Annotated in this window: 53 protein-coding genes and 2 other annotated features (1 of these 55 running past the window's edge); of the genes, 51 read left to right on the top strand and 2 right to left on the bottom strand. The window is 43.6% G+C overall.

The features are described from left to right. From ACQKMP_RS20660 to ACQKMP_RS20635, 6 genes are all read left to right on the top strand, one after another. Positions 1-141: the 3' portion of a UDP-glucose dehydrogenase family protein gene (locus tag ACQKMP_RS20660; protein WP_427470743.1), read on the top strand. Its footprint begins 1170 nt before the window's first position; the window shows 141 of its 1311 coding nt (coding positions 1171-1311); its start codon lies beyond the left edge, outside the window; it ends in the stop codon at positions 139-141. 3 nt (positions 142-144) lie between these two features. Further along, entirely contained in the window at positions 145-924 is a 780-nt protein-coding gene (locus tag ACQKMP_RS20655; RefSeq protein ID WP_427470742.1) for a glycosyltransferase, read from the top strand. Continuing rightward, complete coding sequence (locus ACQKMP_RS20650) at positions 924-1880, top strand: glycosyltransferase (protein WP_427470740.1); 957 nt, start codon at positions 924-926, stop codon at positions 1878-1880. The genes ACQKMP_RS20655 and ACQKMP_RS20650 overlap by 1 nt, the downstream gene beginning before the upstream one ends. Before the next feature lie 17 nt (positions 1881-1897). Then, positions 1898-2932, top strand: a complete 1035-nt coding sequence (locus ACQKMP_RS20645) for an EpsG family protein (protein ID WP_427470738.1) — start codon at positions 1898-1900, stop codon at positions 2930-2932. A 35-nt stretch (positions 2933-2967) separates the two neighbouring features. After that, positions 2968-3696: a glycosyltransferase family 32 protein gene (locus tag ACQKMP_RS20640; RefSeq protein WP_427470736.1), complete on the top strand. Its 729-nt coding sequence runs from the start codon at positions 2968-2970 to the stop codon at positions 3694-3696. Positions 3697-3886: 190 nt separating this feature from the next. After that, positions 3887-5395: a lipopolysaccharide biosynthesis protein gene (locus tag ACQKMP_RS20635; protein WP_427470734.1), complete on the top strand. Its 1509-nt coding sequence runs from the start codon at positions 3887-3889 to the stop codon at positions 5393-5395. A gap of 333 nt (positions 5396-5728) precedes the next feature. On the opposite strand, the gene ACQKMP_RS20630 is transcribed toward ACQKMP_RS20635, so the two are convergent. Further along, positions 5729-6316 carry a serine O-acetyltransferase gene (locus ACQKMP_RS20630; protein WP_427470732.1) on the bottom strand — a complete coding sequence of 196 codons (588 nt, stop codon included), beginning with the start codon at positions 6314-6316 and terminating at the stop codon, positions 5729-5731. A gap of 827 nt (positions 6317-7143) precedes the next feature. On the opposite strand from ACQKMP_RS20630, the gene ACQKMP_RS20625 reads away from it, so the two are divergent. The 18 genes from ACQKMP_RS20625 to ACQKMP_RS20540 all read left to right on the top strand — a co-directional run bounded on the left by ACQKMP_RS20625 (position 7144) and on the right by ACQKMP_RS20540 (position 30766). After that, the gene (locus tag ACQKMP_RS20625; protein ID WP_427471192.1) at positions 7144-7323 is read left to right on the top strand and encodes a dTDP-4-dehydrorhamnose 3,5-epimerase family protein; all 180 of its coding nucleotides are present in this window, start codon (positions 7144-7146) and stop codon (positions 7321-7323) included. A gap of 31 nt (positions 7324-7354) precedes the next feature. Further along, the gene (gene rfbB, locus ACQKMP_RS20620; protein WP_427470730.1) at positions 7355-8350 is read left to right on the top strand and encodes a dTDP-glucose 4,6-dehydratase; all 996 of its coding nucleotides are present in this window, start codon (positions 7355-7357) and stop codon (positions 8348-8350) included. A 3-nt stretch (positions 8351-8353) separates the two neighbouring features. Continuing rightward, positions 8354-8998, top strand: coding sequence for a YdcF family protein (locus ACQKMP_RS20615; RefSeq protein WP_427470729.1), 645 nt, complete (start codon positions 8354-8356; stop codon positions 8996-8998). A gap of 400 nt (positions 8999-9398) precedes the next feature. Beyond that, entirely contained in the window at positions 9399-10796 is a 1398-nt protein-coding gene (hemA, locus tag ACQKMP_RS20610) for a glutamyl-tRNA reductase (RefSeq protein ID WP_076286482.1), read from the top strand. A 5-nt stretch (positions 10797-10801) separates the two neighbouring features. Further along, positions 10802-11629 (top strand): cytochrome c biogenesis protein CcsA, encoded by an 828-nt coding sequence (ccsA, locus tag ACQKMP_RS20605; protein ID WP_076286483.1) that lies wholly within the window; start codon positions 10802-10804, stop codon positions 11627-11629. 5 nt (positions 11630-11634) lie between these two features. Next, positions 11635-12282, top strand: a complete 648-nt coding sequence (locus tag ACQKMP_RS20600) for a precorrin-2 dehydrogenase/sirohydrochlorin ferrochelatase family protein (RefSeq protein ID WP_427470726.1) — start codon at positions 11635-11637, stop codon at positions 12280-12282. Positions 12283-12682: 400 nt separating this feature from the next. Then, complete coding sequence (gene hemC / locus ACQKMP_RS20595; RefSeq protein ID WP_427470724.1) at positions 12683-13636, top strand: hydroxymethylbilane synthase; 954 nt, start codon at positions 12683-12685, stop codon at positions 13634-13636. 5 nt (positions 13637-13641) lie between these two features. Further along, the gene (cobA, locus tag ACQKMP_RS20590) at positions 13642-15189 is read left to right on the top strand and encodes a uroporphyrinogen-III C-methyltransferase (RefSeq protein WP_427470722.1); all 1548 of its coding nucleotides are present in this window, start codon (positions 13642-13644) and stop codon (positions 15187-15189) included. Positions 15190-15411: 222 nt separating this feature from the next. Then, entirely contained in the window at positions 15412-16410 is a 999-nt protein-coding gene (gene hemB / locus ACQKMP_RS20585) for a porphobilinogen synthase (protein WP_042191201.1), read from the top strand. 42 nt (positions 16411-16452) lie between these two features. Then, positions 16453-17754, top strand: coding sequence for a glutamate-1-semialdehyde 2,1-aminomutase (hemL, locus tag ACQKMP_RS20580; RefSeq protein ID WP_427470719.1), 1302 nt, complete (start codon positions 16453-16455; stop codon positions 17752-17754). Continuing rightward, positions 17751-18686 (top strand): RluA family pseudouridine synthase, encoded by a 936-nt coding sequence (locus ACQKMP_RS20575; protein WP_427470717.1) that lies wholly within the window; start codon positions 17751-17753, stop codon positions 18684-18686. Before hemL ends, ACQKMP_RS20575 begins: the two co-directional genes overlap by 4 nt. A 362-nt stretch (positions 18687-19048) precedes the next feature. After that, positions 19049-20419 carry a LysM peptidoglycan-binding domain-containing protein gene (locus ACQKMP_RS20570; protein ID WP_427470715.1) on the top strand — a complete coding sequence of 457 codons (1371 nt, stop codon included), beginning with the start codon at positions 19049-19051 and terminating at the stop codon, positions 20417-20419. Positions 20420-20760: 341 nt separating this feature from the next. Continuing rightward, positions 20761-21044, top strand: a binding site (T-box leader). A gap of 155 nt (positions 21045-21199) precedes the next feature. Next, positions 21200-23836, top strand: a complete 2637-nt coding sequence (locus tag ACQKMP_RS20565; protein WP_076286506.1) for a valine--tRNA ligase — start codon at positions 21200-21202, stop codon at positions 23834-23836. 5 nt (positions 23837-23841) lie between these two features. Continuing rightward, positions 23842-25218, top strand: a complete 1377-nt coding sequence (locus ACQKMP_RS20560; RefSeq protein ID WP_427470713.1) for a bifunctional folylpolyglutamate synthase/dihydrofolate synthase — start codon at positions 23842-23844, stop codon at positions 25216-25218. 6 nt (positions 25219-25224) lie between these two features. After that, positions 25225-26604, top strand: a complete 1380-nt coding sequence (gene murC / locus ACQKMP_RS20555) for a UDP-N-acetylmuramate--L-alanine ligase (protein ID WP_042191191.1) — start codon at positions 25225-25227, stop codon at positions 26602-26604. 280 nt (positions 26605-26884) lie between these two features. Then, the gene (locus ACQKMP_RS20550) at positions 26885-28051 is read left to right on the top strand and encodes a GGDEF domain-containing protein (protein WP_042191189.1); all 1167 of its coding nucleotides are present in this window, start codon (positions 26885-26887) and stop codon (positions 28049-28051) included. Positions 28052-28087: 36 nt separating this feature from the next. Next, positions 28088-29245, top strand: coding sequence for a GGDEF domain-containing protein (locus ACQKMP_RS20545; RefSeq protein ID WP_340972457.1), 1158 nt, complete (start codon positions 28088-28090; stop codon positions 29243-29245). A 336-nt stretch (positions 29246-29581) separates the two neighbouring features. After that, complete coding sequence (locus tag ACQKMP_RS20540) at positions 29582-30766, top strand: glycosyltransferase (protein WP_427470710.1); 1185 nt, start codon at positions 29582-29584, stop codon at positions 30764-30766. Positions 30767-30859: 93 nt separating this feature from the next. Here ACQKMP_RS20540 and ACQKMP_RS20535 read toward each other — a convergent pair whose 3' ends face one another. Beyond that, positions 30860-31846 carry a diaminopimelate dehydrogenase gene (locus ACQKMP_RS20535; protein ID WP_076286493.1) on the bottom strand — a complete coding sequence of 329 codons (987 nt, stop codon included), beginning with the start codon at positions 31844-31846 and terminating at the stop codon, positions 30860-30862. Between the two features lie 216 nt (positions 31847-32062). Here ACQKMP_RS20535 and ACQKMP_RS20530 point away from each other — a divergent pair, with 216 nt between their 5' ends. The 27 genes from ACQKMP_RS20530 to ACQKMP_RS20400 all read left to right on the top strand — a co-directional run bounded on the left by ACQKMP_RS20530 (position 32063) and on the right by ACQKMP_RS20400 (position 57240). After that, entirely contained in the window at positions 32063-33298 is a 1236-nt protein-coding gene (locus tag ACQKMP_RS20530; protein ID WP_427470708.1) for an SPOR domain-containing protein, read from the top strand. Positions 33299-33538: 240 nt separating this feature from the next. Further along, the gene (locus ACQKMP_RS20525) at positions 33539-33784 is read left to right on the top strand and encodes a DUF4321 domain-containing protein (protein ID WP_042191180.1); all 246 of its coding nucleotides are present in this window, start codon (positions 33539-33541) and stop codon (positions 33782-33784) included. 34 nt (positions 33785-33818) lie between these two features. Further along, entirely contained in the window at positions 33819-34415 is a 597-nt protein-coding gene (locus ACQKMP_RS20520) for a Maf family protein (protein ID WP_149645995.1), read from the top strand. A gap of 24 nt (positions 34416-34439) precedes the next feature. Next, positions 34440-35129: a RadC family protein gene (gene radC, locus ACQKMP_RS20515; RefSeq protein ID WP_042191176.1), complete on the top strand. Its 690-nt coding sequence runs from the start codon at positions 34440-34442 to the stop codon at positions 35127-35129. 39 nt (positions 35130-35168) lie between these two features. After that, on the top strand, positions 35169-36203 hold the full coding sequence (locus ACQKMP_RS20510) for a rod shape-determining protein (RefSeq protein WP_042191174.1): 1035 nt from the start codon (positions 35169-35171) through the stop codon (positions 36201-36203). 62 nt (positions 36204-36265) lie between these two features. Continuing rightward, positions 36266-37144 carry a rod shape-determining protein MreC gene (gene mreC / locus ACQKMP_RS20505; protein ID WP_042191173.1) on the top strand — a complete coding sequence of 293 codons (879 nt, stop codon included), beginning with the start codon at positions 36266-36268 and terminating at the stop codon, positions 37142-37144. Continuing rightward, on the top strand, positions 37144-37674 hold the full coding sequence (gene mreD / locus ACQKMP_RS20500; protein ID WP_081383060.1) for a rod shape-determining protein MreD: 531 nt from the start codon (positions 37144-37146) through the stop codon (positions 37672-37674). The genes mreC and mreD overlap by 1 nt, the downstream gene beginning before the upstream one ends. Before the next feature lie 80 nt (positions 37675-37754). Continuing rightward, positions 37755-38414, top strand: coding sequence for a septum site-determining protein MinC (gene minC, locus ACQKMP_RS20495; RefSeq protein ID WP_042191171.1), 660 nt, complete (start codon positions 37755-37757; stop codon positions 38412-38414). A 5-nt stretch (positions 38415-38419) separates the two neighbouring features. Further along, positions 38420-39214: a septum site-determining protein MinD gene (gene minD / locus ACQKMP_RS20490; protein ID WP_042130573.1), complete on the top strand. Its 795-nt coding sequence runs from the start codon at positions 38420-38422 to the stop codon at positions 39212-39214. Between the two features lie 177 nt (positions 39215-39391). Continuing rightward, positions 39392-40255, top strand: coding sequence for a peptidoglycan DD-metalloendopeptidase family protein (locus tag ACQKMP_RS20485; RefSeq protein ID WP_427470703.1), 864 nt, complete (start codon positions 39392-39394; stop codon positions 40253-40255). After that, complete coding sequence (locus tag ACQKMP_RS20480; protein WP_042191168.1) at positions 40248-41090, top strand: M50 family metallopeptidase; 843 nt, start codon at positions 40248-40250, stop codon at positions 41088-41090. Before ACQKMP_RS20485 ends, ACQKMP_RS20480 begins: the two co-directional genes overlap by 8 nt. Before the next feature lie 58 nt (positions 41091-41148). Continuing rightward, positions 41149-42390: an Rne/Rng family ribonuclease gene (locus tag ACQKMP_RS20475; RefSeq protein WP_042194404.1), complete on the top strand. Its 1242-nt coding sequence runs from the start codon at positions 41149-41151 to the stop codon at positions 42388-42390. 62 nt (positions 42391-42452) lie between these two features. Beyond that, positions 42453-42538: a sequence feature (ribosomal protein L21 leader region), on the top strand. 14 nt (positions 42539-42552) lie between these two features. Continuing rightward, positions 42553-42864, top strand: coding sequence for a 50S ribosomal protein L21 (gene rplU, locus ACQKMP_RS20470; protein ID WP_042130566.1), 312 nt, complete (start codon positions 42553-42555; stop codon positions 42862-42864). A 12-nt stretch (positions 42865-42876) separates the two neighbouring features. Then, positions 42877-43212 (top strand): ribosomal-processing cysteine protease Prp, encoded by a 336-nt coding sequence (locus ACQKMP_RS20465; RefSeq protein ID WP_042191166.1) that lies wholly within the window; start codon positions 42877-42879, stop codon positions 43210-43212. A gap of 17 nt (positions 43213-43229) precedes the next feature. After that, positions 43230-43541, top strand: coding sequence for a 50S ribosomal protein L27 (rpmA, locus tag ACQKMP_RS20460; protein WP_042130564.1), 312 nt, complete (start codon positions 43230-43232; stop codon positions 43539-43541). 282 nt (positions 43542-43823) lie between these two features. Next, the gene (locus tag ACQKMP_RS20455) at positions 43824-44564 is read left to right on the top strand and encodes a Spo0B domain-containing protein (protein ID WP_076300740.1); all 741 of its coding nucleotides are present in this window, start codon (positions 43824-43826) and stop codon (positions 44562-44564) included. 15 nt (positions 44565-44579) lie between these two features. Beyond that, positions 44580-45890 carry a GTPase ObgE gene (gene obgE, locus ACQKMP_RS20450; protein ID WP_042191162.1) on the top strand — a complete coding sequence of 437 codons (1311 nt, stop codon included), beginning with the start codon at positions 44580-44582 and terminating at the stop codon, positions 45888-45890. A 212-nt stretch (positions 45891-46102) separates the two neighbouring features. Further along, complete coding sequence (locus ACQKMP_RS20445; RefSeq protein ID WP_379425533.1) at positions 46103-47422, top strand: SPFH domain-containing protein; 1320 nt, start codon at positions 46103-46105, stop codon at positions 47420-47422. Positions 47423-47433: 11 nt separating this feature from the next. Then, positions 47434-48180, top strand: coding sequence for a hypothetical protein (locus ACQKMP_RS20440; protein WP_427470699.1), 747 nt, complete (start codon positions 47434-47436; stop codon positions 48178-48180). Between the two features lie 14 nt (positions 48181-48194). Continuing rightward, a complete protein-coding gene (locus ACQKMP_RS20435; RefSeq protein WP_427470697.1) occupies positions 48195-48965 on the top strand; it encodes a hypothetical protein in 771 nt (256 codons plus the stop codon). A 54-nt stretch (positions 48966-49019) separates the two neighbouring features. Then, positions 49020-50381, top strand: a complete 1362-nt coding sequence (locus ACQKMP_RS20430) for a hypothetical protein (protein ID WP_427470695.1) — start codon at positions 49020-49022, stop codon at positions 50379-50381. Positions 50382-50539: 158 nt separating this feature from the next. Beyond that, positions 50540-50977: an ACT domain-containing protein gene (locus ACQKMP_RS20425; RefSeq protein ID WP_427470693.1), complete on the top strand. Its 438-nt coding sequence runs from the start codon at positions 50540-50542 to the stop codon at positions 50975-50977. Positions 50978-51013: 36 nt separating this feature from the next. Continuing rightward, on the top strand, positions 51014-52300 hold the full coding sequence (locus tag ACQKMP_RS20420) for a homoserine dehydrogenase (RefSeq protein ID WP_042191151.1): 1287 nt from the start codon (positions 51014-51016) through the stop codon (positions 52298-52300). Between the two features lie 59 nt (positions 52301-52359). Continuing rightward, complete coding sequence (gene thrB, locus ACQKMP_RS20415; RefSeq protein ID WP_427470691.1) at positions 52360-53340, top strand: homoserine kinase; 981 nt, start codon at positions 52360-52362, stop codon at positions 53338-53340. Then, positions 53337-54224, top strand: a complete 888-nt coding sequence (gene pheA / locus ACQKMP_RS20410) for a prephenate dehydratase (protein WP_042191147.1) — start codon at positions 53337-53339, stop codon at positions 54222-54224. Before thrB ends, pheA begins: the two co-directional genes overlap by 4 nt. 4 nt (positions 54225-54228) lie before the next feature. Further along, positions 54229-55110, top strand: a complete 882-nt coding sequence (gene ilvE, locus ACQKMP_RS20405; RefSeq protein ID WP_042191145.1) for a branched-chain-amino-acid transaminase — start codon at positions 54229-54231, stop codon at positions 55108-55110. 324 nt (positions 55111-55434) lie between these two features. Next, entirely contained in the window at positions 55435-57240 is a 1806-nt protein-coding gene (locus ACQKMP_RS20400; RefSeq protein WP_427470688.1) for a LysM peptidoglycan-binding domain-containing protein, read from the top strand. Positions 57241-57671: the final 431 nt, after the last annotated feature.

The following is a 57671-nucleotide window of genomic DNA, read 5'->3' as shown; positions in this document are numbered from 1 at the left end:
TGGAATGAAATTAAAAATTATGATGTTGAAAAATTTGGTGATTTAATGAAGAAAGCAATTGTTTTAGATGGTAGAAATTGTTTCAAACTAAGTCAGATGGAAAATGCAAATATTGAATATAGCAGTATAGGAAGGAATTAAAAAATGAAGCTCGAAGTGTTGATTTCAACAATGCATCAGTCTGATCACAATTTACTTGAGAAGATGAATATACAGTCAGATGCGATAGTTGTTAATCAGTGTGATGAAAATAGTTATGAGAAATTTTTATATAAAAATCATGACATTACATTTTTATCTTTTTCAGAGCGTGGAGTTGGTCTTAGTAGAAATAACGCGCTAATGAGAACAACCGCAGATATTTGTTTGATAGCCGATGATGATGTCACGTATATCGATGGTTATAAGGATATAATTATTAAATCCTTCAAGGATCATCCTGAAGCTGATATGATTTTGTTCAATGTTCCAAGTAGTAACCCAAAGAGGCCTACATATAATATAAAAGAGTACAGCAGGGTAAGGTGGTATAACTGCCTAAAATATGGCGCAGTTAAATTTGCAATTAGGACAGAGAAACTGAAGCAAGCAAACATTTATTTTTCTCTTCTTTTTGGTGGTGGGGCAAAATACGGTAGTGGAGAGGATAGCCTTTTTGTTGCAGATTGCATCAGAAAAGGGCTGAAGGTTTATACAGTACCTTTAGTAATTGGGTATGTAAGTCAAGAAGAATCCTCATGGTTTAAAGGATATAATGACAAATACTTTATAGATAAAGGCGTTTTGTATTCTTTTATTTCAAAAAAATGGGCGAATATATTATGTCTGCAGTTCGTGATCAGACATCATACCATGTTTAGTAAAGAAAAAACGATATTAGAGGCTTATAAACTGATGCTTAAAGGTATTAAGGAGAGACAGTAATGAGACCACGGATTTCTTTAGTCGTTCCTATTTATAAAGTGGAAGATTGCCTAGATAGATGTGTTCAAAGTTTGATTAATCAGACCTATTCAAATATAGAAATAATATTGGTCAATGATGGAAGTCCGGATAATTGTCCAATGATGTGTGATTATTTTGCCAATAGAGATCAAAGGGTCAAAGTTATACATAAGAAAAATGGTGGTCTATCAGAAGCAAGAAATTATGGTATGAATCTAGCCATTGGGGAGTATGTTTTATTTGTTGATTCAGACGATTATATTGAATTAGATACATGTGAGAAATTTGTAGAAATAATTAATAATAATTCAGTTGATGTAATAGTTGGATCAGCGAAAAAAATAGAATATAATTCTGTTGGCATAATGCACCATAGTTTATTGGATAATAGAGAAGTAATGACGGGAAAAAAATTTCTTATTGAAGAATTAAAAGAAAACACTATGCATATGGCAGTCTGGTTGAATATGTACAAAAGAGAATTTTTGCTTGAGCATAATTTGAAATTTAAAATAGGTTTGTTGCATGAGGATGAGCAATTTACACCAAGAGTCTTTCTTAAGGCTAATAGTGTAATTAGTACTAATATTATATTTTATAATTATGTAATAAGGGATAGTTCGATTACAAGAAAGGGTGATTTATCAAATAATGGCGTTCATATTGTACAAACTTGCCATGAATTATCCATTATATATGATGAACTTAAAGATATTGAATTGAGACAATTATTGAATGATAATTTAGTGATGAAATATTTAAGTGGTTTTAAAATGGGGAGACTTTTTCGTAGGAAATATAAAAATCTTATTAATAAAAGGTTTTTACTTAACCGAGCTTATAGTAGAAAGAATAAGATCCAAGTATATTTTCTGATTATTAATAAACATATGTATTATATGACTTATAAATTTTTTAGTTTATTAAAGAGTTAGCAAATTGGAGAGATTACATGATATATATTTTTTTATTATTTGGTATTGGCATTTTATCCTTAATTAAAAAAAAAATAAAACAAAAGATAGTGATAGATACAGCTATTATAGTGATTATGGTAATTGTATATGGTATTAGATACAATGTTGGAAGAGATTATTTAAGTTATGAAATAATATACAAAAATGAGTATGGGTGGTATAATTACGAGTTTTTATATACTCTATCCACGAATTTTTTTAAATTTTTAAATGCTCCTTTCTGGGTATTTAATGTATTTCTTGGATTCATAATTTTTTATTTAATGTATCTAATTTCAAAAGATCTTAATATTGGTTATGAAAAAATAGTATTATATTTTATTCTAACAGGACAACTATTTGTTTCTTTTAATCTAGTGCGGCAAACGATTGCTGCGATGATAATAATGTTTGCATTTAGATATATAACTAGAAAGAATATTATTAAGTATGCAATTGGTGTAATAATTGCTTCATTATTTCATACATCAGCGATTATATTCATACCACTATATTTTTTGAAGAATATAAACTTGAACATAAGACGTGTAGTAACATTGGTGATTTTAGGGATTATGCTTTATTTCTTTAATATTATAAGTCTTATTAACTATTTTTTTGTCCCTGACAAATATATGTCTCTCCTTGGTAGCATACTTGACTATAACCCAAATCCTGGTATAGGTGCTTTATTTTATATTTCTATTGCACTCATACTTTCTTTAAAGACAGGACAAAAGGATTCGGATTATTATCCATTTATAATCACGTATATCTTATTTAATAGTTTATTGTTATTTACTTTAAGTAGTTTTGTCGTTAGTAGGTTAACAATGTATGGCCATATGGCAATTGTTCCAGTAATACCATATTTATTTATAAAATTAAAAATAGAAAATAATCTTTTTAAGATAGCGTATATTATATTTTTACTAGCATATTTTATTTTATTTGCTTCTACAATTATTGATATATTTAGTGTTGATACAAATAATCTAATGTATCGTACGATATTTGATAATAGTCTATAAGTAATAATAGTGCTCTAAATCGGAGGAAATAGGATATGATACCTAAAAAAATTCATTATTGTTGGTTCGGAGGAAATCCGCTACCTTTACTAGCTATAAAATGCATTGAAAGCTGGAGAAAGCATTGTCCGGATTATGAGATAATAGAGTGGAATGAGACTAATTTTGATATAGATAGTAATGAATATGTAAAGCAAGCTTATGAAGCTAAAAAATATGCTTTTGTTTCAGATTATGTTAGATTATCTGCATTATATCATTGCGGCGGCATTTATATGGATACTGATGTTGAAGTAATTAAGCCATTAGATGAATTTCTTGAGGATGAAGCATTTTCTGGCTTTGAAACCCCCGCAACTGTATCTACAGCCATAATGGGATGCAAACAACATGATCCATTCTTCGAAATCTTATTATCATATTATAATGGACGTAAATTTATTAAAAGTGATGGTTCTTATGATTTAACTACTAATGTAACAGTTATTACAAGTTATTGTGTTCAGAATGGACTTAAACTTAATAATACCCATCAAACAAAAAATGGATTTACGATGTATCCACAAAAGTATTTTTGTCCTAAAGATCATGTCTCGGGAAGTATTGAGTTAAGAACAGAGACTTATACTATTCATCACTTTGCTGGTTCGTGGGTTTCTTCCTCTGCTAAAAGAAAGAAAAAACTTTACAAACTATTTGGCAAAAGAATGACAAATATAATAGTGAGTATTAAAAAAAATATAAGAAGAATATTTTCAACCTAATAGAAATATTAGAGGGGCCTTCAGATATTTTCATAGAATAAAGGCTTTATTTTGAATATATATTTTATTATCTCAAAGTTCCATTTTGAAATTTATTTTAGTAAGGTTATATCAATATATTCACAAATATTAGTTACCGCGTTCCTATACATTTTAGAATTAACTGCTAGCTAACAAAGGATGGGAAAAAGTGAGGACTAAAAAAACAATTTATAATACTTTAGCTTCAATTTTATTGCAAGTAATTACTTTCATTTCCGGAATCATTATAGTTAGATTACTACTAGTAACGTATGGATCTTCTGTTAACGGATTAAGAACCTCTTTAACACAAATTATAAATTATTTATATATTTTTGAAACCGGATTAAGTGGTGCAATGATCTATTCGTTATACAAACCACTCGCAGAGAATGATTACAATGTTATAAATGGAATATTGTCAGCTGCCAAAAAAGCTTATAAACAGGTTGGATTCGTTTTTTTAGGGTTACTTTTAATATTATGTGTTTTATATCCCTTAATAATAAATAATGAGAGCATAGATTGGTATACTATAGTTTTTTTAACTTTTTCAATCGGTGCAACTGGTATTATTAATTATTTTTTAATCGGGAGTTATACAGTTTTACTTACTGCTTCACAATCTGTATATATACTATCATTATCAAGAGGAATATATACTGTGGTTAATACAGTTATAATGGTTATACTAATCAAACTAGAGCTTAATATTGCATTGGTATATTTTATATCATTAGCTGCTAATCTTCTAAATGCGTATATAATAAAGAGATATTCAAATTTGAAATTCCCTTATTTGGATTTCAAAGTAGCACCTATTATGTCAGCATTATCTAAAAGATATGATGTTGTGCTTCATCAAATATCTGGTATGATCGTATTTAATGTACCGGTCTTACTTTTAACTATATTTACAGATTTGAAGACTGTTAGTGTTTATTCGATTTATACAATTATCTTTACAGGGGTTGGTATGGTAATTGGAGTTTTTGTAAATAGTTTTACGGCAGCATTAGGTGATCTTATAGCAAGTAAGGAATACAAATTGTTAAAAGAAGCATACTCTCAATATGAATTCGTGTACTACGGAATGGTTTCATTTGCTTATTCTTGCGTTTTGATTTTAGGGATTTCTTTTATAAAGTTATATACAAATGGTATTACTGACGCAAGTTATGTTGATCAGGGAACCCTTCTATTGTTTACACTAATTGGTGTTTTAAACAATTGGAAAATTCCTCAGAGTACTATTATAATCTCAGCTGGACACTATAGAGAAACAAGACATCGGGCAATAATTGAAGCAATTTTAACAATCATTTTTTCGATACCTCTGGTTATATTATATGGTTTAAAGGGAGTATTAATCGGAAGTTCGTTAGGTTTACTTTACCGTTCGATAGACTTATTTTATGCAGAAACTATTACTAAATTTAAATTTAAAAATACATTTATAAGAATTATACGAATGCTATCCATAATAATAATTGCTGTATTACCAATTAATATTTTTTTTACTTTGGAAGCAAATAGTCTTACAGAGTGGGTTATTTATGCGATTATTGTGTCAATTTATGTTGGGATATTAGTACTATTTATAAATTTTATTTTTGAAAAAATAACCTTATTGAAAATTATAAAAAGATTAAAAAACACTTTTTTTTTGAAAAAATAACCTAAAACAAATGAATGAACTGAAAATAACAAGTTTAGTTCATTGTAAATACTCTTACTAATTCGTAGAAATATTATATTTTAGTTGTTTTAAATAAATAACGTTTAGTACTTTTTATTTAACCGAAGTATATTTTGATTTTTAAATGCCGAGGCAAATTTCTATTCATAAGAAGAATCTATATAGACTACTTATCAATTGTGTAATAAGAAAGATATTCCAATAGTTCTTTGAATCGCTCAAAGAACTATTGGAATATCAATTTCACGTCAATTTCTGAAGACTACTCAAAAAATGAAAATATAAATGAGATACGGTATATTCAATGATAAATCACATTACATTGTATTTAATATTTGCAGCAGTTTCCATTTCATTGGTTCCTGAACATTTTATTTTTTTCGCAGGTGATCCAGCTATTGTAATGTTTTCCTCAACAAATGATTTGTTTACAACTGAATTAGCACCTACTGCAATTCCTTTAGCAATCGATATCTTTCCGAATATTTTTGCTCCGGGACCAATCCATACATTATCACCTATTGTGGGTACTTCACCTTCATGGATATTTTGTCCTATATTAACACCTTGATGAATATCACAATTTGACCCGATTTTAGCGTTCTTATTAACTACCAGAAGACCGTAATGATTAATCCTTAATCCAGGTCCAAACACATTGATTGGAATAGAAAAACCGAGCTTTAATCCCTTTCTAGTGTGCAAAACAGAATATATTTTTTTGAATAATTTAGATTTAATGGTGCTGTTAATATTGGAGTAGTATTCATGTTTTCTTAATATAATCTGAAATCTCCATATATCGTCCCTAAATAATCTTGGATTTTTATTTTTCAATTTCCCTAATGCTCTTTTATCTTCTTGTAAATAATATTTTAAATCTTCTTTACTTAATATCATATAAATACTCCCCCGGGATCGAATGTTGCTACTATTGTATACGTTATTTTATTTTTAATCCATAATTTCCCGAATTATCGAGTTATCTATGAAAAGTCTATTACTATAAAAATATAATATTTATAAAGTGTTTGTGTCTTCCAACCTGTAGATATTAGAAAAACACTACTGACTATGGATTATTTATAATATAGTACATTAATCTTTTGATAATTGCGAAATTGAACCCCTGTTACTTTAGAAACTTCAGTTTTATAATATAAGTAGATTTACTCCTTAAGATTTTTGTTAAATCTATTTTAGAGTGGAGTCTGTCGAAATATGTCCTATTATGATAGTTGTGACATAATAAGAGATATATTATTGATGAACCATTGGTAACGACAAAGATCACTATTAAGGGATCTTCTGCCTAGCTCTCAAGGAACAGGTGGAAAGGGACCTGGGATCGCGAGTGAGATTAACTGTATGAGTAGCTGGATTAATGATTATTTAGATTTAAAAGGAGAGTACTAATGATCCTTATTATGTTTATCAACGAAGAATTTTGTACTTGAATTAATCATATTTTCTTGTAAATGCAAACCTTTCCTTTCTTAGTGTATGATTAGATATCCAATAATAATTAGCTTAGGAGTCAGGTGAATCGCAAGTTGGATTCCTTTGATTTAATGGTTAAATTAAAAAAATATGAATTTATGAATATAACACGTTGAACTTTATAAGGGATCTATAGCAAGTGGCTCAGAATTGAGCTGAGTGCTGAGAACAAGAAGCACTGCTCATCCCCAAAGGGTTCGCTGATGGATTTATGACTCTAACAGGACATAAAGGTTAAGTATAAGTGTGATGAGCTTTATGCGCCGGAATATGATGAGAGCATTCTTTGGAATGATCTTTCTATTGGCATCGAATGGCCTATTCATGTTACACCAGTACTGTCTGCCAAAGATGAAAAGGCGCCTTTATTAAAAGATGCCAATTTGAATTTTTTATATAATAACTAATATTAAAGCCAATAGATCGGGGGTGCTTTCATTGAGTAAGCAAAAGATGCTGGTTACGGGTGGTGCCGGATTTATTGGAGGCAACTTCGTACAGTATATGGTAGATAAATATCCGGATTATGATATTGTGAATTTGGATTTGCTAACTTATGCGGGTGATCTAACGAAGCACAAGGATATTGATTCAAAATCGAATTATCGGTTTGTTCAAGCTGACATTGCTGACCGAGAGGCAATATTGTCTCTTTTTGAGTTGGAGAAATTCGATTATGTAGTTCATTTCGCTGCGGAGAGCCATGTGGATCGCTCAATTACTGATCCTGCGACATTCGTTCGTACGAATGTTATGGGGACACAGGTACTACTGGATGCAGCTAAAAAATTCGGCATTACTAAATTCCTCCATGTCTCTACGGATGAAGTGTATGGCGAACTCGATTTTGATCCTACTGTATTTTTTACCGAAGAAACACCTTTGCAGCCTAACAGTCCTTATAGTGCTAGTAAAACGGCGTCTGATTTGCTAGTCCGTGCGTATTATGAGACCTTTGGTTTACCAATGAACATAACACGCTGCTCGAATAATTACGGCCCGTATCATTTTCCTGAAAAACTGATTCCACTGACCATCTCAAGAGTATTAAATGAAGAGAAGGTTCCTGTATATGGAGACGGAAAAAATATTCGCGACTGGCTCCATGTCTGGGATCACTGTGCGGCCATTGACCTTGTCGTGCACGAAGGAGTAAGTGGTGAAGTTTATAATGTGGGTGGTCATAATGAGAGAACTAATCTTGAAGTAGTTAAGACGATTATCAGTACCTTAGGGAAATTTGATGATTTGATTGAATTCGTAACAGATAGATTAGGACATGATAAACGCTACGCCATTGATCCAACGAAACTTGAGAATTTAGGTTGGAAGCCAACTTATACTTTTGAGACAGGAATTGCGCAGACGATCCAATGGTATATTGATAATGCTGAATGGTGGCAACAAATCCGTAGTAACGAATCGCATAAGTGATCTATGAGTAACGTATCTATTAAGAAAAGAAAAGGTAAATTAATAAATAGAAGAGTTATCATTTTCATTTGCTTACTATTATTGATTACTGGTTTCTTTACCGCTGGCCGCTTCCTCAGCCTAACTGAATCTCCCAAGCAAGCAGACGTTATCATCGTACTTAGCGGAGGTCAAGGCCGAGTAGAAAAAGCAGCCGATTTATATAAAGCTGGCTACGCTCTTTATATAATTCTTTCCAATGCCAAAGAGTCAATGAGTTCATCAGGTGATATGCTCCAAACCGCCCTTGATCTCGGTATACCACGGGACGCTATCTATACCGAGAATTCGGCGGATAGTACCCTTCAGAACGCCGAGTTCACTCTTCCTATAATGAAGGAACACAATTTCAAATCTGCAATTGTTGTTTCATCGGATTTTCATATACGGAGGGTGAAGCTTCTTTTTGATCGTGTGTACAAAAAAACAGATATTGAGCTTACGTATGTAGGCTCAGCCTCAGGATATAATGCTAAGCGCTGGTGGAGTGACCGAAAGAGTCGGGAAACTACGTTCAACGAGTATGTCAAGATGATCGGCAACACCTTCGGTTATAATGGACCGGAGGCAAAAAGTACTCTTGATCAGATAAAGAACTGGTTTCGCTAGCTTCCTACAGAATGGATTCTTTCATTTAGATAATCATCGTAACGTATGGTTCACCACTTATCTTCACATTTTGTAAAAGGTGCGCAGAAGTAGCATCTATAAAAGTTGAAGAACCCGGGTAATTTTGAGTTAGTGCAATTAAATTCCCACTTTTCCCCTACCCAACTAATAATTAATCACAAAATAACCCATCCTAACCGTAGCGAACCTGCGGTTTTTTATTTATAATAATTATTATCTGGATTTCATAAAGCGTTCAAAAAATCTGTAAAAAGTCGTATTTTCGTGTGATATACTTAACACAGTGTTTTGAGATGTTGTGAAAGTGAATATTATGTAAAAATATTCTTTAATATAACTGTACACAGTAATGAATAGAGACTAGGATGGTGAACTATCGATGCACATCGTCGTCGTTGGCCTGAATTATCGTACGGCTCCCGTGGAGGTTAGGGAACAGTTTGCTTTTGCGGAGAGTGATCTTCCGGCAGCGCTTCATCAATTGATGAAGACGAAGGGTGTGCTGGAAGGGGTCGTAGTAGCCACCTGCAACCGTACGGAAATTTATGTGGTCATGGACCGCCTTCATATGGGGGGCTATTTCCTCCGCGGCTTTATGGAGCAGTGGTTTGGAGTGAAAAATGAGCAATTTGCACAGCATATGTATATATATGAAGACGAGCAGGCGATTGCGCATTTGTTCCGCGTGACCTGCGGCCTGGATTCCATGGTGATTGGCGAGACGCAGATCCTTGGACAGGTGCGAAGTTCTTTTCTCACGGCTCAGGCTGAGGGTGTAACTGGAACTTGGTTCAATCGGTTATTTAAACAAGCGGTGACACTCGGCAAAAGAGCACATAGTGAAACGTCAATCGGCGAAAGCGCAGTATCTGTCAGTTATGCGGCAGTGGAGCTGGGCAAGCGGATTTTTGGCATGTTCACTGGTAAAAGAGTACTGATTCTCGGCGCCGGCAAAATGAGCGAGCTCACTGTAAAGCATCTATATAGTAGTGGTGCGGCTGAGGTGATTGTCGCTAACCGTACGCTGTCGCGTGCGATTGAACTGGCAGAGAAGTTCTCGGGTAAGCCAAGCACGATTGAAGATGCGCTAAAAACTCTTAATGAGGTAGATATCGTGATCAGCTCAACGGGAGCTGATGGGTATGTACTTTCGGCAGATCAGGTAGCGAATGCTATGAAGCGTCGTCCTTCGCGGCCGCTTTTTATGATTGATATAGCTGTGCCCCGTGATATTGATCCTGCAGCGGCTAATGTGCCAGATGTTTTTTTGTATGATATTGACGATCTGGAGGGCATTGTGGAGAGTAACCTGGAAATGCGCCGGAGTGAAGCTGCGAAGATTGAAGTGATGATCGGTGAGGAAATGGATGAGTTCCAGCTGTGGCTTAAGACGCTTGGCGTGAGACCGGTAATCCGGGCGCTTCAGGATAAGTCGAATGCGATTCATGAGGAAACGATGGAGAGTCTGTTCAATAAGCTGCCTGAGCTGGACGAGCATCAGCGCAAGGTGATCCGTCGTTTGACCAAAAGCATTGTGAACCAAATGATGCATGATCCAATTAATGTTATTAAAGAGATGTCCGGTGGCAAGCAGGGGAATGAAGCTCTTGATTATTTCTCCAAAATCTTTGCGCTACAGGAACAGCTCGAATCCAATTCAGATGGCGGAGATTCCGCCCCGGTTAAGCAGTCTAGTTCCACAGAACGTACTGCCGGTAGCGGCGATTTTTCTGTGCCTAAGACGGTGCTTGCTCCGGCAGGCCTGTTGGGTAGGTGAGTGATATGCAACTGCTGAACGGAATATATGATGCCGCTCTGCTGCTATATGCCCTGAGCCTGCTGTTTGTTTTCTCGGATTGCCTTTATCGCAACCCGAGTGGGAAGCGGTTAGGCACGGGGCTTCTTGTTGTTGTGGGTCTTTTGCAAGCTGCAGGACTGGGGATTCGTTTCTCTCAGGAAAAGGGACTGCCCATTTTCACACCTTATGATTTCTTGTTCTGGTTTGCATTTAGTATTGTGCTGACTTCGCTTGCGGTGGCTTTTACACGTGGAGGCGAGTTTACGATTCTGCTGCTTAGTGTGGCTGGATTCTGTGTTTTTCTCTTAAATCGGGTGTGGCTGACGGCGGGGGGACATACGCTTGAGACTTGGAGCTCGGTGTATGGTTGGTTGACAATGCATGTGATTTTGGCCAATTTGAGTTTTGCTGCACTGACACTTGGGACGGTATTTGCAATATTGTACTTATTCCTGCACACCAGACTCAAAAGCAAGCAATGGAGTGATCGAATTCGTCGTTTACCAAACTTAGAGACTACAGATAAATATTCTTACACCGCTATTCTGGTGGGGACTCCTTTGCTGGCAATCTCTCTGGTGGTGGCTAGCTTATCTATTGTTTCTGAGGGACGGACACTATTATTGAAGGATTTAAAAGTACTAACGACACTTATTGGCCTTGGAATTTACATATTTTATATTATCTTTAAGAAATCCGGGCGGAAAAGTGGAGTAAGTATGGCTCGCTGGGCGATTTTAGGATATGCTTTTACTATCTTGAATTTTTTGTTGAATTCTTTATCTGGTTTTCACGGTTGGAGCGGGGAGTGAAGAGCATGACTCGGTATTTGCCCATAATGCTGGATTGTGAAAAGCAACAGGTTGTGGTTATTGGCGGTGGTGCCGTGGTTGAACGGAAGGTGAGTGGGCTGCTGGAAGCTGGAGCGGTGGTTAAGATGATTAGTCCCTCTTTGACAGATACGCTTGCCTCTCTAGTGAAAAAGGGTCTCATGACCTGGCATGACCGCCCTTATGCTCCCGGAGATCTCCGTGGGGCCTTTCTCGTATATGCAGCCACTAACGATAGAACGGTTAATGAAGAGGTTGCGCAGGAGTCTAGGCGACTTGGCATTCATGTGAATGTGGCTAGCCATGCGGAAGCGGGGAATTTTATCACGCCCGGAGTTGTACGGAGGGGGCGGTTGACGGTAGCTGTATCTACTTCGGGTGCTGGTCCGCTTGCGGCTGCGAAGATTAAAAGTGTGCTTGAAGAGGCGCTGGATGCGGCGTATGAGCCATATTTGGATTTTGTACATACCATGCGAACCCGGATTAAGGAACAAGAATCTTCTGCTGAAGTTCGTGGAAGGCTTTTGCGGAAGCTTGGGGCGCTCGATGTGTTGAATGAAATGAGAAACGGTAGCTTTGTTGTGTGGAGCCCGGAGGATATGGATGCTTGGATTGCTGATCATCGGGCGGAGTAAAAGTGCGCGTGGACACTGTGAAGATTACAAAATTAGGTTAGATTAATGATATGAGTACGGCTAAAGTGGCTGGAATGGTCGAAAGAGCGGTAAAAGTACTATTGAATTGGGCTGAAGTGGCTGGAATGGTCGAAAGAGGGGCAAAAATACCCCTTAATTGAGTAATAGTCGTCAAAAGAGATAAATGAAGGGTATAAATACCTTTGAATTGCTCTAAAACGCTCATATCAGTCATATGAAGGGCAAAAATACCCCTTAATTGAGCTATAACGGACGAAAGAGCTAAATAAAGGGCAAAAATGCCCTTTAAATAGTGCGGAGTAGCTTTTGGTTAGTTTGGATTACTATATACGGTCTACGGTGAAGAGTAAGAGGCAGACGTAATCAGGAGGAATGGACAATGCGTAAGATTATTGTGGGGAGTAGACAGAGCGCACTTGCGTTGACGCAAACAGGGCATGTGATTTCGGATCTGGAGCGACTGAGCGAGGAGCATGGTTTTGGATTCACTTTTGAAGTGAAAAAGATTGTTACCAAAGGGGATCGTATCCTTGATGTCACCTTGTCCAAGGTAGGCGGCAAAGGGTTGTTCGTGAAGGAAATCGAGCAGGCCATGCTGGAAAAGGAAATCGACATGGCGGTGCACAGCATGAAGGACATGCCCTCCGAGCTGCCGGATGGGCTGATCAACGGTGCTGTGCCGAAGCGCGTCGATCCGCGCGATGCACTGATCTCTAACGGAGGCGTCTCGCTGGACGAGTTGCCTCAGGGCGCACGCGTAGGCACAAGCAGCCTACGCCGCTCCAGCCAGCTAGCTGCGCTGCGGCCTGATCTGGTCATTGAGCCCGTGCGCGGCAACATTGACTCGCGGTTGGGCAAGCTGGAGAGCGGCGAATACGACGCGATCCTGCTTGCAGCAGCGGGGCTGTCGCGCATGGGCTGGCAGGATCGCGTGAGCGCCTACCTGCCACCGGAAGTTTGCCTGCCCGCTGTAGGGCAGGGCGCACTCGGCATCGAGTGCCGCGCAGATGACGCCGACCTGCGGAAGCTGCTGGCGTTATACAACGACGCCGATACAGCGTTGACGGTGGCGGCGGAGCGCACGTTCCTTGGCGTGCTGAACGGCGGCTGCCAAGTGCCAATTGGTGCTCATGCGGTGCTTGACGCAGCTGCGGAAGCTACTACCGCGGAGCACAAAATAATCTCCTTAACCGGAATGGTGGGAACACCTGACGGTTCAACGATTTTGAAAGAAACTTGCACTGGGGTAGATCCAGTACAGCTAGGCGAAGAAGTCGCTAAGAAGCTGATCGCAAGAGGAGCGGAGAAGATACTGTCAGACGTTAGGGGATGAGGGGATTGACGGGGAAGGTTTATTTGGTAGGTGCAGGTCCCGGGGACGCAAAGCTGATTACTGTAAAAGGCCTCGAGTGTATTCGAAAAAGCGACGTGTTGGTGTACGATCGGCTGGCAAGTCCTAGATTGCTGAAATGCATGAAGCCCGGCGGCGAGAAGATTTATGTTGGCAAGCTGCCGGATCGCCACACGATGAAGCAGGAAGAGATTAATCAATTGTTAGTTGATCTGGCTTTACAGGGGAAAACAGTGGTGCGGCTGAAGGGTGGGGACCCTACGATTTTTGGCCGCGTAGGTGAAGAAGCGGAGCTGCTGCGCAAAAATGGGATCTATTACGAAATCGTACCGGGTATCACGTCGGCGATCAGCGTACCTGCTTATGCGGGTATACCTGTCACGCACCGCGATCATGCTTCTTCCCTGTCGATTATCACCGGACATGAGAGTCCAGATAAACTGGATCATTCCATTCATTGGGATAAAGTAACGAATGCCACGGGGACGTTAGTGTTCCTGATGGGCGTAGCCAAAATAGGATATATCAGCGCCCAGCTGATCAAGCATGGGCGCCCGCCAGAAACACCAGTGGCGCTGGTGCGCTGGGGTACCCGCGCAGATCAGGAGACACTGACGGGAACCCTCGCCGATATTGAGGCGAAAGTGAAGGCGGCGGATTTTCAGCCGCCGGCCGTCATCGTCGTTGGCGACGTGGTGCTGCAGCGTGAGCAGCTCAAGTGGGCTGAGGCGATGCCGTTATTCGGCAAACGCATCGTGGTGACACGGGCTCGGAGCCAAGCGAGCGAGCTCGTGGATATGATTGAGGAACTCGGCGGGGAACCCTACGAGTTCCCGGTGATCGAGACGATCATGCCGGAAGGCGCAGAGAAGAAGGAGAAGATTGCAGCGGCGTTTGGCGCGCTGGAATCGTACGACTGGGTATTCTTCACTAGCCCGAACGGCGTGGAGTTTTTTTGGCGCCACTTGGCGGAGCAGGGGGCGGACATTCGGGGGCTTCACCGCGCAAGGATTGCAGCGGTGGGGCCGGGTACAGCAGCCGCGCTGGCGCAGCGCGGGGTGATCGCTGAGGAACTTCCGACGAAGTTTCAGGCGGAAGGTCTGATTGAGAAGTTCGGTCCCCAGCTGCTGCCGGGGCAGAACGTGCTGTTGCCGCGCGGCGATCTGGGGCGCGACTGGCTGCCGGACAAGCTGAGAGAGCTTGGCCTTCAAGTCACAGACGTCGATACCTATGAGACGGTTGTGACAGGTGAAGATGATGACGAGCTGTTGAAGCTGCTGGAGGAGGGACGCGTACACGCGGTGACTTTTACTAGTTCTTCAACGGTGCGCAATTTCATCCACATTCTGAAAAGAATGGGGCTCGAAGATCCACTCCCACTGCTAGCTAACGTGAAAATAGCCTGCATCGGGCCATTAACCGAGCAGACTGCCGTGGAGGCGGGGCTTACCCCGGGACTGCTACCTGAAGAAGCAACTATTAATAGTCTGGTGCAGGAACTCTGTCGATGGAATGCGGAGACTAGAATCAATTAGTTTCATAGAGATAGGTGAGCAATAGCCCTATTAATATAAGTAACCTTAGACTGGTTGTAGTTTGTACAATAGAATCTCTTAAATTTAGAATCAATTCCAATTCTAAGTCTTTTCTATTGCACATTCTGCAATGAAATCAGATTGTTAACTAACTGGCAGTTAGACGGGCAAACTATAAATGTCCGTTGTGTCTATATATTTTATTTTCAGGAGGATGAACAAATGAGCTTTCCAATTACACGTCACCGTCGTCTACGCGGTTCTGCTGGAATTCGCGGTATGGTGCGGGAGACAGTACTGAATGTACTGGATTTTGTACAGCCTATATTTGTGACTTATGGAACAGGTGTGAAGAATGAGATTAGCTCGATGCCGGGCGTGTACCATTTTTCACTGGATACTTTAAAAGCAGAAGTGGACGAGATTGCCGCACTAGGCATTCCGGCTGTACTGTTATTCGGGATTCCTGAAACGAAGGATGCAATCGGTTCTTCCGGTTTCGCAGAGGATGGAATTGTGCAAGAGGCTACTCGCTTGATCAAGCAGTGGTACCCTGAGCTGTTGGTCGTTGCAGATACCTGCCTTTGTGAATTTACGGATCACGGACATTGCGGGATGGTGCATACGCATACGGTAAACGGTGTGGTACACGGTGATGTCATCAACGATGCTTCGCTAGAGCTGTTGACCCGTACGGCGGTATCCCAAGCTAAAGCTGGAGCAGATATTATTGCACCTTCGAATATGATGGATGGATTCGTACACGCGATTCGTGCGGGACTAGATGAGAATGGCTTTGAACATGTGCCGATTATGTCGTATTCGGTCAAATATGCTTCGGCATTTTATGGCCCTTTCCGCGAAGCTGCGGATTCAGCGCCACAGTTCGGAAATCGCAAAACCTATCAAATGGACCCTGCCAATCTGCGCGAAGCGCTCCGTGAAGCAGAGTCCGATGTGCTGGAAGGTGCAGATATGTTAATGGTGAAGCCGGCTCTGGCTTACTTGGACGTGATTCGTACGATCCGCGACCAGTTCGATTTGCCTCTTGTGGCTTACAATGTGAGTGGCGAATATTCCATGGTAAAAGCAGCAGCGCTGCAAGGCTGGATTGACGAGCAAGCCGTTGTGCTTGAAATGCTGACTGGCATGAAACGGGCCGGAGCGGATATTATTATTACTTATTTCGCAAAAGATGCTGCGCGCTGGCTGCGTGGTTAATCTATACCTGTGTGACCAAGAACAGAATAGGAGTGAAGATAGATGAGTACTGAGCCAATGGCGCGTAAAGAGGAAGCGTCCCGCAAGGCTTTTGATGAAGCAAAACAATATATTCCCGGTGGGGTGAACAGCCCTGTACGGGCGTTCAAATCCGTAGGATTGACTCCGATTTATGTGGATCATGGGATCGGATCGCGTATTTATGATATCGACGGCAACAGCTTTATCGACTATGTATGCTCATGGGGACCGCTGATTATGGGTCATGCGCATCCTGAGGTTGTAAAGGCATTGCAGGAGACGGCGGTAAAAGGGACAAGCTTTGGCGCACCGACTTTACTTGAAACTGAAATGGCAAAAATGGTTGTCGAACGTGTAGCCTCTGTAGATATCGTACGTATGGTTAACTCCGGAACGGAAGCTACGATGAGTGCGATTCGTTTGGCACGTGGTTATACAGGACGCAGTAAAATTTTGAAATTCGAAGGCTCCTACCATGGTCACGCGGATAGTCTGCTTATTAAAGCGGGTTCCGGTGTAGCCACATTAGGTCTGCCGGACAGCCCAGGTGTTCCCGAAGGTGTGGCAGTAAATACAATTACAGTTCCATACAATGATTTGGAGTCCACTCAGATTGCTTTCGAACGTTTTGGCAGTGAGATTGCCGCAGTGATCGTAGAGCCGATTGCCGGCAACATGGGTGTTGTACCACCACTTCCGGGATTTCTGGAAGGACTTCGCAAGTTAACTTCAGACAATGGATCTTTGCTTATTTTTGATGAGGTAATGACAGGCTTCCGTGTCAATCGTGGTTGTGCTCAAGGCTTGTTCAACATTACTCCGGATATTACCTGCTTCGGCAAAGTCATCGGTGGAGGACTTCCAGTAGGCGCTTATGGCGGCAAAAGAGAGATCATGGAGCAAATCGCTCCTACGGGACCGATCTATCAGGCTGGCACACTTAGTGGTAATCCATTAGCGATGGCGGCAGGACTCACTACGTTGAAGCTACTGACACCGGAAGTTTATGATCGTCTTGAGCAATTAGGGGCGCGTCTAGAGGCAGGCTTGAAAAAGAATGCAATCGAGACCGGTGTTCCACTGACAATTAACCGTGTGGGCTCGATGGTCTGTCCGTTCTTCACGGAAGGACCAGTAACTAATTTTGAAACGGCCAAGACTAGCAACACGGATCTATTCCGTCGTTATTTTGGTCATATGCTGAGCCAAGGCATTAGCGTGCCACCTTCACAGTTTGAAGGTATGTTCGTGTCGGCTGCGCATAGTGAGCAGGATATTAATGATACCATTGAGGGCCACTATAATGCCCTGAAGGCCCTTTGAGTATTGGAGCCGGAGTACGAACCGGTGGTGGAGCTTGGACTAGACGCGGGGAGTGGCTAGAAGTAACACCCGGCAAAATCATTACAGGAGCCGAGGATTCTGAAGCTGCAATTGATAAGTGGCTGCTGGAAACTGTAGGTATGCCTGAGAAGCTTCATCTGCGTCTGCGCCGCGAGGGGGGCATTCAGTGGAAGGGAGATCGACTGCGACTGGCACTTTTTCCGGATCGTGAAGCCGGCATTGAACCGGTATGGGAAGAGCTTGAAGTGTTGTATGAGGATGATTTTTGCTTGGTTGCCCACAAGCCGGCAGGCATGGCGGTTCATCCGGATGGCAGTGGCTTAGGCGTAACGCTGGATCACCTTGTAGCTGCGCATTATGTCGCTACCGGTGTTAGTGCAGCTGTAAGGCATATTCACCGACTGGACAAGGATACAACAGGTCCGGTGATGTATGTGAAGAATGAGTTCGCACAGCTTGTCCTAGACGAGAATATGCGTGAAAAAAGCATCTCGCGGCTATACGCCGCGATCGCCCGAGGCACAGTGCCGCCTACGCTTAAAGTGATCGACGCGCCGATAGGGCGCGATCGTCATCATGCGGCGCGGAGAAGAGTCTCACCCGGCGGACAGTCCGCCGTGACTCGAATCCTCGGACGCGAAGCACTGCATGGCGGGAGCCTGGTGCATGTGCAGCTGGAGACCGGACGGACGCATCAGATTCGCGTCCATCTCAGCCATATGGGTCATCCCTTGTATGGGGATGCGCTATATGGCGGCCCGGTCTGGGCTTCCAGCGCTGCCGGCCGACATGCGCTCCATGGCGAGCTGCTGTCTTTCCGCCACCCTTGGAGCGGTGAACAACTGGAAGTAAGCGATCCGTGGCCTGAGGATATGCTTCAGCTGCGGGAGCTGCTGTCTGAAGCGCCTTGACAGCTACGTTATAAACCTGAGAATCGTGGTATCAGCAAATGCTGGTATTACGGTTCTTTTTTTTATCTATTTTTTCGTAGGGTATATAATTTTTTGTTTTTTCAGAAAGAAGCATCTATCTATGTCCTAATAGCAAAAGCAGCATATAATACTTTGTTCATGCGGAGTAGTTCATCTATTGGCCGGCAGATAGGTTCGAATAGTCCCTGAATTTATGAAATTAATAGCATCCTGTCCGGTTAGTGCCACCAAAGTTGTCATGCCTTTCTGTTTGAAGCATATACATGTGGGGAGTAACATTTTGGGCTTATGCTCTGGGCCTGTCTCAGGGTTAGATTATGCCAAGAAGGAGGACATATCCCGTGTTTGATCAGTCCCACGGCTTGCGGTTTGATATTTATGAACGCATTCACCTATCGGAAGAGCTTCCGGGAATAGCTGAGCTGGAGGAGGTTGAACTACTTCCGGAAATCCAGGTGATTCAGCGGGAGGATCGTGCCGAGTTATATGGTCAGCTGTTGCTTACCGGACTCTACCGGAGTGAAGATGACCGAACACAACGTCTGGAGCATGCCATTCCCGTTGAAATCACAGTTCCGCTTACACGCGTCAGCTCGATTGAAGATATCGGGGTGGAGATCGAGAATTTTGATATTGATCTGCTCACGATGCGCACAGTGAATATAACAGGCGTATTATCACTGCGGGGAATCGGTGGTGCGGAGCCTCAACCACAACCGGCCTGGCAGCAGGAAGAGTACACAGTTGCCTATTCCCCTCTCAGTGATGACAGGGTAATCGAAGCATCTGCAGAGAACCAAGAGCACGAAACTGATGCACTTTATGAAAATTCTCAGTGGACCTTTGGCGAGGATGCATCGGAGGTTGCCGTAGAAGAACATGAGCATGCTGAAGCTAATACAGACGCATCAGAGGCTCCACTGGTCTCAAGTGGAGTTGGTCATTCGTCCCCTATAGTGAATTTCTCATCCGCTCATGAGAAGGACAAGGGCGCGAAAGCTCGGACGCATAGTCTGGATTCGCAAACAGAGGATTCCAAAGCAGGAATAGCGGATTACTGGTTTAAAGCTGAGTCACAGAATGAAGCTGAGGCCACTCAGCTGGATCAAGTTAGCCAGGCGAGTCAAGCGGATCAAGAGCAAGAAGCTGAATATACTTTTGCTTCAAGAGAAACCGCTGTTCCAGCAGCTATTGCTGATGCAGACCAAGATATCGCTGTATTTGCTTCTGAAAACGTGGCAAACCATGAGCTTCACGCACAAGAAGAGAATGCGCAGCCGATCAGTGATAATACGAACGAAGGCTTAGTTTCTCAGGAGACTGTGCCACATACCGAGGAGAAACAAGATCTTAAGATTGCGCTAGGAAGCAAGAAAGAAGCAGAGGCTCCAGCCAAAGAACATCTCACCTTCTCTTCATTACTCAGCTCTAGTCGTTCTCGTAAAGAACAAGAGGCTCTCCTATCTGAAGGAAATGCATCGGCTGCAGCGATCATTCCAGAGGCCGGAAATAATACGGAGTGGAAGAGCAGATTCATTGCTGGAGCAGATGGCGCTAACCTATTCCGTAAGGTTCGCCTTTGCATCGTGCAGCGTGAAGAAACGCTGGATACAATCGCAGAGAAATATCAGCTAAGTGCGCGGGAGCTGGGAATGTATAATCGATTGTCTGGGCAGAGTGTAGAAGAAGGGCAAGTGTTGTACATTCCGTAATTGAATTACAATGCGTACTCATATGAATAGGTGAATCCCGATCTGATAGTAGATCGGGATTTTTGTCAAATATAAGAATATATAAGTTTCACGTTATACATTATCCTTATATTTCTCAAATAAACGCTTACCGTCCGTAAAAGGACGTCGAAGGCGTTTATTCTTGTGTGACCGGAGAACGTTAGAATGCGGGGGATCTAATCAACGCAGTGTGATGAATCGAATGAAAATTCGACATATGCACGCTATAAGTCGAAATTCCGCTAAAAGTCCCGCTGTAATAGCCTATCCAGGTTGACTAGGGGGGACTCAAAATGTATTATGGAGTAAGCAATATCTAAGTAAAGACTGGGAACGGGAAGAGTAGGCGGTCAGCCCTTCAGAGAGCGGAATGCAAGTGCTGTGACATTCCGTAGGATACAGCCACCGAAGTCGCCCCGGAGTCGCCCTTCTGAGCTTGTCTTCATGGATATGAAAGATAAGTTAGGATGTGGCCGGTAGCAGCCGTTATCTGTACGAGTGTCGCGCTAAGCTTCTGAACCGCAAGGTGAGAGAAGTGCAGGTTTATTTTTCATTGGCGCGAAACAAAGGTGGTACCGCGAAAGAATGGCCTTTCGTCCTTTGAGACGAGGGGTCTTTTTGTTTTTTAAAAACCAACTACAAGTAACCAAGTGGAGGTATCAGGGAATGGCTGACCAAAACAATCTAACAGCGGCAGAGTTGCCGAACTTGCAAGATACAGCGGCAGATGCTGCCGCTGCAAATGATTCTAAGAATGAAATGCCAACCACGTATGATCCGAAATCGGCAGAAACCAAGTGGTATTCCTATTGGACAGAGGGTGGATATTTCCGTGCAGGCGGGCGTCCAGATGCAAAGGCATACAGCATTGTAATCCCGCCGCCAAATGTAACGGGAATGCTGCACATTGGTCATGCGCTTGATTTTACGCTTCAGGATATCCTGATTCGTACAAAACGGATGCAGGGCTTCGACACGTTGTGGCTACCAGGTACGGACCATGCCGGTATCGCAACGCAGACAAAGGTAGAGCAAAAGCTGCGTGAGCAGGGAATTTCTAGACATGATCTCGGCCGCGAGAAGTTCCTGGAGCAGGTGTGGGAGTGGAAAGATAAATATGCGAACACCATTCATGAGCAGTGGGCTAAGATGGGGCTTTCTCTTGACTATTCCCGCGAACGGTTTACCCTGGATGAAGGGTTGTCGAAAGCTGTACGCGAGGTATTCGTTAAGCTCTATAATAAAGGCTTGATCTACCGCGGCAAACGCATTATTAACTGGGACCCGGCGGCTCGTACAGCATTGTCGGATATCGAGGTTGAATATAAAGAAGTTAATGGTCACTTGTATCATCTGCGTTACCCGCTCAAAGACGGTAGCGGATTTATTACAGTAGCGACCACACGTCCGGAGACAATGCTGGGTGATACAGCGGTTGCTGTTCATCCGGAAGACGATCGTTACAAAGATCTGATCGGCAAAACGTTGATCCTGCCGATTATTGGCCGTGAGATTCCGATTATCGCTGATGATTATGTAGACAAAGAGTTTGGTAGTGGTGCGGTTAAAATTACACCAGCTCATGACCCGAATGACTTCGAGATGGGTCAACGTCACAACTTACCGCAGATTAACGTAATGGATGAGAGCGGTACGATGAATGAAGAAGCAGGACCTTACCAAGGTCAAGACCGGAGTGTATGTCGTAAGGCTATCACTGCTGACCTGAAGGAGCAAGGTGTGCTGATCAATATCGAAGATCATGTGCATCAAGTAGGACACAGTGAACGCTCTGGAGCGGTTGTTGAGCCGTACTTGTCCACACAATGGTTTGTAAAGATGCAGCCACTGGCTGAAGCTGCCATCAATGCACAGAAGGATGGGAACGGGGTTAACTTTGTACCGGACCGTTTCGAGAGAACTTACCTGAACTGGATCGAGAACGTACGTGATTGGTGTATTTCCCGTCAGCTGTGGTGGGGACATCGTATTCCAGCATGGTATTCCGAGTCTACTGGTGAATTGGTTGTGGCAAATGACGAGGAAGAAGCGCGCCGGATCAGTGGTCTAACCGACTTGAAACAGGACGAAGATGTACTGGATACCTGGTTTAGCTCTAATCTGTGGCCTTTTGCCACACTAGGATGGCCAGATGAGAACAGTGCAGATTTCAAACGCTATTATCCGAACGATGTGCTCGTAACAGGCTACGATATTATTTATTTCTGGGTAGCGCGGATGATCTTCTCAGCTCTTGAATTTACCGGAGAAAAACCTTTCTCAGATGTATTGATGCATGGTTTGGTACGGGATTCCGAAGGTCAAAAAATGTCCAAATCACTCGGGAATGGCGTAGACCCCCTTGAAGTAATCGAGAAGTATGGCGCAGATGCAATGCGTTACATGATTTCTACCGGAAGTACAGCTGGACAGGATCTACGCTTCCGTTGGGAAAAGGTTGAGCAGGCGCGTAATTTCGCCAATAAGATCTGGAATGCATCACGCTTCGCGTTGATGAATTTGGAAGGCGTAAGCTTTGAAAATATTGACATTTCGGGTGAGCTAAGTACTGCTGATCGCTGGATTTTGCACCGTCTGAACGAAACTTCTCGTGAGATTACGCGTCTAATTGACTCGTACGAGTTCGGTGAGACCGGTCGCCAGCTGTACAACTTCATTTGGGACGATCTATGTGACTGGTATATTGAGTTCGCGAAGCTGTCACTTTACGGATCAGACGCCGCGGCCAAAGCGAAGACACAGTCTGTACTTGCCTATGTACTAGATCGCACAATGCGCTTGATTCATCCGTTTATGCCGTTTATTTCGGAAGAAATCTGGCAGCACCTTCCGCATGAAGGGGAGACGATTACGCTGGCTGCATGGCCGGAGTATGATGCTGCTCTGGAGAATCCGCAGGCCGTAGCGGAAATGAACCTGCTGATGGATGTAATCCGGGCCGTTCGTAATATCCGGGCTGAAGTGAATGTACCGATGAGCAAAAAGGTTGAATTGATCATCAAAGCGGGTAATGAAGAGACGCTGAGTATTATCACCCGTAACGACAACTACATTGGACGCTTCTGTAATACGTCTTCCTTCGAAGCTGGCCTGAATCCAGAAACGCCGGATAAGGTAATGTCCGCTGTAGTAACAGGAGCAGAACTGCTTCTGCCATTGTCGGGACTCATTGATATTGAACAAGAAATCGCTCGTCTGGAAAAAGAAGTGCAGACGCTGAACAGCGAAGTAGAACGCGTAGAGAAAAAGCTGAGCAATCAAGGCTTCGTGGCCAAAGCTCCTGCTAAAGTTATCGAAGAGGAACGGGCGAAGCAGGCAGATTATTCTGCTAAACGTGAGAAAGTACTTGCCCGCATCGCAGAGCTGAGAGGATAAGAGACATGGATGACCTAAATCGGGGCGGAAGTACCGCCCCTCTTGCGACATACACCGAAGCGGTTGATTGGATCAAGAGCCTAATCCCTTTTGGGATACGGCCAGGTTTAGATAGAATCGAGATGTTGATGGACAAGCTGGGAAATCCGCACCGTCGGCTGAAGTTTATTCATGTGGCGGGTACGAACGGCAAAGGTTCAACTTGTGCTTTTTTGACTAGTGCACTTATACAAAGCGGCTATTCAGTAGGCACCTTTACATCTCCGTATATTACAAAGTTCACGAACAGGTTCCAATATAATAATACGGACATCTCTGAAGAAACGCTTGTCGAGCTGGTTAACCAATTACGTCCACTAGTCCAAGAAATTTCGGAAACGGAGTTTGGCTCACCTACGATGTTCGAGGTAACTACAGCTGTAGCCATTCTATTTTTTGCGGGCGTCTCTTGTCCTGATGTTGTCGTATGGGAGACCGGGCTTGGGGGAAGGCTGGATGTAACGAACATCGTGACTCCGATTGTTTCTGTGATTACTAATGTTGGTCATGATCACATGGATATTTTGGGAGATACGCTAGAGAAGATTGCAATGGAGAAAGCCGGAATTATTAAGACGGGCGTACCTGTTGTTAGCTGCGTAACTCAACCGGAAGTCGTAGCGGTTCTGAAAGAAAAAGCAGCGGCTTGCCGCTCTACTCTTTATCTTGCCGGAGAAGATTTTAGCTATGAGGCTAATGAAATCCGTGAGGATGTGCAGACTTTTCATTTTAAGGGTCCCTTTCGTTCACTTGAACTTGGGATCGTAATGAAAGGCGAGCACCAGATTAGCAATGCGGCAGCTGCCATGATGGTACTTGAGGTTCTGCGTCAGTATATGGCCTTTATGCTTGAGGATGAAGATGTGCTTGAAGGTTTGCGCCACGCATTCTGGGCTGGAAGGCTGGAAGAGGTAAGCAAGTCTCCAAGGATTGTACTGGACGGAGCGCATAATCCGGAAGGTGCGGTGAGTCTTGCAAAAAGTCTGCCTCAGCTCTATCAATACGGTAAATTAAATTTACTTATGGGAATGCTGTCAAATAAGCATCATGAATCCTACTTTAAGCATATACTGCCTATAGTGGATACGCTCATCCTGACCGAACCGGATTTCCAGAACAAAATGGACGCGGAGAATCTGCAAGTTATCGCAGAAAGTCTGCGGGAGAAATATGCCAAGGAAAACTTGGCAATCATAGTAGAACATAATTGGGGAAAAGCGCTGCAGCTACTGAAGTCGATTACAGCGGAGGATGACCTTGCCGTCGTATCTGGTACGCTGTATTTAATCTCTGACGTACGCGGTACACTTTTGCAGCAACCCGATACTGAAAAAGGCTGGTGACGACTGTTGGATACTACTGAACGTGTGCATTTTATAGGGATCGGCGGCTACGGAATGAGCGCGATTGCCCGGGTAATGCTAGAAATGGGATATACAGTTACGGGCTCCGATGTGGCTGCCCAAGAATTAACGGATAAATTGATTGCTAAAGGTGCCAAGATTTATATCGGGCATACAGCAGAACAAGTAAAAGGTGCGGATCTAGTCGTATACTCTACGGCTTTGTCTAGTGATAATGTGGAATGGGTGGAAGCTGAGCGTCTTAAGATTCCAATTCTGCATCGTTCGCAAATGTTAGCCCGTTTATTGAATGAACGTAAAGGGGTAGCCGTTGCTGGAGCACACGGGAAAACTACCACCTCCTCCATGATTGCACTTGTGATGGAAGAGTGCGACGTTGATCCAACGTATATTATCGGTGGAGAGATTATGAATGTAGGTACGAATGCAAAGGCGGGACAAGGTGAGTTTGTAGTAGCGGAAGCGGATGAGAGTGATGGCTCTTTCCTGCACTATCACCCTTGGCTTGGGATCGTTACGAATGTTGAAGCGGATCACTTGGAAAATTACGACGGAGACTTTAACCGTCTTAAAGCTGCATACGTGCAGTTCATGAACCAAACGCGCGAAGATGGAACTGCTATAGTATGCGCTGATGACGAGAATGTGATCTCTCTTTTACCTGAAGTAACAGGTAAGGTGATTACTTATGGCATCAAGTCGAACACTGCAGATTATATTGCCACTGATATCGTTCTAGGCGATCGTCAGGTATCGTACACGATGAATCATAATGGAGAAGTGCTTGGACGGATTGAACTCTCTGTTCCCGGACAGTACAATCTTTATAATTCAATGGCAGCGGTAATCGCTTGTTTGAAATCAGGGATTTCTTTCGAGAAAATCGCTGAAGCGATTGTGAAATTCCATGGTGCGAAGCGCCGTTTTCAAGTGCTCGGAGAAGTCAATGACATTCTGGTCATTGATGATTATGCGCATCATCCTACAGAGATTCAGGCAACGATCAGTGCTGCCAAGGCAACAGGAAAACGGATTATTGCGGTATTCCAGCCTCAGCGCTATACACGTACTTTCTTCCTGTTAGATGCTTTCAGCCGTGCCTTTAGCGAAGCCGACGAAGTCATCATCACCGATATTTACTCTCCGGCTGGAGAGAAACAGATCGAAGGTGTTACTTCTGCGAAGCTGGTTGAGCTAATCGTTAAGAACAGTAATGCGGGCGCGAGACATCTGCCAACCAAAGAAGATGTTCTAGCTGATCTGACACCTCGTATTGCTCCAGGTGATCTGGTGATTACGATGGGCGCAGGCGATATCTGGAAGGTCGGATACGCACTGGCAGACGGGTTGAAGAAGAAGCATTAAGTTTACAAATTGAGGCTAATCGAGGATATTTATATTCTCTATTCAATAGCACTTCCCCAAAATTTCGTTCAGATAATCCTTGTGTTTATCTGAAGGGAGTTTCGAGGGAAGTGTTTTTTTGGTATTGTTAACGTATTTACTGATATAGTTATAAAGTGCTATAGTGCTGCCAGAAGAGGATCGATTTTTCAACGTATATTTGGGATCCCCACAAAGTACCCGAGTACGCATCGAAGCAAAGCCGCACTTTGTGGGGATATTTTCGCATAGGTGGTGACGTATGAGCTCCCTGCTTGAAATTAGAACACTGATTTATTTGTTTATTTTCGGAAATTTATTTATATTGCTGCTTATAACCAATTATCGAAGTACCGCTGTTAAAGATACAGCCTCCACCTTGTTCATCCGATCAAAGGAAGTGCAGCTACTCTTTTGGTGTTCGATTTTATTGTGGGATTATCTACCTCATGCGTTGTCCATTCCGCTTAGCAATGCTCTGATCCTTGGAGGGTGCTGTCTAGAAATTACAGCGTTACTGCTGATGATGGGAGTACTGGGGCCAAAAATAAAGCGATATTACATCATCCTTTCGGTATTGAGCATAATTAGTTTTAGTATCATCGCATTATTTTTTAATCATTCCAACTTGCGCATCGCTTGTACTTCACTTTGGTCTATACTATTTATAGTTTATCCAGCTTATCATCTAACTGTGAATAAAAAGGCTACCCCTCTTCAAAAAATATTAGGTGTATTATTTTATGTATTTGCAGCGATTATGCTGATGCGGGCGCTTGTTGCATTGATTTGGGAGCCCGAGATGAATGTGTTCTCAACAAATCTCACGCAATATTTGTATTATTTGGGGATGTATTTATTATTTATCGTAGGGGCTGCCGGTTATATTCTTCTCTCAAATGAGCATTCCTTCGTCAAACTAAAAAGAATAGCCAGTTATGATGATTTGACGGGGATCCTAAACCGTGGAGCATTTCTTCAGGAAGCGGAGATAAAGCTTGAAAAGGCATTTCGAGCGCAGGAGTACTTCTCATTTTTGCTATTGGATTTGGATTATTTTAAACAGGTCAACGATACTTATGGTCATGATACCGGTGACATTGTGCTGGAAGAGTTCGCATCGACGATTAAAAATAATCTCGGAAATGGCGATTTGTTTGGCAGACTAGGGGGCGAGGAATTCGCAGTCATACTCTGTGGGGTAGATGAGCAGAGCTGCGACCAGAAAGCTGAAGCGCTTCGTGAGGCGATAATGAATACTTCCACTAATAAGGTTCAACAGGGGTACACAGTTAGTATAGGTGTAATTACGATCATGCCAGATCAGGAGATTTCGATAAATAAGTTGTACAAGCTAAGCGACAAGGCATTATATCAGGCCAAACAAGAGGGAAGAAATAGAGTCATCAGATACCGATATGTATACTGAGAGTCAGGAATACTAGGGGAGGTGAACTTCACTTATATGCATCTGGATCTCCAGACACTGCTGGTGTGTCTCTTTTTGTGGCAATCGTTCACGGTGCTGCTTATCGTGGTGTATCGTTTGCGTTATCCGCAGGAACAGACTTCTTCATTGTTTATCACAGCAAAATATTTGCAACTAGCAGCCTTGATCCTCTTATTACTGAAGGATTTTATAGATACACCACTTAGTTTACCGATCATAGCACTTCTTGCTCTGGCTGGAGGCACGCTCGAAAGCTTGGCGCTTCTAATGCTTCTCAGAGTATTCGGGAGCAAAGTGGAGAGATATTATTCTATATTATTCGGAGTATCCATTCTCGTTGTGGTGCTTATGTATTTGTTGATGCCTAAGGATCCTCTCGTTATTCCAGTCGCTTGTCTGGCTGGAGTTCTGATTATAGCCTATCCTGCTTATATACTATGTCTGAAGGTCATGGAGACTTCGCTACAAATAATAATGGGACTGCTATATTGTCTTGTCATCTTGTCGTTGGCCGGGAGAGCCTTAGAACCGCTGTATTCCGTATTAGGAATCAATACACAAGTTGCACAATTTCTTTATTTGTTTTTTTATCTCGGGATTTATTTGTATATGTTTCTAGGAACCGCGGGAATTATGCTGCTTTATAGAGAAGATTCCTTTGCAGAAATGGAGCGGGTAGCAACTTATGATGAGTTGACCGGTATTTTGAATCGCAGGTCGTTCGTTCTGCGTGCTCGGCCTTTAATAGCTGCTTCAGCGATGAAGAAACTGCCCTATTCTTTTTTACTGCTGGATGTCGATCACTTTAAGAGCATAAATGATAATTACGGCCATAACACAGGTGACCAAGTACTAACTGATTTGGCGTCTAAAATAGAGCAACAGCTTGGTCATGGTGATCTGATCGGAAGATTTGGGGGAGAAGAGTTCGCAGTGCTCCTGCACAGAGCCGATGAGAAGAGTAGTGATGTTATTGCTGAAGGAATGCGCACAGCTGTTATAGGTTCAATGATTCATGGCGTACCGCTGCACTACACGATAAGTATTGGAGTCATTACGATAGAATCGGGTGAACGTTTTTCTCTAAATAATCTCTACAAACTTTGTGATAATGCATTGTATCAAGCTAAGAAAAAGGGTCGGAACTGCGTTGTTAGAAGCTACGAAATATAAAAGTGTCTTCCTTTCGTCATTAGATGAGGAAGACACTTTTTTGTTTGCATAGGGAATAGTTCAGAATACCTAACGAGTATAAAATTTTGGAATAGAAAATTCATGTTCGTGTATTACTGGAAAAGTAGTTTTTTTGCTTGAATCTTCAAAAAAATAGCGATATATATAGGTTTATCGCAATGATTTTCGAATAAAGCATGAAAATATATAAAAATTTTAAAGGTTTCCCTATAAATCGACAAAAATTTTATGTGAAATGAGTTACTATTGAACTGCATCTAAAGTTGCAGTGATAAGTAGAGATGATTTATATAAAAAATTCAAGGAGCCAGAGTCATGCGAGAAAGAATGCTGTTCCTTTCAGCACAAAATCAAAGCGCAGAGGATCTAGAAGGAGAAATGAGAACAGGGAGTATTCTCGAGATTTTGCTAGGGAAATTTGATATTGATTTGCTGACGTATGCCAGTACGCACAAGGATATGTCTACAAATGATGGAACTGCACTAACGGTTCATTACATTAACGGGTGCATTAACTCGTGGAGATCTATGCTGCGTCCCTTACATATATTACGGAATTTCACTAATCGGAGTCATGCGGAGAAAGACATGAAGAGTACCATCATGGAGCTTTGTAGATCGAATAATTACAGACATGTATTTATATCGCATAGCTTGCTGGGAAATTGCATTGATATGGTTCGTAATCTGCTTCCTGAGGCCAGTGTTATTACAGATACGTATCGTTTTGAGAGCGGGCTTGCCGTTGGAAAAGAAATTGGGAAGCCGAGCAGCAGTAATCCTTATTATAAACTAAATGAGGCTTTGGTTCGTCGGAATAAGCGGAGACTAATGAATAAAACGGGTGTACTCTTGGCAACCTCGGAATGGGATGCCCTTTCATTCAAATCTCTATCCTTTGCGGATGCCCGTAAAGTTCATGTTGTTCCTCATTTCATAAAAATGAATGAATACGACGCTTTTACTGAGCCTGTTGCAAAAGAAAATTCAATGGTTCTGCACTGGAATATGAACACCAGACAAGGGATTAAGGCTGCCCAAAACTTCTTTAAGAAAAGCTACCCTTTGATTAAAGAGCAAGTGCCTGATATCAAGTGTTACATCACGGGTCATGAGGTTCATACGGATGTGTTGACGCTTGTAAAGGATGATGTATCAGTTATTATCACTGGACCTTTGAAACCGTCTGCTGATTATATACGTCGTGCTAAAGCGGTTCTTGTGCCGATCCTTGAAGGTTGTGAAGTCTCCAGAAACATTCTGGAATCATGGGCACTCAAAACGCCGGTGGTTACTAGTTCTATAGTATGCGAGCGATTGAACTGTGAGCATAACCGTAATATTTTGCTTGCTAATACCTCAGTTGATGTTGTTGCTAGCGTAATAACGTTGTTAAAGAATCCTGAGATGGCAACGATTATTGCTGATCGGGCGCATCGCACATTGTTGAAGGATTACGAAGTGAATTATGTGAAGAACAAGATTCTTAGTCTTGTGTAAAAGGTACGCCCGAGAAGGCTCTGCCTGCAATATATAAAAAACCCGCGAGGACGTTTTAGGGTCCTACGCGGGTTATTTCATTTTTGTATGATTTTACAGCAGGTTGCGGCGTAATTCTTCTGGAGATTTCGGAGACAACATTCCAAGTGGAATATCGAATACTGTACGCGCTCCACTCTGTCCTTCTTGACTCATACGCTGAGCGGCTCTGGCATAGGCCACGAGAACACTAGCTGTAAATTCTGGATTGCTCTCCAGCTTCAGGCCGAATTCAACAATCTGCTTCGTACCTTCCCCTGTTACACCACTACGAATAACAAACCCGCCGTGCGGAATTCCGCTATGCTGAGCTGCCAATTCTTCTTCAGTGATGAAAGTAACCGTAGTATCATAATCTGCAAAATAGTTCGGCATATTCACGATTTCTGCACGAATGCGTTCTTGATCTGCCCCTGCCTCAGCCACTACAAAACACTCTCTGAGGTGTTTTTGGCGAGTGGTAAGCTCTGGTGTTTCACCAGCGCGAATGGCTTCAATAACCTCTTGTACTGGAACGGTATATTGTACACCAGCTTTAACTCCATCTACTCTGCGGATCGCATCGGAGTGGCCTTGGCTAACGCCTTTGCCCCAGAAGGTATATTCTTTACCTTGTGGAAGAATAGCTTCAGCGAGCAGACGATTCATTGAGAATAAGCCTGGATCCCAACCAGTAGAAATTACGCTGAGTGTTCCACCTTGTTTAGCTGCGGCGTCAACGGTCTCGTAGAACTCGGGGATTTTGGCATGAGTATCAAAGCTGTCCACGGTATTAAACATCCGGGCAATGGCTGGTGTTTGTTCTGGCAGATCGGTAGCCGATCCTCCGCATAGAATCATAACATCCACTTTACCCTTATATTGTTCGACGGCAGAGATGTGTTCGAACTTCACACCGGCTTCTCCGGCTTCCAGTTGTCCAGGTTCTCTGCGCGTAAAGATCGCAACTAGCTCGATATCTTCACTTTGGTTGATAGCCTTACGTACACCTTTTCCTAAATTTCCGTAGCCTACAATAGCTGCTTGAATTTTTTGTTTCAGAAGAAGCCCTCCTAATCAGTAGTGAACTAAAGCATCATTTCTAGCTTACCTAGTATAGTGTACACTTTTAGCTCTTTTTATATAGTATATAAAAGGTACATGTAATGTAAACTGAATCTGCATAATCTTTCATAATTCCTATGGCTTAAAAATAGCATATCTCTCTATTGTCTATCATATATTTACTTATAGATTAGATGAGGTGAGGTGTAACTGTTGAATAACGGAAGAATGACATTCCGATTTGACGTGAACAAGGACGAGCCTAAACCAAAGCCTAAAGTGGTGGAGCGCTGGTCAAATGGCGGATTGGGCACAGCTGAAGAGTACGCTGAGGGACTGCGTCAAGAGGTAGGTCCAGCACAGCAAACATGGCTTTATGAGCCTGATTTTCGTTCCACGTATGAGGCACCACCGGAAGATTCCTATGACTATTACTCGGGTACTGTAGATCCACGCCAGGAAGAATGGGACGAACAGGATAAGGATTTTAGATATACACAGCAATCGTATCTTCTGTCAGATATGGTTTCGGATAGCAGGGATAAATTAGAGAATGTATCCTCTGGCAGTTACGGAGGCTCTTATCATACTCGACGTCCTTCGTATTGGTGGAAATTAGCTCTTTCTGTTACGGGAGCCATCGGCACAGGGGTACTGCTTGGTTATGCTGCACTTTCTTTCTTTTACGGAGGGAATATGGACAGTAGCTCTGGAAATGGGACAGCAGACATGGCGGCTACTTCAGTGCAGTCCAGTGGAGCTAAAGATCCGGCAGGTGTAGGTACATCAGGATTACCAGTGACGGGTACTGAAAATTCAGGGAAGAACACCATCCCAGTTCAAGTAGCTGCGCAAAGCTATTATCTGCTGCAGTACGGAGTATTCAGTACACCTGCAGGCGCTGAAGAGGCTCGCCAGGAGCTGTTAACTGCAGGTTTGGCCGCGGGTATGGATCCTGCCGACGGCAATCGTGTGTATGCTGGAATATCATCCGACCGTGAACAGGCCAAGCTACTTAGCAGCGGACTAAAGAATCAGGGTATTGAACTGTATGTGAGAGAGGTGGCACTTCCCGGGGCTGAACAGCTTGTCTATACCGGTAATGCAGAGGAAGTGAAGAACTATTTCTCCGTGAGTGGGCAGCTGCTCAGTGAACTAAGCAGTCAATCTGCTTCTTTACTTAGCGCTGGCCAAACTAGTACGACAGCAAATACCCCCGCTATGAGTGATCTCCATCTGCAATGGAGTGAAGCAGTAAAAGTGCTGGAACAAGGCATATCTCCTGAAGCCAAAAGCATTTGCGCAGCGTTAGAGAAATCAATGAGCCAAGGGATATCAGCCTGGAGTGAATATAACAAGAACAAGGCTCAGGGCCTACTTTGGGAAGTGCAAGAATCGATGCTGAGCTTTTTGACTAGCCAGAAACAGCTGCTAACTGCAATGAATTAACTGATAGATTGTTGACTTTAAAGACAGCAAGCCTCCAGATGTGGGGGCTTGCTGTTTTGGCGCGAAAGAGGAAATTATCCCTATATAACTTAAACTATAATTGATACGGAGGATGGTATCGCTCCGCAACTTTTAGTGCAAATGGTGGTAAACATTACCGTAAGGGATTTTACGTTTGTATTGATCACAATTTCACCGTATAATAATTAGGGTGTCAAAAAATGGCGAGGGAAGACTGAGATGAAGAAGAAAAATGTAGGAACACTGCTGTTATTTCTAATTCTAGGCTGGCTGGCTGGAGCCTGGATCGCCAAGCTACTGCAGCCGGTAAAGGCTCTTTCTTTTCTAACAACATCGACTGTGCTTAAGTGGTCTCCGCGAGCCGATTTGGACATCATAACCTATGACATCACTATTCATTTGAAATTGTGCATGCTAAGTCTCGTCGGTATTATTACAGCTGTATGGCTGTACCGAAGACTTTAACTCTCGTTATTGATCAAGAAGGGACGTTTACAACGTGGACAACTCACAACACATTATTTTAGCCTCAGGTTCACCGCGTCGACGAGAGCTTTTGTCTTTACTGGGCTTGCCTTTTGAGGTCATTACCAGCGAAGCGGACGAAAGCACACCACCGGACTTTACGCCGGAGCAAATCGTGCGCAGTTTGGCTCTGCGAAAAGCAGAGGCTGTAGTGGCTGCAGCAGGAGAGCGTAACGCAGTAATTATTGGTAGTGATACGATTGTTGTACTAGATAACACTGTGCTAGGCAAACCGGTGGACGAGCTGGACAGTAAATCGATGCTTACCAGACTTCAGGGCCGGAATCATAAGGTTTACACGGGTGTAGCCTGTATTGGACTTCCGCATGGAAAGACTATAGTGGAGCACCGTGTTACTTCCGTAACGATGAGAGCAATGACGGAGGATGAAATTATTGCTTATATAGCTACGGGAGAGCCCGCTGATAAGGCTGGCTCTTATGCGATACAAGGGCTTGGCTCCACCTTGGTGGAACGAATTGAAGGCTGTTATTTCAATGTTGTCGGATTGCCGCTGTCGCTTCTTGGCGAAATGCTGTCCGAGTTCGGTATAACTGTATTGAACCGGTAGGAAGCTTGGGAAAGAGGGATAGGGATGGAGTCGCAATCAGTAATGCTGCGGGACCTCCCCCATGAAGAACGACCAAGAGAGCGCATGATGCATTATGGGGCGGAATCATTAAGTCAAGCGGAGTTGTTAGCCATTCTGCTGCGTACGGGAACACGCCGTGAATCGGCTATTCATATTGCACAGCAGATGCTGGGGAAAATCGGTGGCCTGCGTGGGCTAGTTGACCTTAGCATCGAAGAACTGACCGAAATCAAAGGTATCGGCCCTGCCAAGGCCGTGCAACTAAAAGCAGGCATCGAACTTGGAAGGCGCCTTGCGAACTCCAGGTTTAACATGCCGGTCATTATCCGTTGTCCTGAGGACGCTGCGGAGATACTGACTGAGCAATTGCGTTATCTGCAGAAGGAGCATTTTGTCTGCTTGTTTCTGAATACGAAGAATCATGTGATAGGACAAGAAACGTTGTCTATGGGCAGTCTTAATGCTTCGATTGTTCATCCTCGTGAGGTATTCCGAGCAGCTATAAAATGTAGTAGTGCCTCTATCATATGCGCACATAATCATCCTAGTGGTGATCCAACGCCTAGTCCTGAGGATATCTCCTTGACCTCAAGACTGCTTCAGGCAGGCGAGATTGTCGGGATTGACGTGTTAGATCATCTAATTATCGGTGATAGCAGCTTTGTAAGCTTGAAAGAAAAAGGACACATGTAATATAAATGTGAAGATTTACTTAGGAAAAGGAGAATTAGCATGTTGGGTAGTTTTACGAAAGATTTAGGAATTGACTTGGGGACAGCGAATACGCTTGTCTATGTACGCGGTAAGGGGATCGTTGTAAGAGAGCCTTCCGTTGTAGCCATTAACACTGACACTAAGACGATTGAAGCCGTGGGTGAATCCGCTAAAAAGATGATCGGTCGTACACCGGGAAACATTCGTGCGATCCGTCCGATGAAGGATGGCGTTATCGCTGATTTTGACACAACGGCTACGATGATAAAATATTTTATTCGTCAAGCACAGAAACAACGTTCTATGTTCCAACGTCACCCTAATGTAATGGTCTGCGTACCATCCGGCATTACTGCTGTAGAGCAACGTGCCGTAGAAGATGCTACTAGACAAGCTGGTGCTCGCGAAGCTTACATTATCGAGGAACCTTTTGCTGCAGCGATTGGTGCAGATCTACCGGTATGGGAGCCAACAGGAAGTATGGTTGTTGATATCGGCGGAGGTACTACTGAAGTTGCTGTAATTTCACTCGGCGGTATTGTTACTAGTCGTTCCGTACGTGTTGCGGGTGATGAAGCGGATGAGTCCATCATTCAGTACATCAAACGTCAGTACAATCTGATGATTGGTGAACGTACTTCGGAACAGCTTAAAATGGACGTAGGTTCTGCCTTGCCACTTGAGAAAGCTGAGACTATGGAAATTCGCGGACGCGATCTCGTTACAGGCCTGCCAAAGACGCTTACAATTACTTCTGATGAGATCTGTGAAGCATTGTCCGATACAGTGAGTTCTATTATTGAAGCTGTTAAAGTAACTTTGGAAAAATGTCCACCGGAGCTCGCAGCAGATATTATGGATCGCGGGATTGTCTTGACAGGTGGAGGCGCCTTGCTTCGTAACTTGGATAAACTGCTTGCGCGTGAAACTGGAATGCCAGTTATTGTCGCTGAGAACCCTCTGGATTGTGTAGCGATTGGAACAGGAAAGGCGCTTGATAATATCCATTTGTTCAAGAGTCGCAGCAGTTCCAGTCTTCGCTCTAAGAGATAAGCCTATGTATTGCCACTTGTGTACGTCAACCCCTGTTATGGGAGAAATACTGTTGTTAGAGGGTGTTGAAACTGTTTAAACTCTTAAGCAATAAACGTCTGTTTATTCTGTTGATTACACTGGTGCTGTTCATTGTGGTGATGGGCTTCAGCTTGGCATCAAGGAGTTCCTTGTCCTGGCCGGAGAACTTTCTTAGAGACACTACTGGTTTCGTGCAAAAAATGTTCTACAAGCCCGCTGGATATGTAGCGGGCTTGTTTGAAGATATCGGAAATCTGAAAGATCTTTCTAAGGAAAATGAGCAGCTGAAGATTCTAGCCGCCCAATATGCACGTGATAAAGCGCAATACAATTTCATTCAGGTAGAAAATGAGCAGTTAAAGGAACAGTTGAAGTTCACGAAAGCTCAGGAGGAATTGTATAAATATCAATACCATATTGCACAGGTGGTTAGTCAGACAACAGAACCAAGCAATAGTACGATTGTAATCGATTTAGGTGCTAAAGATGGCGTTAGACCAAATATGTCTGTGATCTCGGTTGATGGATTAGTAGGTGTTATTAGTCAAGTCAGCAATTTCACCTCTACGGTGAAGCTGATGACCATGATGGATACGAATGACCCTAATTCTCAGCCGCCAATTGCGGCAACCGCTATTAACAAAGAGGGCAAAACCTTTGGTATGATTGAAAGCTATGATCCGAAGACAAACAAGTTATTGATGAACAAGATCCCGCCAGGTGATCCTATTGCGCCGAAGGATGTTATCGTTTCTTCTGGTATTGGGGGATTGTATCCGCGAGGATTGACCATCGGTACAGTTGAAAGCGTTGAGGTTGGTGAATTTGGATTAACCTCCACAGCAGTGATTAAGCCTTCAGCAGAATTTCAAGACTGGAAGCAGCTGATTGTTGTTTTTACGGAGGAGCGTGCTGAATAGTGAATATGCGCAGATCTGTTCTTGTTCTGTTACTGTTCCTCTTGTTCATTCTGGAGGGAACCATTCTGCCTTGGCTGATTCCAGATGTATGGCAGATGCGAATTATTCCGAATCTAGTGTTCGTTGTGTTATTGTTCGTGGCTGTATATCATCATCGTCATACAGCGCTTATACTGGGCCTAACTTTCGGACTATTACATGATGTCGTTTTTTATGGCAGAATTCTAGGAGCACATTCTTTTGCGATGGGTCTGTCGGCTTATTTAATCGGCCTTCTGTTTCAGATTCCGCGTGCGCCACTGCCTCTTATGATGACTGTGATTCTGCTCGGAAGCTTGCTAGAGGATAGTGTGTTATTTGGTATTTATAGTGTATTCAATCTCAATCAGGAGCCTTATAGCTGGGCTATTTTGAATCATATGCTACCAACGATGCTCTTTCATTTTGCTATTGCTCTGATCCTCTACATACCGTTACGACGCCAGCTTGAGCTGATCAAGAAAGAGAAGAGTACGGAAGAAGCGGCATAAAGAAGCTTCTATTTTCTTTCTTAATAAAGCAGGAATTTAAGGGGCCCGGCACGAATGAATGAGGATAGGGGGCCAGGCATATGACAGTAAAATCCAAGCATGTAAGGATTAAGGGCATCAAGGATGGCCTGATATTCCTGCTAGACGACAAGTGTCCCTTCGAAGATCTTCTGAGCGAGCTTCGCTATAAGTTGGAGCACAGCCATCAAAATATTTTGACTGGACCGATTGTCCATGTAGATATTAAGCTGGGCAATCGTCCCGTAACTGAGGAAGATAAGGAAGCTGTGCTGGAGATTCTGAAGGGACAGGGAAATCTACTGATTCGTTCCATAGAGGCGCTTCCAGTGCCCGGCAGTGAGGATAATGACGCTTTGTTTCTTATGAGCGGGATTCTTCGTTCCGGTCAGGTGCTGCACCATGATGGAAATCTTTTATATCTGGGGGATGTGAACCCAGGAGGAACTATTACCTGTTCAGGCGATATCTATATTCTAGGATCACTTAGAGGTATGGCGCATGCTGGAGTAGATGGAAATGAAGAGGCGATTATCGCTGCTTCATTAATGTCTCCGACACAACTGCGAATTGCTGATATTATCAGTCGTCCTCCCGATGAGTGGGAAACCCGAGAAAGCAGTATGGAGTTTGCATATTTAACGAACGGAGCTATGCAAATCGATAAAATTCATAATTTAGTCAAAGTACGTCAGGATTTAAATGTGTTTAAAGGGGTGTAGCCTCCATGGGAGAAGCGATAGTCGTAACCTCGGGCAAAGGCGGCGTTGGCAAAACAACCACAACAGCCAATATTGGAACCGCACTTGCACTGCAGGGTAAAAAAGTATGTCTCGTCGATACCGACATTGGACTGCGTAATCTGGATGTAGTAATGGGGCTTGAGAATCGTATTATTTATGATCTTGTGGATGTAGCGGAGGGTCGTTGTCGCCTAAATCAAGCACTCGTTAAAGACAAACGCTTTGATGAGTTGTATATGTTGCCCGCAGCTCAAACGAAGGATAAAACGTCCGTCACTCCTGAACAAGTAAAAGATATTATTCTCGAACTGAAGAAGGAATATGAATATATTTTGATTGATTGTCCAGCGGGGATTGAACATGGCTTCCGCAATGCGATTGCCGGTGCGGATAAAGCGATCGTGGTTACCACACCAGAGCATGCTGCTGTGCGGGATGCGGATCGTATTATCGGACTGCTTGAGCAGTCACATGTGGAATCGCCAAAGCTGGTGGTAAATCGTATTCGCCCAGGTCTTGTGAAGTCTGGGGATATGCTTGATATTGAGGATATTTTACAGGTGTTGAATATTGATCTTATCGGAATTGTTCCGGATGATGAACTGGTCATTAAGGCCGCAAATAGTGGAGAGCCTACAGTTATGAATCCCGATTCGTCAGCAGCTATTGCCTACCGCAATATTGCTCGTAGAATTTTAGGTGATGCTGTGCCGCTAATGCAGCTTGATCGGAAACCGGGAGCATTTAAGAAGTTCAAGAAATTTTTCGGTATGGCTTAATTCTGCACCAAGCAATCTTACTATAGAAGCATTAACGGTCCCACCACTAGAGAAATCTATGGGTGGGATTTATTTATTTAGTGGTATTTAAGTGCTCCACCTTGGGCGGGCTTGTTCTAAAGAGACTTCCGTGCTTCATAAAATGGAAGTAAAACAAGCCCGTCCGGAGGGATAAACATGGATCTCAAATCAGATATCAAGAATCGCCGCAAGGAGCGTATTCGTAGTTTGCTGGAGGAAATCCCGAATATAGAAACAGCAGAGGTGCCTCCGTTATTCGTTATGCCCGAAAAGAGTACGAGCTTCAAGGAGTGGGGTACGGGGTTTAAGAAAAATGAGGAGCAATCATCTATAGAGCCTGATCCGGAAGTGATGTGGAAAGAGAGACGGGGGGGCTGGGAGGAACCAGGTGGAGGAGGTTCTAAATTTTCTTCGGGTTTTATTCGGCGGGTTATAGCCAGTGTGCTTGTGTTTGGAGCGGTGTGGGGAGTTTTTGCAGTTCACCAGCCATGGTCCTATAAAGTCCAAGCCTTTATTAGTGATGCCTTGAGTAATGAGATGGATTTCACAGCAGTGCGGGTCTGGTATGAGGAGAATTTTAATGGTGCACCGGCGTTCATACCGATATTTGGTGACAAAGACGAACCTGCTCAAAAGGCAGCAGCTCAACATGAGCTTAGTGCCCCGGTAGCTGGAAGTATTGTGGAGCCCTTTGCCTCCACGCTAAAAGGTGTAGAAATTATGCCTCAAATCGATTCAACCTCAAATGTGAAGGTGAAGAGTATAGACATGGGACGTGTTCTTTCCATCTCTAAAGAATTGGACGGTGGCATTCGAATTGCGGTTCAACATTCTGGAGGAATTACAGCAGAATACGGACATTTAAATGGCACTAAGCTGGAGATTGATGACTGGATTCAGAGTGGAGATGAACTCGGGTGGATGCTGGAGAAAGAGGGCTCCTCAGCTCCAACGCTATTCTTTGCAGTGATGAAAGACAAGACTTATATTGATCCTACAGAAGTGGTATCGTTTGATTAGGATCTTAGGGATCGATCTGTCACTACATCCATTGTTCGTAATCATTATGTTGTTTTCTGTACTCACAGGACAATTTCTGGAGTTGCTAACTTTATTTACGATCGTCCTCATTCATGAAATGGGACATGTGGTGGCTGCCCTTTTAGTTGGTGTTACAGTCAAATCGGTTCAGCTTCTTCCGTTTGGCGGAGTTGCGGTTATTGAGGATCATGGGCGGCTCACCGCTAGTCGTGAGATTGGTATTGCACTTGCCGGTCCGCTGCAAAATGGCATCATGATTGTTATGGCTCTTGGGCTTCAGCAAGCAGGTTATGGTAATCAGGAATTTTTAGTCTATTTTATAAATGCTAATGCCATCATTGCGCTCTTTAATCTTTTGCCTGTTCTGCCACTTGACGGAGGCAAAGTACTTCAGGCTACAGTTAGTTTATTTCTTCCTTATTACTATACTTTGCTATGGAGCGGACGAGTGAGCGTTGCTGCAAGCATTTTTGTGATTGTTTATGCGCTATTGCCTCTTGGAGCAGGTGGAGGCTTGAGGCTGAACATGGTTATGATCGGTGCTTTTTTATTGTATTCAAATCTCACGGATCATCGGAATTTACCGTACCGATTTGTTGCGTTTTTGATGAATAGGGAGGCGGTTTATGAGTATCATTTGCGGACAGGAAGTGTGGCTCGTCCAATTGTTGCCTTATCTGCGAAACCTTTAGATGCTATATTGCGTCTATTTAAACGTAATCAATATCATTTTATCTATGTATTAAACGGCGAAGGAAATGTTGTTGCTGTTGTGCCGGAACAGCGCTTAATATCTACCTACTTCGGAATGTAGTGTATTTATACAGAGCGTGAGAAGGGATGAATGAATGAACGAAACCAGAGGTGAAGCCATGAAACAGATGATCGTTCACTGCACGCAGCACATTACCCGAATGGCTCTTCTGGAGAACGGAAGGCTTGTGGAGTACGCGGCTGAACGCGATCAGCAGCAAGGGCTGGTCGGAAGTTATTATAAAGGCCGTGTGATTAACGTACTTCCAGGTATGCAGGCTGCTTTTGTTGACATTGGACAGAAGAAGAATGCTTTTTTATATGTTGATGATGTATTGCACCCTCATTTGGATAGACAGCCGGATGTGAAGCCTTCTATCGAGACGCTTTTGCAGCCGGGTCAGGATATTGTTGTACAAGTAAGAAAAGAGCCTAGTGGCGGCAAAGGTGCGCGTGTAACGACCCATTATACATTGCCCGGTCGTTGGATGGTGTACATGCCTTTTGCCGATTATGTTGGGGTATCCAAAAAAATAAGTCGCGATGCAGAACGTAGCCGGCTCAAAGGAATTGGTGAACGTCTGCGAATGAAAGAAGAGGGGGTTATTATGCGGACCGTCTCTCAGGATGAGCCGCATGAAGCAGTGGAAGGTGATCTTTCATTTTTACGTGCGCAATGGGATAACATTACACGTCGGGCACAAACTGCAGAAGCCCCAGCTCTACTTCATCGTGATCTTAGTATTGTTCAGCGCTTTATAAGAGATGCTTTTAATCCACAGCGTGATCAGCTGATTATAGATTCTCCAGTTGCAGTTAAAGAAGCCAAGGCATTTCTGGATGACATGGCACCTGATGGGTACAAGCCTGTGAGTTTATATAATGGACCGGAGTCCATTTTTACAGCTTATGGGGTTCAGGAACAGCTGCACAAGAGCTTCAGTCGCAAGATCACGCTGGAGGGCGGAGCGACAATGATCTGGGATGAGACGGAGGCGCTCACCGTTATTGACGTGAACACCGCGCAATACATTGGAGGAGCATCCCTTGAAGAGACGGTGACGAATACTAATTTGCTTGCAGCAGAGGAGATTGGTCGTCTGATCCGTTTGCGAGATACGGGCGGAATTATTATTGTTGATTTTATTGATATGGAAGAAGAAATACACCGTAAAATGGTTACCGAGCGGCTGGAGAAAGTGATCTGCAAGGATCGAACCAAAACCCATATTCTCGGTTGGACAAGACTTGGACTCCTCGAGATGACCCGGAAGAAGGCAAGACATGATTCAGCCAGCTTCGCACCTATCCTTTGTCAGTGCTGCGGAGGGACTGGGAAAGTTGGAGAATGGATGGAATGAGTTGACGATGGGCGATAAGTATGATAATATCTTCAAGTATGTGTTTGATTGATTCGGTCCTGCACATGCTGTAACCGCTCCGATCGGGTACATAAGTGCAGTTCCCACGGGAATCTGCCACCTAGACTAGGCGAGTCTGAGACATGAGGAGGTGCAAGTAAAATGTATGCAATTATCGAAACTGGCGGTAAACAATACAAAGTCCAAGAGGGCGATGTTTTGTTCATTGAGAAGTTGGAAGCTGAAGACGGCGCAAGTGTAACTTTTGACCGTGTATTGGCTGTTTCTAACGAAGGTGGTCTGACTGCAGGAACTCCGCTCGTAAGCGGCGCGTCTGTAACAGCTAAAGTCGAGAAACATGGTAAAGGCGCTAAGGTTGTAGTTTACAAATACAAACCTAAGAAGAACTACCACAAGAAACAAGGCCATCGTCAACCGTACACGAAAGTAACTATCGAGAAGATTCAAGCGTAAGAAGGTGCGTGAATGATTAACGTACGGATTACACGATCTTCGGATCTAGGAACTATCGTTGGCTTTGAGGTAAAAGGGCATGCGGGTTATGCAAAGCGTGGCGAAGATATCGTATGTGCCGGAGTTTCGGCCGTAACGGTTGGAACCGTCAATTCGATTGAGACTTTGACCGGAATCTCCATGGATACATCCATGAAGAACGGATTCCTAAGTGGAACATTAGGTTCCATTGATGATTTCGATACTTCCGCGAAGGTGCAATTGCTGCTTGAATCCATGGTCGTGATGCTAAATGATATCGCAGAATCATACGGAAAGTATCTTCAAATAGAGCAAGTAAATATTTAAAGAAGGAGGTTGACAACATGTTGAAATTGAATCTTCAATTGTTCGCATCGAAAAAAGGTGTAGGTTCCACAAAAAACGGACGGGATTCCCATTCCAAACGTCTTGGCGTGAAACGTGCTGACGGTCAAGCAGTAACCGGCGGTAACATCTTGGTTCGTCAACGCGGAACAAAAATTCACCCAGGCACTAACGTAGGCATCGGTAAAGATGATACGTTGTTCGCATTGGTGGATGGCGTAGTGAAGTTCGAACGTTGGGGCCGCGATCGCAAAAAAGTGAGCGTATACCCAGTTGATGTCGCTCCGGTAGCAGCGGCACTGGAAGCGTAAGCTTACGGAACCATATTTGCATGTAGAAGCCTCCGGCATGAGTGCCGGAGGCTTTTTTGTAGAATATTCAGAAGCGTTTATGGATACCTCTTTGAGCACTTTAGAAATGTATACCTTCAGAGTTTTAAGAAAACATAAACATCCTTAGACATATGTGAAATCTAACGGTTATCTCTGGTGAACTACAGGGAACTGCTGTGTTATACTAGGAAATGGTAATTGATGAGGGTAATAATCTAAACGAAGTCATGAATTTTGCGAACTGAGGGACGGGGAGAAAGAATGAAATCCTGGAAAAGTGCAATCTGGGCAGTCATGTTATCCGTAATGCTTCCTTTAGGACTCGTGTATTGGCATACCTCCCTTTTGACGTGTCTGTTGCTGGGAATTTGGGTAGCAGCAACGGTTGCTTTCAGTTTGATTTGGAATCAGCGTCATTGGGAACGGGAACTCCGTATACAAGAGAACACTCTGCAACAGGCGGCGATTCGGACACTGAATCATCATCGTCATGATTGGATGAATGATTTGCAGATTCTTTACGGATATATTCAGCTTGGAAAGCCTGATAAATCCGTGGAGTGTGTGGAAAGAATAAAGGAACGCATAGCGCTTGATAGTCGTATCGCTAAGCTGGGCATTCCTTCATTGGTCTTCTATATCCAATCTTTCCGAACTTACCGGACTAGTCTGGAGCTGGAAGTTCAAGTGGAGGAAGGATTGCAACTGGAGGAGAAGCTAAACCGGGAAGCAGGAGATGAGCTGACTTCAGTGATCATGCAGACCGTACGAGCTTATCAATATAACGGACTGGCTCCTCAGGGTGAAACGCGCAAGCTGCGTCTTGGCTTTATTCAGGATGGAGGAGACATTCTTATCTCCTTCGAAGGTGAGGGAGAGCATGGCAATCCCGAGCAGCTCAAAGGGCAAATTTATAATATAGTACAAGGGAAAATCATGAAAGCGGAGCAGTTTAAGCCCAGCAAGGCTTATGTAGAGCTGCGTTTGCCGCTTGAAATGTGAGGAAGGTGAACATTAATGTTCGTAGATAAAGCTAAGATTTATGTTAAGGGCGGAGACGGCGGGGATGGTATCGTTGCGTTTCGCCGGGAAAAGTATGTACCGGATGGTGGTCCAGCAGGTGGTGACGGTGGCCGTGGTGGCGACGTTATCTTCCGCGTAGATGAGGGCTTGCGTACGCTGATGGATTTCCGTTATCAACGCCATTTTAAAGCGGACAAAGGGATTAAAGGACGTAACAGAAGTCAGCATGGGGCGAACGCTGATCATATGATTGTGCGGATTCCACCTGGAACCATGTTAATTGACGATGATACTCAAGAGATCATCGCCGATTTGACTCGTCATGGTCAGCAAGTTGTTGTTGCCCGTGGGGGTCGTGGGGGTCGTGGGAATGCTCGTTTTGCAACAGCAGCTAATAAGGCTCCAGAGCTAGCAGAGAACGGCGAAGAAGGTCAAGAGCGGTATATTGTTATGGAACTTAAGGTTATGGCTGATGTGGGACTTGTAGGCTTCCCGAGTGTGGGCAAATCTACGCTACTGTCGGTCGTATCCGCAGCTCAACCAAAGATTGGTGCATACCATTTCACTACGATTACACCGAACTTAGGTGTAGTAGATGTTGGGGATGGACGAAGCTTTGTAATGGCGGATCTGCCAGGATTAATTGAGGGAGCTAGTGAAGGCATAGGGCTTGGTCATGAATTCCTGCGTCACGTTGAACGTACACGGATCATTATTCACGTAGTGGATATGTCTGGTTCAGAGGGGCGTGATCCCTTCGAGGATTGGGTTCTCATTAATGACGAGCTGAAGCAATATAATGCGGCTCTAATTGATCGTCCTCAAATCGTGGCCGCGAATAAAATGGATATGCCAGAGTCAGAGGAGAATCTCATCGCTTTCCGAGAACGCGTAGCTGAGCTGCGTCCGGATCTTGAGGTTATGCCAATCTCCTCGCTTACCCGTCAGGGTGTTCAGGAACTGTTATATCGTGCAACGGATATTCTTGATAGTATTCCGGTGGCACCGGTAGTTGAAGAAGTATCAGGAACAACTGAACGTAAGGTTTATAAGCTAGAAGCGGAAGATAATAACTCGTTCACCATTACACGTGATAATGAAACATATGTGGTCAACAGCCCTCGTATCGAGAAAATGTTGAAACGTATGCAGCTTAGCACACATGATGCGATTCTAAAGCTCGCCCGGACATTGCGGCATATGGGTGTAGATGCAGAGCTTCGTAAACGTGGAGCTGTAGAGGGGACTATTGTCCGTATTGGTGAGTTCGAATTCGAGTTCGTAGAGAATAGCAGTTACTATTAATATTTAGCTGATTACAAAGCGCGACTTGTGTTCTCCTGTAGAGGAAGACACAAGCCGCGCTTTTTTTATTTCCATATCGAGTATATTTTTTTCGTGAAAAGAACCCAAATCACGATATATATCGTATACAATTAATATCGAAATACACAATTTCCCATCCGGGAACGCATACGTTATTCATATATCATAGATGATGAAAGAGGGAATAGCAGATGGCAATTATAGAAGTGGTGAAGTACGACGGTCCTCCGGGGATTTTCGCATGGAAATATCCTAACCAAGAGCTAGGGACATGGACTCAGCTAATCGTTAATGAATCTCAGGAAGCGATCCTATTCAAGGGCGGACAAGCGCTTGATTCCTTTACGGCAGGGCGGCACACCCTGAGCACCGCCAATATTCCTATTTTATCTAATATCGTTAATCTTCCTTTCGGTGGGAAGTCGCCGTTCACAGCAGAAGTATGGTATGTGAACAAGACCAATTCGATGAATGTTAAATGGGGAACCAGCGCACCTTTACAACTCCAGGATCCTAAATACAAAATTATGATTTCTGTTCGTTCCTTCGGACAGTTTGGTGTAAAGGTTGATAATCCGCGCAAATTTTTGTTGCAGCTTGTTGGAACGCTTCCTCAGTTTGATCACGATACGCTCGTGAATTATTTCCGCGGCTTGCTTATGTCGAATATAAATGAACTGATTTCATCCTACCTTGTACATAAGCAAATCAGTATACTGGAGATTAATGCCTATGTTGCAGAGATCTCAAAGCATATCCAGGGGCGGCTAGCATCAACTTTTCTGGATAATGGACTTGAGCTGAATAATTTCTATATTGATTCCATTAATATTCCTGATGATGATCCGGCAACGATTCGATTAAAGGAAGCTTTAGCTAAAAAAGCAGAAATGGATATTATCGGCTTCAACTATCAACAGGAGCGTGGCTTTAACACGATGGAAAAAGCAGCAGGTAATCCTGGCAATCTTGGAGTAGGCATGATGAACACCGGGATGGGGCTTGGACTTGGTATGGGATTCGCTGGACCGGCTATGGATATGGTGAATCGTATGACCCGAGGGATGAGTTTTGATTCAGGGACTACAGTTGTGCGCCAAGAGCGCTCCTGTTCGAAGTGTGGGGTTATGAATTCTGTTGAGGGAAGGTTCTGCAGTGGCTGTGGGCATGCTCTGGAGAGCATTCAGCAAAGCACATCGTCCGGAAACAAGATCAATTGTTTGGAATGTGGTCATGAATTGAAAGCAGGAGCCAAGTTCTGTCCTGGTTGTGGCAATCCTTATCGTGCTTGTCCAACCTGTGGAGCAGATAATCCTGAGGGTGCATCTTCCTGTGTCTCTTGTGGAAAAGAAATGCCTAAAGCCTGTGGTAAATGTGGAGAAATGGTATCACCAGGGGTGAAATTCTGTCCTCACTGTGGAGATAGCTTGGTTATTAAATGCGGAGGTTGTGGGCATGAGCTGAAGCCTGGACAGAAATTTTGTGCAGAGTGTGGAACAAAAGCAGGCTGAAGGAGGACGTTATGAACAAGGGCAAAAGCTATATTCGTATCATCACCATTATTTATGTGGCTGCTATAATACTAACGGTGTTCTCCTTTATAGGGTTAGGCTTCTCTGAATCACTGTTTCGATTCGTGATTTCGCTAGTTGCTGTTCTGCTGGCGGAGAGTGTGGTGTATGGCTATTGTATTTTTTGGCTCCGTACTGCAGGTAGTGTGCAGCGGACCTCACCCGTTCTTCTCAGCGGTGCATTCATCACGGGGATTTATGCGGTTGGAGTATTCGCATCGGCTATTGTCTTTGATTGGCTACTGGAGTTGTCCCCTCTGTGGTATGCTGCCGTTCAACTGCTGATTCTTTTGATTGGTGGAATCACACTGGCTGTGATCGGGATTTATGGATGGAATGCCGGAACAGAAGAACAGCAAATGCAGAGGTCTTTGCAAGCTTTTCGGCAGCATCAGAGTGAAATAAACGAGATCAGTACGCTGGCAAGCAGCTGGAACAATCCCGAAACTGAACAGCTTGTAAAAGTGCTCAATAAGTTACGAGATCAATTCAAGTTCAGTGATCCTGTATCAGATCCATCTTTATATGCTACTGAGGATATCATGCATCAGCAGATCTCCCTGTTGCATGATCATGTGAAGCTTCTGCTCATGACAAATGAGCCACATGAGAACTGGCAAGCTGAAATCAACGAAATGGCCGACAGTATTAAAGCTACACTAGAGCGGCGAAATCGGGAATTAGCGGCACTTAAATAGGAGGAAATAATTACATGAACAGATTGAACATACAAGAGCCGTCACCGACCCCAGCGGGGAGTGCAGCGGTTCCTCTGATTAAATTAGACCGGACTGGGTTTGATTATGTCATTCTTGCGGCAGCTTATCTATTCACACCCATTGGACTCGTTCTTGCATTGTTACGTTTGATGCTAACTCATTATAAAAATCATCGGAGACCCACCAATCTAAATCTGATCATGCATGTATTTATCGGAGGATTTGTTGAACTCTCTATTGCAATGTTTGTGGATACCATGAGTGGAAACACTGGAACTTCTGAATTATTAACGATCCAGATTTTCCTTGCAGTCATATTTTTGATTCCGGCACTTATTCTTGCGAGTGTGACAGCAAAAGCTAAATATACACTTTCTAAGCTTAACACTTCTTATATAGAGCTGATTCAAAATAAAAATATCCGATATGTCGGCAGTATATCTGAACGGATAGGCCAAAGCGAAAGCGATGTACGGAGAGATGTCCAGTATCTCAAGAATAAAGGATTACTGGATATTGATATCGTACTTTCCGAGGGGCGCCAGACGCCAGATCTATCCATGGCAGCGCCTAATCTTGTTCATTCTGGAAGGACATCAGGCTTCGGAGCTCAAGCTTCGGGTCAGCAGATTCATACTCAACCTCAGTCCTCACCTCAGCTACCTAAGTCCATCCGTTGTCCGGGCTGCGGAGCACAGAACACGGTTCAGCCTAGTCAGTCTAAGAGCTGTGAATACTGTGGCACGATGATATCGTACAGTTAATGCCAAGGTTCTCCCTGAGCATTGTAGATATAACTTAACTAGGGGAGATAAAAGATGAGTAAATTGGATATACGAAGGCAGCCACCAACAACAGGCAAACCGATATATAAGCACGAATATGAGCGGACGGCGTTTGATTATACGACTATTGTGTTTGCGTATGTATTTGCTCCGGTTGGCTTTATATTGGCTGCCATTCGGTTATTATCTACACATTCCAAGAGACAGCGCAAAGCAAGCAATATTAACCTGTTTTATCATGCGTGTATGGGTGCCTTTGTAGAATTGGCGATCTATTTCATTATTAGCAAGCTACTCGGTCAAATCGATTATGTCGCACTCTTGATCAGGCTGGTGATTATCTACGCATTGTTTAGGATTCCCGCCATCAAATTGTCGGTTAGGGCCGTAGGATGGAGAGAGGGATTCACCTATCTTTGCAATGACTATATCGCTTTGGTTCTTGTGGACGGCATAAGGCATATCGGCAGCCTATCCGATATTCGCGGATTCAGTGAAGAGAACGTCCGCGAGGTTTTGGAATATTTAAAAGATCAGGGAGTACTTTCACCAGATATTGTTTATTATGAAGGACGTGTAGACAATCCATTTGTAAAATTGCCGCCGAAGCTTATTTATTCCAAACGGGCACAAGCACTGGTGCGTGCGCCTGAGAATAACCTTCGCTACCGTAACAAGCGAGACCGGACAGTGTTTGATCGAATCATTATGGCGATTGCCTATTTGTTTGCTCCGCTTGGGTTTGTACTTGCGATGCTTCGTTTTGTAAGCACTCATTATAAGAATGAGCGGAAATCATTTAACTACAAATTGCTCTATCATGTATGTATGGGAGCTTTTATGGAACTTGCCGTCCTCTTCGCTGTGGGGACCTACAAAGGGGATTTTAAGTGGTTCACTTTATTGATCATTCTGGTGGTCCTCTACTTGATCTTTATAATTCCGGCGGACAGCTTTGCAGGGAGGGCTACCTTCGCAACAGAAAACTTTGATTTTCTGTGCAAGAAGTATCTCATGCTGATCATAGTGGATGATGTTAGACATATTGGTAATTTAGCTGATATCACGAAACAAAGTGAAGATGATGTACGTAGAGACCTACGGTATTTGGTGAGATGGGGGTTACTTGCTTCTGATCTTGTCTATTATGAAGGACGTGTTAAGCTCTTAGATAAACAACCGCCCAATCTTGTACATCCTGACCGGGCAAAGCCCTCCGCGGCATCAGAGAACCAGCCATCATCTGGGCGGCAGTCATTACCGGAGAATAGGCCTAATCCACCTGTCCAACTGCCGAAATCCATCGTTTGTCCGAGTTGCGGTGCTAAGAGTAGAGTACTTCCTGGGCAGGATAAGATCTGTGACTATTGCGGGACGACGATTCCATACAGTTAGCGTACATACGATTGCCTGCTGCCCCCGGGAATCCGGGGGTTTTGCTGCACCGAACTCCCTGGCCTCAGAGTATACATATAAAGTTATTGCATTTTATAAGTCTTTTCCGATATAATGTCCACTAAGAAAACACAAAAGTCTTTGAGGTGAGGACGTTCGTGAAAGAACGCTATTATTTGGTCCGTGAGGACATATTACCTGATGCCGTACTTAAGACTATGCAGGTCAAACAATTGCTTGAGGCCGGGGATGCGAAGACCGTACATGAGGGTGTAGAACAGGTAGGATTAAGCCGGAGCGCTTTTTATAAATACAAGGATGGCATTCACCTGATCCATCAGCTCGAACGTGAGCGAATTGTTACGATCTCCATGGATTTGGAACATGAATCGGGGATACTCTCCAAGGTTCTAGGATCTGTGGCGGGGCATGGGGCTAACGTGCTGACGATTCACCAGAGTATTCCGCTACAAGGACGAGCGAATGTGGTGATTTCCGTGGAAATCTCACATTTGAATGAGGAGCTCGGAGAGATGCTTGATAGTCTGAAGAATATTCCGGGAGTGAAGCGCGCCCTAATCGTTGGACAGGGATAGAGAAATTATATACGTAAAACTTTTAGGAGGATACTGATGAAGCCGGTTAAAGTAGGATTGCTGGGTCTGGGAACAGTTGGTACAGGTGTAGTTCGTATCGTGGAAGGAAATCAGGAGGATTTGAGCAGTCAAGTAGGCTCTCCAATACTCATTGAGCGCATAGCGGTGAATAATTCCAATAAGCTCCGTGATATTGAGGTCGACCCTGCCAAAATAACAACAGATCCATGGGATGTTATTCGTGACCCTGAGATCGATGTAATCGTTGAAGTGATGGGTGGTATCGATGGAACAAAGGAATATATTCTTGAAGCTTTGGACCGCGGTAAACATGTCGTAACTGCGAATAAGGACTTGATGGCGCTGCACGGTTCGGAGATTCTGGCTAAGGCGCAAGAGAAGCAATGTGATGTCTTTTATGAGGCTAGCGTTGCAGGTGGTATTCCGATTATTCGGACGCTTATCGAAGGCTTTTCTTCAGATAAGATCATGAAGATTATAGGTATTGTGAATGGAACAACTAATTACATACTAACCAAAATGAGTCAAGAAGGCGCATCCTATAATGATGTGTTAAAAGAAGCGCAGGATTTAGGATATGCAGAGGCTGATCCAACTTCCGATGTTGAAGGTCTGGATGCTGCCCGCAAAATGGCGATTCTCGGGACCCTAGGCTTCCGTACTAACGTGGAGCTACATGACGTCAGTGTGAGCGGGATTTCAGAAGTGAGTAAAGCCGATATTGCCTTTGCAAAGCGTCTCGGATACGAAATTAAGCTGCTAGGCATTGCTGAACGTCAGGATGAGGAATTCAGTATCAGTGTTCAACCGACCTTGATTCGAGCAAGTCACCCACTTGCATCTGTAAATGGTGTCTTCAATGCAGTTTATGTGTATGGTGAGGCAGTAGGAGAGACAATGTTCTATGGTGCGGGCGCGGGTGCAATGCCAACGGCAACTTCGGTAGTAGCTGACTTGGTAGCCATTATTAAGAACCTCAAGCTGGGTGTTAATGGATTGAAGCAAAAAGTACCTTATAAGCAGAAGAAGCTTAAGAGTGATGAGGATATCTTTTATAAAAACTTCCTACTTTTACACGTTGATGATAAAGCAGGCGTATTGGCCAAGATTACTCAGGTGTTTGCCGAGTATGACGTGAGTCTTGATTCGGTAGTTCAGCAAGCCAATCCAAATAATCCTGATGCGGAGATTATTATTGTTACCCATAACGCCAGCAAAGCAAGTATGAATAAAGTGCTGCGTCACTTTAATGAACTGAAAGTCATCCACCGGATCAAGAGTCACTACCGTGTGGAAGGTTAGCACTTTAGATGGACTATACTTTCTATATTTAAACAATGAGTAAGGAGATTGCACCTGTTATGAGTACTTATGGAGTAGCAAGGGTTAAAGTACCTGCTAGTACTGCCAATCTTGGTCCGGGCTTCGATACTCTTGGCATGGCATTGCCGCTGTATGCCTGGATTGAGATGGAGGAAGCAGAGGAGACTGTTTTTCATCTATATGGTGACGAGATGAAGGGAGTGGCTCAGGATAAGAGTAATTTACTCTACAAGGTCGCTCAAATGGTATTTGCAGAAGCTGGCGTTACGGTGCCTGAAATATCTATTTCGATGTACTCTGAGATTCCGCTTACGCGTGGACTCGGCAGCAGTGCCTCGGCCATCATTGGGGGCATGGTCGCAGCTAATACGATGATCGGCTCTCCGCTCGATGATGCCAAGCTGTTTGATATGGCTACCCAGCTTGAGAAGCATCCTGACAATGTAGGAGCTTCCTTATTTGGTGGCATCATTACCGCAGTGTGGGATGGTGATCATGCGGATTACGTTCGCCTTGATCCACCTCAAGACCTTGAGGTTCTCGTGGTTATTCCAGAATTCGAGCTGGAAACCACAAAAGCACGGGGAGTGCTTCCAACAGAAATCTCAGTTAGTGATGCTGTGTACAACATCAGCAGAACCTCTTTAATGACAGCCTCGTTTGCATCAGGTCGGCTTGACCTGATCAGTAGAGCGATGCAGGATCGTCTGCATCAGCCCTATCGTGCAGCACTTATTCCAGGTATGGAGAAGCTGCTCGCGGAAGCACCTAACCATGGTGCTTTAGGAATCGCACTTAGCGGTGCCGGTCCTACCCTACTGTGTTTAGTTGATCGCCATGAGACTCGTAAGCGAGAGCTTGAGGCTTTCCTGATGAATACGATGCAAGAACACGGCATCTCTGCTCAGACTTGCTGGCTGATGCCTTGTACTTCAGGTGTTACATCAGAGCTTCTTAAAAGAAACGAGATGCAAAACGTATCATTTTTGGATATGATAAAAGGAGAAGTACGGTTATGAAATCAATAGCGGTATTGCCGCAGGGCTCGGTATCTCACGAAGCGCTGCTGCATTTGTTTAACGGCGAGCCTGTAAAAATTGTGCATCACAAGCTAATTTCCGATGTCTTTCTCTCTACGGCTGGTGGCACCACTGATTACAGCGTTATCCCGATTGAGAATACTATTGAAGGCTCAGTTAGTCTACATATTGATTGGCTCATTAATGAGGTCGATCTGCCTATGCAGGCTGAATGGATCTTTCCATCGATACAGAATCTCATCGGTCACCCGCTGGAATTCAGAGATACGAACGGCAATAAGGATTTCACTAAAATTAAAAAAATCCTTTCGCATCCTGTTGCAATGGCACAATGCATGCAATTTGTTCGGAAGCATGCACCTTGGGCTGAACTGGAGTCGGTCGGAAGCACCTCTGAAGCTGTTGAAATCGTTAAGAACAATCCTGACAAGGGCTGGGCTGCGATTGGTACTGCTCTTGGCGCAGCAACTCATGGGCTGGAGATTGTTGATCGGAAAGTTACAGATCACAACAACAACTACACGCGATTTGTCCTTGTTGGTCCGCAGAAGGTTGATCTTCCACGGAGCAGCAATGGTGTAAAGACGAGTGTCCTAGTTACGCTGCCGGAGGATTTTCCCGGTGCTTTGCATCAGGTCCTCGCTGCCTTTTCTTGGCGGAAGCTGAATTTATCGCGTATTGAATCACGACCAACGAAAAAGAAGTTGGGTACTTATTATTTTTATATTGATGTGCTGGAACCGATAGAATCAGTCCTGCTGCCAGGAGCGATTGAAGAGATTAGCGCTTTAGGCTGTCAGGTTCGGATTCTGGGCTCGTATCCCACATACACCTATGAGGAAGAGAAAGCGGAGGTGCAGTAAATTCATGGCTGAACAATGGATCTATCTGGATGGACAACACGTAACTAAGGAAAATGCAAAGGTATCCGTTTTTGATCACGGTTTTTTGTATGGAGACGGCATATTTGAAGGTATTCGTATCTACAATGGTAATATTTTTAAATGTAAAGAGCATTTGGACAGACTATATGATTCGGCGAAGTCGATCATGCTGGACATTCCGCTCACTTATGACGAGATGCTGGAAGCTATGGCTGAAACGATCCGCCTTAACGACATGCGTAACGGTTATATTCGACTGATCGTATCCCGTGGTCCTGGTAACTTGGGTCTTGATCCACGCCGTTGCCCTAAAGCCAGCGTAATCATTATCGTTGAACAATTAGCTATTTACCCAGAGCAAGCGTACATTAATGGGCTTCGTGCTGTTTCTGTATCCCAACGTCGTAATATTCCGGATGCACTGAATCCGAAGATTAAATCGCTTAACTATCTCAACAATATCCTAGTGAAAATCCAGTCCAATCTGGCAGAAGCCGATGAAGCAATCATGATGAATGCTCAAGGATATGTTACTGAAGGATCTGGAGATAATATTTTCATCATCAAAAATGGTGTGGTCTTCACTCCTCCATGCTATTTGGGAGCGCTTGAAGGAATCACACGTCTGGCGATCATCGAGTTATGTGAGAAATTGGGTATTAAGCTAAAAGAAGAACCATTCACTATGCATGATGTTTACATAGCGGATGAGGTATTCTTCACAGGTACTGCTGCTGAAGTTATTGCTGCGCGTGAAATTGACGGCCGAATCATTGGTGAAGGACAAGCGGGTCCAATCACTTTGAAATTGCTTGAAGAGTTCCGCAATGTTGTTGACAAAGATGGTTACAAGGTTTGGGAATAACATTTAATCGTACAATTTGCTCTTTACATGCTAGTCGAGTAATGAGTATTGAATAGGCATTAGATATCCTTTCATGCATATGAAGAAGATGGCCGGAGGTCTCTGGTACATCTTTTCATGTCTCATGAAAGGATTTTTTTTATTTCAGGGATGTCATTCGCCCATGGGCTGCATAAGATGTAGTAACGAAGGAGGCGGCTGTACCGCATATAACTCTGTAAGAGAGCAATGTTCCATCCAAAGGGTGTTTGCTTTCAAAGCCAGTTTTGCTGTGTAGCTGTAAGAAAGCAATACTCCACAAAACTTTTAGGAGGTTAATGCTACGTGAAAATACACATTGTCAAACAAGGCGATAGTCTGTATGCATTATCGCAAAAGTACGGAGTGCCGTTACAAAAAATTATTGAAGCTAATCCACAGATCAGTAATCCGAATGTGCTGGCACTTGGTGAAAAAGTAAAAATACCTACGGCTCCTGTATCCGTACCGGATAACAGTGAAGTTTACTACAAGCATACAGTCAAACAAGGAGATACCTTATGGAAATTATCTAAGGCGTGGGGAATCCCTTTAAAAGATATGGTTGAAGCAAACCCCCAGCTAAAGAATCCGAATGTATTGATGTTAGGGGAAGTAGTCAACATTCCTAAAAAGACATCAAACGCTTCACCCGTACAGCCAGGCTACATGCCTTCTAATGCTTCTGAGAAAACACAAGTTGGCGGGAAGGAATATACGGGTCCAAAAGAACAGCCAGTAGCTGAGGTAGTTCCTGCACCAAAACCGGAAACTAAACCAGAGGTCAAACCAGAAACTAAACCGGAAGCAAAAGCAGAAAATAAACCAGAAGCTAAAGCGGAAACTAAACCTGCACCTAAATCATCGCCAAATATCTCGCCTTTGTACAATTCTGCACCACACCCATCGATGAACATTGCCCCTATTAATACTCAAAATGCTGCACCTAATCCTGCACCGAATATGCAGATGGAAGTTGCTCCTGTGCAAGAAATTGAAATGCAGAGCCTATTTGTTCAGATTACAGTTCCAAATCAAGAGCCTGTAGCTCATCATGAGGCAGCAAAAGCTGAGATAAAGCCAGTGGCTTGCAAAGAGGAAAAGGCAGATGCTTGTGACAACATGGGATATCCAGGACTAGGAGGAAATCCTTATCTCTATGATTCTTATCAAAATAGCCCTAATATGAACATGAATTGGGCACCAAGTTATGTTCAACCGGCGTCATATGGACCTGAATGCATGTCTCCATACTTCTTTTCAGAAAATATGTATTCACCTAACATGAGTCCAGAACAATGGAATCCGAATGCTGCACCTAATGTGAGTCCAGAACAATGGAATCCGAATGCTGCGCCTAATGTGAGCCCAGAACAATGGAATCCGAATGCTTGGCCTAACATGAGTCCAGAACAATGGAATCCGAATGCTGCGTCTAACATGAGTCCAGAACAATGGAATCCGAACGCTTGGCCTAATATGAGTCCGGAACAATGGAATCCGAATGCTGCGCCTAACGTGAGTCCAGAACAATGGAATCCAAATGCTGCACCTAACAATATGGAGGCTAATGTTTCAGGGATGAATCCGATGTATGGGATGTCACCGAACCTTCCTTGGCCAACTACTTGTGGGTGTGGGGGAATGCATGTTCAACCCTATTCATATGAAATGCCCGTATATAATACCTATCCTGCATATGGAAACCCAAATGCATTCTCTGCTTATGGAGCGGGAACACCTAATCAGGGAATAGTTCCAGAATCTCCTCTTGGAGCTTTTGGCGGGCCGATAATGTCGAGTATTCCGTCTAATCCGCAGTATCCAGGTATTGGTAATTATTCGCAGCATAATCGGGTTCCGGAAATCCAAGATCCTGAAACGTTTGTACAGGATACTCCCGAAGTTGCTAGAACAGTGAATGAGGAATCTACTTCTGGCGCTTCTCTCAAGAGCAAGGGAACTGCAACGAAGGAAACGGCATCAAAAGCAAAGACCTCGAGTCAAAACAGCAGTAAGAAAAACAAAACAGCTGTGAAGTCTCAACGTTCAAATGCTGGTGGTCGTACAGAGAGCTCAAAGAAACGCAGAAATCCGTGGATTTCTAATTAATACAGTTCTAAACTAACATCCAATCTCTATTTAACGTGTAGGTTCTGATTATTAGAATCTGCACGTTTTTTATGAGAAGATGGGAACGAGAAGTAGGACTGAAGCAGCGAAAGTGAAAGTACTTATTTATGTTTTTTGAATTTAGGGGTTGTTTTTAGAGTGGGTTATATGTTACATTATAAATCCAGTCGCAAAGAGGAGATATAAACTTTCGGTTGGTGAATGTTAATTCGGATGAAATTACAAAAGACTTTGAAAAAAAGTGTTGCAATTCATCGGAAAACATGATATATTATAAAAGTTGCTGCTGAGACATTAAACGGCGCCAACGAGAACTTGATCTTTGAAAACTGAACAACGAGTGAGTGGGAAATCACGAAAGTGAAATCCAAAATTAGAGAATTAATTTTCTCGTCAGATGTTTCAAAATG

It is taken from the genome of Paenibacillus sp. NPDC101420, assembly GCF_050277435.1.
In the GTDB taxonomy this organism is placed as follows: domain Bacteria; phylum Bacillota; class Bacilli; order Paenibacillales; family Paenibacillaceae; genus Paenibacillus_AQ.
Note: the sequence above shows the minus strand (reverse complement) of the source record. Positions and strands in the feature narration are given on the sequence as shown.

Bases quoted from the DNA above. Each gene is read 5' to 3' on its own strand.
- ACQKMP_RS20655 (WP_427470742.1), top strand. From the start codon at position 145: ATGAAGCTCGAAGTGTTGATTTCAACAATGCATCAGTCTGATCACAAT.
- ACQKMP_RS20650 (WP_427470740.1), top strand. From the start codon at position 924: ATGAGACCACGGATTTCTTTAGTCGTTCCTATTTATAAAGTGGAAGAT.
- ACQKMP_RS20645 (WP_427470738.1), top strand. From the start codon at position 1,898: ATGATATATATTTTTTTATTATTTGGTATTGGCATTTTATCCTTAATT.
- ACQKMP_RS20640 (WP_427470736.1), top strand. From the start codon at position 2,968: ATGATACCTAAAAAAATTCATTATTGTTGGTTCGGAGGAAATCCGCTA.
- ACQKMP_RS20630 (WP_427470732.1), bottom strand. From the start codon at position 6,316: ATGATATTAAGTAAAGAAGATTTAAAATATTATTTACAAGAAGATAAA.
- ACQKMP_RS20615 (WP_427470729.1), top strand. From the start codon at position 8,354: ATGAGTAACGTATCTATTAAGAAAAGAAAAGGTAAATTAATAAATAGA.
- hemA (WP_076286482.1), top strand. From the start codon at position 9,399: ATGCACATCGTCGTCGTTGGCCTGAATTATCGTACGGCTCCCGTGGAG.
- ccsA (WP_076286483.1), top strand. From the start codon at position 10,802: ATGCAACTGCTGAACGGAATATATGATGCCGCTCTGCTGCTATATGCC.
- ACQKMP_RS20600 (WP_427470726.1), top strand. From the start codon at position 11,635: ATGACTCGGTATTTGCCCATAATGCTGGATTGTGAAAAGCAACAGGTT.
- hemC (WP_427470724.1), top strand. From the start codon at position 12,683: ATGCGTAAGATTATTGTGGGGAGTAGACAGAGCGCACTTGCGTTGACG.
- hemB (WP_042191201.1), top strand. From the start codon at position 15,412: ATGAGCTTTCCAATTACACGTCACCGTCGTCTACGCGGTTCTGCTGGA.
- hemL (WP_427470719.1), top strand. From the start codon at position 16,453: ATGAGTACTGAGCCAATGGCGCGTAAAGAGGAAGCGTCCCGCAAGGCT.
- ACQKMP_RS20565 (WP_076286506.1), top strand. From the start codon at position 21,200: ATGCCAACCACGTATGATCCGAAATCGGCAGAAACCAAGTGGTATTCC.
- ACQKMP_RS20560 (WP_427470713.1), top strand. From the start codon at position 23,842: ATGGATGACCTAAATCGGGGCGGAAGTACCGCCCCTCTTGCGACATAC.
- ACQKMP_RS20550 (WP_042191189.1), top strand. From the start codon at position 26,885: ATGAGCTCCCTGCTTGAAATTAGAACACTGATTTATTTGTTTATTTTC.
- ACQKMP_RS20545 (WP_340972457.1), top strand. From the start codon at position 28,088: ATGCATCTGGATCTCCAGACACTGCTGGTGTGTCTCTTTTTGTGGCAA.
- ACQKMP_RS20540 (WP_427470710.1), top strand. From the start codon at position 29,582: ATGCGAGAAAGAATGCTGTTCCTTTCAGCACAAAATCAAAGCGCAGAG.
- ACQKMP_RS20525 (WP_042191180.1), top strand. From the start codon at position 33,539: ATGAAGAAGAAAAATGTAGGAACACTGCTGTTATTTCTAATTCTAGGC.
- radC (WP_042191176.1), top strand. From the start codon at position 34,440: ATGGAGTCGCAATCAGTAATGCTGCGGGACCTCCCCCATGAAGAACGA.
- ACQKMP_RS20510 (WP_042191174.1), top strand. From the start codon at position 35,169: ATGTTGGGTAGTTTTACGAAAGATTTAGGAATTGACTTGGGGACAGCG.
- minC (WP_042191171.1), top strand. From the start codon at position 37,755: ATGACAGTAAAATCCAAGCATGTAAGGATTAAGGGCATCAAGGATGGC.
- minD (WP_042130573.1), top strand. From the start codon at position 38,420: ATGGGAGAAGCGATAGTCGTAACCTCGGGCAAAGGCGGCGTTGGCAAA.
- ACQKMP_RS20485 (WP_427470703.1), top strand. From the start codon at position 39,392: ATGGATCTCAAATCAGATATCAAGAATCGCCGCAAGGAGCGTATTCGT.
- ACQKMP_RS20475 (WP_042194404.1), top strand. From the start codon at position 41,149: ATGAAACAGATGATCGTTCACTGCACGCAGCACATTACCCGAATGGCT.
- rplU (WP_042130566.1), top strand. From the start codon at position 42,553: ATGTATGCAATTATCGAAACTGGCGGTAAACAATACAAAGTCCAAGAG.
- ACQKMP_RS20465 (WP_042191166.1), top strand. From the start codon at position 42,877: ATGATTAACGTACGGATTACACGATCTTCGGATCTAGGAACTATCGTT.
- rpmA (WP_042130564.1), top strand. From the start codon at position 43,230: ATGTTGAAATTGAATCTTCAATTGTTCGCATCGAAAAAAGGTGTAGGT.
- ACQKMP_RS20455 (WP_076300740.1), top strand. From the start codon at position 43,824: ATGAAATCCTGGAAAAGTGCAATCTGGGCAGTCATGTTATCCGTAATG.
- obgE (WP_042191162.1), top strand. From the start codon at position 44,580: ATGTTCGTAGATAAAGCTAAGATTTATGTTAAGGGCGGAGACGGCGGG.
- ACQKMP_RS20445 (WP_379425533.1), top strand. From the start codon at position 46,103: ATGGCAATTATAGAAGTGGTGAAGTACGACGGTCCTCCGGGGATTTTC.
- ACQKMP_RS20440 (WP_427470699.1), top strand. From the start codon at position 47,434: ATGAACAAGGGCAAAAGCTATATTCGTATCATCACCATTATTTATGTG.
- ACQKMP_RS20435 (WP_427470697.1), top strand. From the start codon at position 48,195: ATGAACAGATTGAACATACAAGAGCCGTCACCGACCCCAGCGGGGAGT.
- ACQKMP_RS20430 (WP_427470695.1), top strand. From the start codon at position 49,020: ATGAGTAAATTGGATATACGAAGGCAGCCACCAACAACAGGCAAACCG.
- ACQKMP_RS20420 (WP_042191151.1), top strand. From the start codon at position 51,014: ATGAAGCCGGTTAAAGTAGGATTGCTGGGTCTGGGAACAGTTGGTACA.
- thrB (WP_427470691.1), top strand. From the start codon at position 52,360: ATGAGTACTTATGGAGTAGCAAGGGTTAAAGTACCTGCTAGTACTGCC.
- pheA (WP_042191147.1), top strand. From the start codon at position 53,337: ATGAAATCAATAGCGGTATTGCCGCAGGGCTCGGTATCTCACGAAGCG.
- ilvE (WP_042191145.1), top strand. From the start codon at position 54,229: ATGGCTGAACAATGGATCTATCTGGATGGACAACACGTAACTAAGGAA.